General features: G+C 70.3%; 42 protein-coding genes. 30 read left to right on the top strand and 12 right to left on the bottom strand.

All coding sequences use genetic code 11. The annotated features are described in order from the left end of the window. Both ABD378_RS21140 and ABD378_RS21135 read right to left on the bottom strand, forming a co-directional pair. The coding region (locus ABD378_RS21140) for a phosphohexomutase domain-containing protein (protein WP_486389301.1) at positions 1-694 on the bottom strand (694 nt) is incomplete at its 3' end. Between the two features lie 135 nt (positions 695-829). Next, positions 830-2,026, bottom strand: a complete 1,197-nt coding sequence (locus ABD378_RS21135; protein WP_344522498.1) for an IS701 family transposase — start codon at positions 2,024-2,026, stop codon at positions 830-832. A 465-nt stretch (positions 2,027-2,491) separates the two neighbouring features. On the opposite strand from ABD378_RS21135, the gene ABD378_RS21130 reads away from it, so the two are divergent. The 19 genes from ABD378_RS21130 (at position 2,492) to ABD378_RS21040 (ending at position 23,013) form a co-directional block, all read left to right on the top strand. After that, entirely contained in the window at positions 2,492-3,187 is a 696-nt protein-coding gene (locus ABD378_RS21130; RefSeq protein ID WP_344522497.1) for a TetR family transcriptional regulator, read from the top strand. Positions 3,188-3,342: 155 nt separating this feature from the next. Further along, entirely contained in the window at positions 3,343-4,257 is a 915-nt protein-coding gene (gene galU, locus ABD378_RS21125; RefSeq protein WP_344522496.1) for a UTP--glucose-1-phosphate uridylyltransferase GalU, read from the top strand. 512 nt (positions 4,258-4,769) lie between these two features. Next, complete coding sequence (gene wecB / locus ABD378_RS21120; RefSeq protein ID WP_344522495.1) at positions 4,770-5,966, top strand: non-hydrolyzing UDP-N-acetylglucosamine 2-epimerase; 1,197 nt, start codon at positions 4,770-4,772, stop codon at positions 5,964-5,966. A gap of 5 nt (positions 5,967-5,971) precedes the next feature. Continuing rightward, entirely contained in the window at positions 5,972-6,787 is an 816-nt protein-coding gene (locus tag ABD378_RS21115) for a hypothetical protein (protein ID WP_344522494.1), read from the top strand. Between the two features lie 18 nt (positions 6,788-6,805). Beyond that, the gene (locus ABD378_RS21110) at positions 6,806-8,059 is read left to right on the top strand and encodes an FG-GAP repeat domain-containing protein (protein ID WP_344522493.1); all 1,254 of its coding nucleotides are present in this window, start codon (positions 6,806-6,808) and stop codon (positions 8,057-8,059) included. Between the two features lie 164 nt (positions 8,060-8,223). Continuing rightward, positions 8,224-9,429: an MFS transporter gene (locus tag ABD378_RS21105; protein WP_344522492.1), complete on the top strand. Its 1,206-nt coding sequence runs from the start codon at positions 8,224-8,226 to the stop codon at positions 9,427-9,429. Between the two features lie 197 nt (positions 9,430-9,626). Then, a complete protein-coding gene (locus ABD378_RS21100) occupies positions 9,627-10,781 on the top strand; it encodes an acyltransferase family protein (protein ID WP_344522491.1) in 1,155 nt (384 codons plus the stop codon). 145 nt (positions 10,782-10,926) lie between these two features. Then, the gene (locus tag ABD378_RS21095) at positions 10,927-11,595 is read left to right on the top strand and encodes a dTMP kinase (protein WP_344522490.1); all 669 of its coding nucleotides are present in this window, start codon (positions 10,927-10,929) and stop codon (positions 11,593-11,595) included. Further along, positions 11,582-13,267, top strand: coding sequence for a GH3 auxin-responsive promoter family protein (locus ABD378_RS21090; protein WP_344522489.1), 1,686 nt, complete (start codon positions 11,582-11,584; stop codon positions 13,265-13,267). Before ABD378_RS21095 ends, ABD378_RS21090 begins: the two co-directional genes overlap by 14 nt. Positions 13,268-13,333: 66 nt before the next feature. Further along, complete coding sequence (locus ABD378_RS21085; protein ID WP_344522488.1) at positions 13,334-14,191, top strand: class I SAM-dependent methyltransferase; 858 nt, start codon at positions 13,334-13,336, stop codon at positions 14,189-14,191. 1 nt (position 14,192) lies between these two features. Then, positions 14,193-15,638: an FAD-dependent oxidoreductase gene (locus ABD378_RS21080; protein WP_344522487.1), complete on the top strand. Its 1,446-nt coding sequence runs from the start codon at positions 14,193-14,195 to the stop codon at positions 15,636-15,638. Continuing rightward, on the top strand, positions 15,635-16,792 hold the full coding sequence (locus tag ABD378_RS21075; RefSeq protein WP_344522486.1) for a hypothetical protein: 1,158 nt from the start codon (positions 15,635-15,637) through the stop codon (positions 16,790-16,792). Before ABD378_RS21080 ends, ABD378_RS21075 begins: the two co-directional genes overlap by 4 nt. Next, positions 16,789-17,532: a DUF6182 family protein gene (locus tag ABD378_RS21070; RefSeq protein WP_344522485.1), complete on the top strand. Its 744-nt coding sequence runs from the start codon at positions 16,789-16,791 to the stop codon at positions 17,530-17,532. Before ABD378_RS21075 ends, ABD378_RS21070 begins: the two co-directional genes overlap by 4 nt. Continuing rightward, entirely contained in the window at positions 17,525-18,208 is a 684-nt protein-coding gene (locus ABD378_RS21065; protein ID WP_344522484.1) for a substrate-binding domain-containing protein, read from the top strand. Before ABD378_RS21070 ends, ABD378_RS21065 begins: the two co-directional genes overlap by 8 nt. Beyond that, complete coding sequence (locus tag ABD378_RS21060; protein ID WP_344522483.1) at positions 18,205-19,035, top strand: alpha/beta fold hydrolase; 831 nt, start codon at positions 18,205-18,207, stop codon at positions 19,033-19,035. Before ABD378_RS21065 ends, ABD378_RS21060 begins: the two co-directional genes overlap by 4 nt. After that, on the top strand, positions 19,029-19,883 hold the full coding sequence (locus ABD378_RS21055; RefSeq protein ID WP_344522482.1) for a class I SAM-dependent methyltransferase: 855 nt from the start codon (positions 19,029-19,031) through the stop codon (positions 19,881-19,883). Before ABD378_RS21060 ends, ABD378_RS21055 begins: the two co-directional genes overlap by 7 nt. A gap of 44 nt (positions 19,884-19,927) precedes the next feature. Next, positions 19,928-21,268, top strand: a complete 1,341-nt coding sequence (locus tag ABD378_RS21050; protein ID WP_344522481.1) for a cytochrome P450 — start codon at positions 19,928-19,930, stop codon at positions 21,266-21,268. Between the two features lie 93 nt (positions 21,269-21,361). Beyond that, on the top strand, positions 21,362-22,144 hold the full coding sequence (locus ABD378_RS21045; protein WP_344522501.1) for an SDR family oxidoreductase: 783 nt from the start codon (positions 21,362-21,364) through the stop codon (positions 22,142-22,144). 239 nt (positions 22,145-22,383) lie between these two features. After that, positions 22,384-23,013: a TetR family transcriptional regulator gene (locus tag ABD378_RS21040; protein WP_344522480.1), complete on the top strand. Its 630-nt coding sequence runs from the start codon at positions 22,384-22,386 to the stop codon at positions 23,011-23,013. A 33-nt stretch (positions 23,014-23,046) separates the two neighbouring features. On the opposite strand, the gene ABD378_RS21035 is transcribed toward ABD378_RS21040, so the two are convergent. Genes ABD378_RS21035 through ABD378_RS21025 form a run of 3 tightly spaced genes read right to left on the bottom strand, consistent with a single transcriptional unit; the run spans position 23,047 to position 25,339 of the window. Beyond that, complete coding sequence (locus tag ABD378_RS21035) at positions 23,047-23,817, bottom strand: SDR family NAD(P)-dependent oxidoreductase (RefSeq protein ID WP_344522479.1); 771 nt, start codon at positions 23,815-23,817, stop codon at positions 23,047-23,049. Between the two features lie 23 nt (positions 23,818-23,840). Continuing rightward, positions 23,841-24,713 carry an NAD(P)H-binding protein gene (locus ABD378_RS21030; RefSeq protein WP_344522478.1) on the bottom strand — a complete coding sequence of 291 codons (873 nt, stop codon included), beginning with the start codon at positions 24,711-24,713 and terminating at the stop codon, positions 23,841-23,843. Beyond that, the gene (locus ABD378_RS21025; RefSeq protein WP_344522500.1) at positions 24,710-25,339 is read right to left on the bottom strand and encodes a ScbR family autoregulator-binding transcription factor; all 630 of its coding nucleotides are present in this window, start codon (positions 25,337-25,339) and stop codon (positions 24,710-24,712) included. Before ABD378_RS21025 ends, ABD378_RS21030 begins: the two co-directional genes overlap by 4 nt. 123 nt (positions 25,340-25,462) lie before the next feature. Here ABD378_RS21025 and ABD378_RS21020 point away from each other — a divergent pair, with 123 nt between their 5' ends. After that, positions 25,463-26,386, top strand: coding sequence for a ScbA/BarX family gamma-butyrolactone biosynthesis protein (locus tag ABD378_RS21020; RefSeq protein ID WP_344522477.1), 924 nt, complete (start codon positions 25,463-25,465; stop codon positions 26,384-26,386). Positions 26,387-26,531: 145 nt separating this feature from the next. Here ABD378_RS21020 and ychF read toward each other — a convergent pair whose 3' ends face one another. Beyond that, complete coding sequence (gene ychF / locus ABD378_RS21015) at positions 26,532-27,620, bottom strand: redox-regulated ATPase YchF (RefSeq protein ID WP_344522476.1); 1,089 nt, start codon at positions 27,618-27,620, stop codon at positions 26,532-26,534. Positions 27,621-27,817: 197 nt separating this feature from the next. Here ychF and ABD378_RS21010 point away from each other — a divergent pair, with 197 nt between their 5' ends. Then, complete coding sequence (locus ABD378_RS21010; RefSeq protein ID WP_344522475.1) at positions 27,818-28,441, top strand: DUF6542 domain-containing protein; 624 nt, start codon at positions 27,818-27,820, stop codon at positions 28,439-28,441. Between the two features lie 24 nt (positions 28,442-28,465). On the opposite strand, the gene ppgK is transcribed toward ABD378_RS21010, so the two are convergent. Both ppgK and ABD378_RS21000 read right to left on the bottom strand, forming a co-directional pair. Next, on the bottom strand, positions 28,466-29,209 hold the full coding sequence (gene ppgK / locus ABD378_RS21005) for a polyphosphate--glucose phosphotransferase (RefSeq protein WP_344522474.1): 744 nt from the start codon (positions 29,207-29,209) through the stop codon (positions 28,466-28,468). Between the two features lie 35 nt (positions 29,210-29,244). Beyond that, complete coding sequence (locus tag ABD378_RS21000; protein WP_344522473.1) at positions 29,245-30,228, bottom strand: 4-hydroxy-3-methylbut-2-enyl diphosphate reductase; 984 nt, start codon at positions 30,226-30,228, stop codon at positions 29,245-29,247. A gap of 85 nt (positions 30,229-30,313) precedes the next feature. Here ABD378_RS21000 and ABD378_RS20995 point away from each other — a divergent pair, with 85 nt between their 5' ends. From ABD378_RS20995 to ABD378_RS20980, 4 genes are all read left to right on the top strand, one after another. After that, entirely contained in the window at positions 30,314-31,705 is a 1,392-nt protein-coding gene (locus ABD378_RS20995; protein WP_344522472.1) for an APC family permease, read from the top strand. A 282-nt stretch (positions 31,706-31,987) separates the two neighbouring features. Further along, the gene (gene xseA, locus ABD378_RS20990) at positions 31,988-33,241 is read left to right on the top strand and encodes an exodeoxyribonuclease VII large subunit (protein WP_344522471.1); all 1,254 of its coding nucleotides are present in this window, start codon (positions 31,988-31,990) and stop codon (positions 33,239-33,241) included. 10 nt (positions 33,242-33,251) lie between these two features. Then, complete coding sequence (locus ABD378_RS20985; protein WP_344522470.1) at positions 33,252-33,521, top strand: exodeoxyribonuclease VII small subunit; 270 nt, start codon at positions 33,252-33,254, stop codon at positions 33,519-33,521. A gap of 174 nt (positions 33,522-33,695) precedes the next feature. Then, positions 33,696-34,286, top strand: coding sequence for a malonic semialdehyde reductase (locus ABD378_RS20980; RefSeq protein WP_344522469.1), 591 nt, complete (start codon positions 33,696-33,698; stop codon positions 34,284-34,286). Positions 34,287-34,410: 124 nt separating this feature from the next. Here the strand turns inward: ABD378_RS20980 and ABD378_RS20975 are convergent, their stop codons facing one another. Next, complete coding sequence (locus ABD378_RS20975; RefSeq protein WP_344522468.1) at positions 34,411-34,929, bottom strand: DUF4245 domain-containing protein; 519 nt, start codon at positions 34,927-34,929, stop codon at positions 34,411-34,413. 174 nt (positions 34,930-35,103) lie between these two features. Here ABD378_RS20975 and glpX point away from each other — a divergent pair, with 174 nt between their 5' ends. Further along, on the top strand, positions 35,104-36,135 hold the full coding sequence (gene glpX, locus ABD378_RS20970) for a class II fructose-bisphosphatase (protein WP_344522467.1): 1,032 nt from the start codon (positions 35,104-35,106) through the stop codon (positions 36,133-36,135). Positions 36,136-36,196: 61 nt separating this feature from the next. On the opposite strand, the gene ABD378_RS20965 is transcribed toward glpX, so the two are convergent. Together ABD378_RS20965 and ABD378_RS20960 are read right to left on the bottom strand one after the other, a co-directional pair. Beyond that, entirely contained in the window at positions 36,197-36,577 is a 381-nt protein-coding gene (locus tag ABD378_RS20965; protein WP_344522466.1) for a WhiB family transcriptional regulator, read from the bottom strand. Positions 36,578-36,703: 126 nt separating this feature from the next. Further along, entirely contained in the window at positions 36,704-37,384 is a 681-nt protein-coding gene (locus ABD378_RS20960) for a DUF1707 SHOCT-like domain-containing protein (protein WP_344522465.1), read from the bottom strand. 192 nt (positions 37,385-37,576) lie between these two features. Here ABD378_RS20960 and ABD378_RS20955 point away from each other — a divergent pair, with 192 nt between their 5' ends. Then, on the top strand, positions 37,577-39,253 hold the full coding sequence (locus ABD378_RS20955; RefSeq protein WP_344522499.1) for a fumarate hydratase: 1,677 nt from the start codon (positions 37,577-37,579) through the stop codon (positions 39,251-39,253). Positions 39,254-39,324: 71 nt separating this feature from the next. On the opposite strand, the gene ABD378_RS20950 is transcribed toward ABD378_RS20955, so the two are convergent. Then, a complete protein-coding gene (locus tag ABD378_RS20950) occupies positions 39,325-40,860 on the bottom strand; it encodes a ricin-type beta-trefoil lectin domain protein (protein WP_344522464.1) in 1,536 nt (511 codons plus the stop codon). Positions 40,861-40,982: 122 nt separating this feature from the next. On the opposite strand from ABD378_RS20950, the gene ABD378_RS20945 reads away from it, so the two are divergent. The 3 genes from ABD378_RS20945 to ABD378_RS20935 all read left to right on the top strand — a co-directional run bounded on the left by ABD378_RS20945 (position 40,983) and on the right by ABD378_RS20935 (position 43,990). Then, complete coding sequence (locus ABD378_RS20945) at positions 40,983-42,395, top strand: class II fumarate hydratase (protein WP_344522463.1); 1,413 nt, start codon at positions 40,983-40,985, stop codon at positions 42,393-42,395. 88 nt (positions 42,396-42,483) lie between these two features. Continuing rightward, positions 42,484-43,170 (top strand): cytidylyl-2-hydroxypropylphosphonate hydrolase, encoded by a 687-nt coding sequence (gene fomD / locus ABD378_RS20940; RefSeq protein WP_344522462.1) that lies wholly within the window; start codon positions 42,484-42,486, stop codon positions 43,168-43,170. Positions 43,171-43,297: 127 nt separating this feature from the next. Then, positions 43,298-43,990 carry a class I SAM-dependent methyltransferase gene (locus tag ABD378_RS20935; protein WP_344522461.1) on the top strand — a complete coding sequence of 231 codons (693 nt, stop codon included), beginning with the start codon at positions 43,298-43,300 and terminating at the stop codon, positions 43,988-43,990. The last annotated feature ends 234 nt before the right edge of the window (positions 43,991-44,224 follow it).

Raw genomic sequence — 44,224 nt, 5'->3', positions numbered from 1 at the left:
CACGCACCCGCTTCTGCAGATCCACGATGTTGGCCGGGTCCAAGGGGTTGGCCTCGTGGTTCGGGAACGTGCCGTCCAGCTCGAAATACATCGGCACCAGCGCGAGCGGCAGGCCCTCGAAGACCGTCGGCACCGTGTGCCCGCCCATGCCGTTGCCCGCATCCACGACCACCTTCAGGGGGCGGCTGGACATCAGGTCCACCAGACCGCGCAGATGCGCCGCGTAGTCCCTGAGGGTGTCGCGCTCGGTGAGCGTGCCGGGCGTGGCCGCCGCCTCCGGGGCGCCGGACTCCGACCAGCCCTCCACCAGAGCCCGGATCTCGGCGAGGCCTGTGTCCTGGCCGACCGGGGCGGCGCCCGCGCGGCACATCTTGATGCCGTTGTACTGCGCGGGGTTGTGCGAGGCGGTGAACATCGCGCCCGGCAGGTTCAGCGCACCCGACGCGTAGTAGAGCTGGTCCGTCGAGCACAGGCCGATCTCCGTGACGTCGACGCCGAGCGCCGCGGCACCGCGCGCGAAGGCGCGGGAGAGGCCGGGCGACGACGGCCGCATGTCGTGACCGGTCACGATCGCGTCCGCGCCCGTCACCTTCGCGAAGGCCGCGCCGAACAGCTCGGCCAGCGACTCGTCCCACTGGTCCGGGACCACCCCGCGAACGTCATACGCCTTCACGATGTGCGACAGATCAGACACTCTTACTCGCTCCAGTCAGGCAACTCACCTGCCACAAAGGGCAGTTGGTGAGTGTGGTTCGGCGGATCATTGCGAAGGAAGGTCGCCCGCTCCGCGGGCAGGCCACTCATGACGCACGTCATGAGTGGCCATGAGTCACACGTGGTACAGGTCCGATGTCCGGCGGTAGACGTCGAGTTGAGGGCTCTGGCCAGGAGTCGAGAACAGACGGCTGTACGCGTATGCCGCGGACACCAGGGTCATGTGGTGGTGCCAGCCGGGGAAGGAGCGCCCCTCGAAGTCGAGCAGTCCGTAGTCCGCTTCCAGGGACCGCAGCGTCGAGACCGTGCCGCTGTGCATGCGTGCGAGAGCGGTGAGGTGCTCGATATCCCGGTCCACCAGACTGGTGATCCACACGCGCAGGGGACGGTCCCCCTCCGACGGCTGTTCGGCGAAGACCCGGTAGGTGTGCCGGCTGCCGGGCAGACGGACAAGGCCGGACACGACGCGGACCTGTTGCTGCTGCCGGCCCGGAGTGGTGAACGTGACGGCGTACGGGTGCCGGGTGCCGTGCCACTGCAGGAAGCGCCGGACGTCGAGGGCGCCCTGCGCGTCGGTGGCGTCACGGCGCGCGCCGGACGGACGCGAGTGGGCGGGAAGGACCGGCAGATCCAGGGGAACGGACACGACGAAGTCACGTCCCAGGCGGGAGAGTTGGTCCAGCAGGCAGACGCCCTCGGGGTAGTCGCTCACATCAGTGACGACGGGCACCGCGGGAAACGACGTATGGGCGGCGAGGTTCTCCACCAGGTCGATGACGTGCGCCCACAGCGGCAGGCTCCGGGCCGACTCGGGAACGCGTGCGCGCTCGCACAGCCGCGTGTCGTCACCCCACTGTTCGGGAAGCAACAACCGCCAGTCGACGGGGAGGTCCCCGCTCTCCGAGGACAGGAAGGCACCGATGCCGAGCTGGCAGTTGACGGTACGGCCGACGGACGGGACGAAGCGACGGTGCACCCCGCAGGAGTGATCGCCCCGCTTGGGCAGGACGGCGGTCTCGATGACCCACGCCCGCGCCCAGCCGTGCCGCTCGGCCACGCGTATCAGTTGCCTGCGCGTCGGTTCCCAGTCCCATGGGCTGGCGTTGACGAACTGCTGCAGCGACTGAGAAGCCGTGGGCGAGCTGGACACCGACGCGGCCAGTCGCCGCACCGACTTCTTGCCGGGCGTGGCCAGGAGCCCCTGGAGGTACGAGCGGGCCCAACGACGCTGGTCAGCACGCGGCAGTTGAGCGAAGAGCTCCTCCGTGAAGGCGCTGAGTGTGCCGTCCAGACCTGCGCGGTGTTCCTTCATGATGCCTCCCCTTGGCATTGCAAAGCGTCCTGACGACCACGAAAAATAATAGTAGAGGTTCTTTTTTTTCTGGACGGTGAGCCGTGCCGAGGTGAGACTTCGCCAAGTCCGTACGGGATTCATACACCGGCCCGACGACGGCTCGGCGGGAGCTGCGATCGCGGCAACGGCGGGGGGGACGGCGCCCGGGGCCACCTCCCGACGGGGCCTCGCAGGGTCGGCGTTTGTGCTGCACATCACCACGGCTGAATACTGAGCGGCACGGACCGCGGGCCGGCCGCAGACCACGTGGCGATGCCGCGTCGCGCCGCTCGAGCCGCCGGCGTCGCGGAACCGTCTGCGCGCAACTGCCCGGGGTGGGCGGGTGGTTGGAACGCAATGGCACGTCGGCCCGTTTCCCGTACAAACTTCCACGCCCAACGGCCGCTCAGGCCTGCTCGGGTGTGCGCATCCTGGAGGCAGACCATGGCGAAACAGGCACGATCGGCCCGCACCCGAGAGGCCTTGGTCCGGGCGGCGGCGTCAGTGTTCGACGACGCCGGATACGAGGGCACGGCACTCGCCCGGATCAGTGAGGCGGCCGACATCTCCATGGGCGCCCTGACCTTCCACTTCTCCTCGAAGAAGGCACTGGCCGAGGAGGTGCAGGAGCAGGGTGTGGCCACCACGCGCCGCGTCGTGGAGCAGGTGGCGGCCACGCGGGGAGCGTCCCCTCTGGAGACCGTGGTCTCCGTGACCCTCGCGCTGGCCACCCTGCTCGGACGGGACCCCCTGGTGCGTGCCGCCGCACGGCTCGCCCGCGAACGCACGGACTCCGCGTGCGACTGGTCGGACTGCTGGCTCCCCACGGTCGAGCAGCTGACCGCGCTGGCGGCCGAGAGCGAGTGTCCCGGGCGCGACGACCGCGCCACGGTCGTCGCGCTCGCACAGCTCCTCGTCGCCGGAGCGGAGGCGCACATCCGCGGCGCCGCGCGCGCCGAGAACGGACCCGACCTGTCAGGGGAGTTCGCCCGGATCTGGGAGGCCATGCTGCGCGGCATCACCGCCCGCCCCCTGGTCCGGCCGGAGCCGGGCCGGGACGAGGTGTCCGACGGCGCGCCGTCCCCTTGCGAAGCCAGGGAACTCACCGTCGCGGGGCGAGTGCCGGCCGAGGCGCGGTAAGGGGTTCCTCTCGGCCGAGAACCGGCCGCGCCATCGAGGCCGGGTCCGGGACCGACATCCGAGAGTGCGATCTTTGAACCCTCGAATGTGCCGAAGTCGTCGCTCCAAAAGGAAAAGCGCTTCGGGCTGCGGACAGCGGCTCGTAGCTTTTCCCCATGCCTGATTCATCTTCCGTCATCTCCAAGGCTGTTGTCCCCGTTGCGGGTCTTGGCACTCGCTTCCTTCCCGCAACAAAGGCCACCCCCAAGGAAATGCTTCCCGTGGTGGACAAGCCCGCCATCCAATACGTGGTCGAGGAAGCCGTGTCCGCGGGAATCTCCGACATCCTCATGGTGACCGGACGCAACAAGCGTCCTCTCGAGGACCATTTCGACCGCAACTACGAACTCGAGGAAGTACTGCGGCGCAAGGGTGACAAGGAACGCCTCTCCCAGGTGTCGGCCTCCACCGGACTCGCCGACATCCACTACGTACGCCAGGGCGATCCGCGCGGGCTCGGGCACGCCGTCCTGTGTGCGGCTCCGCACGTGGGCGCGGAGCCCTTCGCGGTACTCCTGGGAGACGACCTGATCGACGAGCGCGACCCGCTCCTGACCCGCATGGCCGAGGTCCACGCGGAGCACGGCGGCAGCGTGGTGGCGCTGATGGAGGTGGACCCGGACCAGATCCACCTGTACGGATGTGCCGCGGTGGAGGCGGACTCCGACGGCGACGTGGTGCGCATCACGGACCTGGTGGAGAAGCCGTCGCCCGGCAGCGCGCCGAGCAACTACGCGGTCATCGGCCGGTATGTCCTGGCCCCGGAGATCTTCGACGTGCTGCGCCGCACCGAGCCGGGACGTGGCGGCGAGATCCAGCTCACGGACGCGCTGCGGGACCTGGCCGGCTCCGCACAGGGCGGGCCGGTGCACGGCGTGGTGTTCTCCGGACGGCGCTACGACACCGGGGACCGCGCGGACTACCTGCGCGCCACCGTGCGGCTGGCGTGCGAACGCGAGGACCTGGGGCCCGGATTCCTGGCGTGGCTGCGGACGTTCGTGGCCGAAGAGGCGCTGACGCCGACGGGCTGACGGGCTGACGGGCTGACGGGCGATGCCGTTCCCACGCCCGACCGGGGATCCGGCCGTGGTCGCACCGGGGATCCGGCCGTGGTCGCGCGGCCGGGCGCGGCGACTTCACGAACTTGCCAAGAACGTCCGGGATATCCCGCACGGCCATGGTTATTGAGCCGCCGTTGCGTAATGTCGTTGCCCGCGCCAGACATGTTCCCTGCGCACCAGCAGAGACGGGTCCACATCGCCGTGGATTCCGGGGGATGCACCGGAGCGAGAGTGTTCTGCACTGCGTGTCCGAACCCTCGTCGGGCGTACGGAAAGCGTCGATTTCCCCCTCGCACCGCAGAAACCCACCGTGCAGCAGATACCCGTCGGATCTCTCCCGCCGCCAAATTGACGTCGTCCCGGAGAGCGGCATTATCCGGCCCCGGCCTGGTTCCGTGCGCCATACATCGCCTGTGACCGCTTCTGGCCGAGCCTGCCCCCTGACGAGCCTGCCCATTGACGAGCCTGAGGATGAAAAAGAAATGCGGACCGTTGCAGTTGTTCTCGGTACCCGGCCGGAGGCCATCAAGTTCGCGCCGGTGATCCGAGCGCTTCAGGACGACCCACGCTTCCACCCGATCGTCGTCTCGACCGGACAGCACCGGCAGATGCTCGACGAAACCCTGGACGCCTTCGACCTCGAGCCGGACATCGACCTGGAGATCATGGCGCCGAAGCAGACGCTGTCCCAGGTGACCTCCCGGTCCTTGCACGGCCTCGGCGAGGTGTTCAAGGACCTTTCGGCGGAGGCCGTGCTCGTCCACGGCGACACGGCGACCACCCTGGCCGCCGCGCTGTCCGGCTTCCACCACCAGATTCCCGTCGTCCACGTCGAGGCGGGGCTGCGCAGCGGGCACCTGCGGTCGCCGTTCCCCGAGGAGGGCAACCGCAGGCTCGTGGCACAGATCGCGGCGCTGCACCTCGCCCCCACCCCCGGCAACCGCACCAACCTGCTGCGGGAAGGGATCGCCGACGACAGCATCGTGGTGACGGGAAACACCGTCATCGACGCGCTCCAGTGGGCCAGCGGGAAGTCCTCCTCGTACGGCCACCCCGCGCTGGAGGACCTCGACACGGACACCCGGCGCATCGTCGTCGCCTCCGCCCACCGGCGCGAGGCGTGGCCGCATCTGCCGGAGATCGCGGATGCCTTCGTCGACGTCGCGGAGGAGCCCGATGTCCGTGTCGTCGTCCCGCTGCACCGCAACCCCGCGGTACGGGGCACCCTGCTCCCGAAGATCGGCGGCCACCCGAACATCACGGTGGTCGATCCGCTGCCCTACCTGAGCTTCAGCAAGCTCATGCGGCGCGCGGACATCGTCCTCTCCGACAGCAGCGGCGCACAGGAGGAGGGTCCCGCGCTCGGCAAGCCGACGCTGGTCCTTGGGAACGTGACCGAGCGCTCCGAAGCAGTGGTGGCCGGTACCGCACGGCTGGTCGGGACGGACCGGGACGGCATCGTCGCCGCGGCGACCGAACTGCTGCGCAGCCCCGAGGCCTACCGCCGCATGGCCACCGCCGCCAACCCGTACGGAGACGGCCGCGCGACGGAGCGCACCGTCCAGGCCATCGCCCACTACTTCGGCGACGGCCCGGCGGCCGAGTCCTTCACTCCGGCCACCCCCGTCGACGACCTGTCCGTGGAACTGGCCCGCACCGCCACCGCCGCGCCCGCCTGAGCCGCGTGGCCCGGAGCACCTACACCAACTGGCAAGGGAAGCAGACCGTGAACCACCCCGCCCCCCTCGTCCGCGCCACGGCCGAGGACCGCAACGCCGAGACTCCGCTCAACTTCACCGGCCGGCACGTCGAGGCCACGCTGGTGCGCAACGCGGACAACTACTTCGTGCGCGGCTCCGCCATCGTCGTCAACCTGGGCGTCGACGCGGTCCACATCGCCCAGGAGCCGCGCAAGGGCATCCCTCCGCTGTCGTCCACCATCCTGCGCGAGTGCACCGTCGAACAGGCCGACGCCCTCGTCCTGTTGCGCACGGACGACGACGTACCCGTGGCGCCGATCGTCGACGAGCCGGGATGGCGGCTCCTCGGCGACCTGCTGGCACAGGCTCCGCAGCAGGGTGAGGGGACCTCCTTCCCCCGGGACACCCCCCTGTGGCGCAGCCCGCAGGACGACGCGGGGACGATCAGTTTCGATCCCGCGTACGTCCTGAAGCAGACCCAACTGCCCGAGCGCGAGCAGCAGTTCCAGATCAAGGTGAACCTCTGGTTCGCCCCGGCGGGCACCGACTGCGCCATTCACGACCGGCACGACTTCATCGAGGTGCACACGCAGGTCCACGGTCTTGGGAGCATGCAGAAGTTCAGCGCCCAGGACCACGCGGCGCTCTACGAGGACCTGCGGATGAGCCCCGGATACACCACCCCTGACCCCTTCTGCGTCCAGGAGTCCGACGGCTCGTACCGCTACCCCTGGCACCAATACCGCGCCGACACCGACTGCGTCTGGCTCGCCGTCGAATACCACGCCATCGCCCGCTGAGACGTCCTGGAGAAGACCATGTCCCACAATGACGCGACCCCGTTCCGCGCCCCCAGGTTCACCCCCGAGACGGTCGCCGACCAACTGCGCGACGGGTACTGGCTCGAGGCGCCCGACGTCGACAACGACGGCAGGCCCGACCTGTTCGGCTACGGCCTGAGCCTGGGCGAGATCTACTGGTACCAGAACGGCGAGGACTGGACCCGGCGCCTGGTCGCCGACCGGATCAAGATGCCGGTGGGTGCGGACTACGCGGACATCAGCGGCAACGGCCACCCCGACATCATCGTCTGCTACGACCTGTACGGGCCCATCGGCACCATCCACGACGCCAACGACGCCGGCGGAAAGATCGACTGGCTGGAGAACCCCGGCAGCCCGGACAAGGACGAGTCGCGCTGGAAGCGTCACTACATAGGCCGGACCACCGGCATGCACCGGCTGCGCGTCGGCCACTTCACCCAGAGCGAGCGGCTCGAGATCATCGGCCTGCCGATCGTGGCGAAGGAGGACGTCCACGCGGTGCTCCCCGTCGTGCTGTTCACGCAGCCCGACGACGTGCACGGCGCGGAGGAATGGCCGATGACGGTCATCGACGACACCCACTTCCGGATGATCCACGGGGCGGAGAAGAAGAAGGGCCTCATCCCGGGCTCGGACCGTGACTCCCTGCTGCTCGCCTCCGACGAGGGCGTCACCTGGATGTACTGGGACGAGGACAAGAAGGAGTGGATCCGGACACTCATCGGCACCGGCGAGCTCACGCAGTTCGAGCAGACCGGGTTCCGGGGCAGCGGCGACCTCAACGTCGGACGTGTCGGCGACGATCCCATGGCGTACGTCGCCGCCATCGAGCCCTTCCACGGCAACACCGTCGCCGTCTACACGAAGGCCACCGACGGTCCTGCCGACGAGGTCGAGTGGAACCGCGTCCTGCTCGACGTCTACGGCGACCCCAACGAGAACGGCGAGGGCCCCGGCCACCAGATCGTCACCGCCGACTTCGACGGCGACGGCGAGGACGAGTTCCTGGTCGCCCTGCGCGGCCCGTGGCCGTGGCAGGGGGTCATGTACTACAAGGCCGTCGACCTGAAGAACGGCATCTGGACCAAGTGGCGGGTGTCCGACGAATCCGTCGCCCGCATCGCCACCGCCGACTTCAACGGAGACGGCCGGCTCGACTTCGCCACCATCGCGTACTCGGTCCAGAACTACTACGTGGCCAAGGACGCCAAGCTCATGGTCTACCGCAACGAGATCGACATTCCGTAGCGAGGACCACCGCCCCCGCGGCGACCTCACGTCACGCGCCGGCCGCTCTTGCATGCGCCGTTAATCTGCACTGTCCTGTAGACCGCGCTCGCAGATATAAGGCGTGTGCAATTATTACCCCCGTTGTCCGCACCCGGCGGCACACACCTGACAGGAGGTTGTCCATGCCCCTCGCCCTGCTGGCCCTGGCCATCAGTTCGTTCGGGATCGGTACCACCGAATTCATCATCAACGGCCTGCTGAACGAGGTCGCCGGCGACCTGCACGTGTCGATCTCGACGGCAGGCCTGCTGACGTCCGGATACGCACTCGGCGTCGTCGTCGGCGGACCCGCGCTCACCGCCCTCACCGCGCGCATGCCCCGCAAGGTCATCCTGCTGGCGCTGATGGCTCTGTTCATCGCGGGCAGCCTGCTGTCGGCCGTCGCGCAGACCTACGGGCTGCTGATGTTCGGACGCATCGTGTCCGCCTTCGCACACGGCGCGTTCTTCGGCGTCAGCACCGTGGTCGCGGCCGACATGGTCGAACCGGCCAAGCGGGCCCGCGCGATCTCGCTGATGTTCACCGGCCTGACCCTGGCCAATGTGCTCGGCGTGCCCATGGGCACCCTGCTCGGCCAGCAGTTCGGCTGGCGGTCCACCTTCTGGGTGGTCGCCGCCCTCGGACTCATCGGCCTCATCGGCATCGCCCTGCTGGTTCCGCACACCCCGGCCGACCCGACGGAGGGACTGCGCGGACAGCTCACCGCCTTCCGGCGTCCGCAGGTGTGGCTGGCCTTCGGCATCACCGCCATCGGAATCAGCGGTCTGCACGCCTCGTTCACCTACGTCACCCCGCTGATGACCGAGGTCGCCGGCTACAGCTCCGGGGCCATCAGCTGGTTGCTCGTCCTGTTCGGCGTCGGCCTGGTCATCGGCAACCTGCTCGGCGGCAAGGCCGCCGACCGCGCCCTGATGCCCACCATCCTGGTGGTGCTCGCCGGCCTCGCGGCGACGCTGGCCCTGTTCACGATCACCGTGCACAACCGGCCCGCGGCGGCCGCGACCCTCGCGCTGCTCGGCGGCGTGGGCTTCGCGACGCTCTCGCCGCTGCAGATGTACATCATCAAGCAGGCGGGGGGCGCCAATGCCCTGGTCTCGTCCGCGAACATCGCCGCGTTCAACATCGGTGTGGCCCTCGGCGCGTGGGTCGGCGGCCTGACCATCAGCGCCGGCCTGGGATACGCCTCGGTGAACGGGGCCGGAGCCCTCCTCACCACCGGTGGTCTGCTGCTGGCCTTCCTGGCCGCGGCCCTTGGCCGACGCACCCCGGCCACCTCCCCGACCGCAACCCCCGCCACGGAACCGGCCCCTGCACCGGCGCGCAACTAGGCGCTGCAGGGGCGGAGTTCCGGGCTCTGACGGAAGGCGACCGAGCAGAGGAGAACCCGTTCCCTCTGCTCGTCCCCTCCGTCGCTCGTCCCCTCCAAAGCTCGTCCCATCCATCGCGTATCGCCGCACGGCGGCAGGAGAACTGGAGTCGACCCGTGGGGTCCAACTTGCAGAAACGACTACCTTCCCTGACGGGGATGCGCTTCATCGCAGCCTTGTTCGTCTTCCTTGCCCACATCGCCATCGAGAACCTCTGGGACGACCCGGAGGTGAACGAGTCGATGACGCTGACCGTCAACCGGCTCGGCTGGGTCGGGGTCGGCTTCTTCTTCATCCTCAGCGGCTTCGTCCTGACCTGGTCGGCCCGGCCGAAGGACACGGTCCGCGCCTTCTGGCGCCGGCGGCTGATGAAGGTCTACCCGAACCACCTGGTCACGCTGGTGATCGGCGCCCTGCTCCTGCTCTGGACCGGCCAGGCCCTCAACCTGGGCAACACCGTGCCCGGCGCGCTGCTCATCCAGTCGTGGTTCCCCAGCCCGAACGTCTTCTCCAGCACCAACAGGCCCGCCTGGTCGCTGGCGTGCGAAGCGCTCTTCTACCTGTCCTTCCCGCTCCTGCACCGGCTGATCCTGCGCATCCCGCGCAACCGCCTGTGGGCATGGACGGCCGGAGTCCTCGCCGCCGTCGTGCTGGTCCCGGTCTGTGTCCAACTCTTCGTACCCGACCGCCCGTTGGCCCCGTGGGCCGACATCCCGCTGCGGCACTTCTACGTCGTCTACAACCTCCCGCCCGTCAGGATGCTGGACTTCACGCTCGGCATCCTCCTGGCCCGGCTCGTGCGGACCGGCAAGTGGCTCCCCGTCCGGCTCTCCGCGGCCATACCGCTGCTTGGGGTCTCCCTCGTCGTCCTCATGTTCGTGCCGGCGATCTACGGCATGCTCGCCGTGACCGTCGTACCGCTCATGATGGTCATCGCCGCGGGCGCCCAGGCGGATGTGAACGGCACCCGGTCCCCGTTCCGCGGACGGGTCATGATCTGGCTCGGCGAGGTCTCCTTCGCCTTCTACATGGTCCACGACCTCGTCCTGCACTACGGCCACAGACTCATCGGAGCCGAGAAGACCTGGTCGACACCGGGCGCCATCGGGATATCCGTCCTGTTCGCCGTGGCCAGCCTGTTCTTCGCCTGGCTGCTCTACACCCTGGTGGAACGGCCCGCCATGACCCGCTGGGGACGCTCGTCCCGCCCGGCCAAGGAGCCGCGCCCAGAGCCGGCCGAAGTGCGGGTGCCCCCCGTGGGCGATCTGATTCCGCCGCAGGCGGAGCGGGAGAAGACCGCCGTCGACCGGTGACCCGGAGAACGGGCCCCCCTCAGTACTCCCCCGGCTGAGGCGGGCCGCGCGGAGGCCGACGGCTGTGACCGTCGGCCTCCGCACCCTCCCCGTGGACCGGTCCGACCGAACCACGAACCACATCGGCCCAGGGAGCGACATCATCGTGACCCCCCATGCCCACACCCCGCCGAGCGCCGGACATCCGCCGTTCTGCGTCGTGCTCGGCCCCGATCAGGCGGGCAAGTCGACCGCCCTCGACCACCTCGGCCGGTCCGCGCCGCAGTGGCGGCTGCTGTCCGTCGACGACGCCCGTCTCGCCCCCGAGCACACCCTGATCGGCCGGCTGCGCAGGAACGTCGTGAAGGACGTCGCGCCCCATCCGGACGACTGGTCCCCGGAGTTCTTCGCCTCGCTGGTGCAGACCGCGGTCGTCCATCTGCGCGACCAGCTGCTGCGCGACGAGGGGTCGGGACGGCCCGTCGTCGTCGACTCCTACTACTACAAGCTCCTGGCCAAGTGCCGTCTCGCGGGGGCCCCCGACAGCCCGCTGTTCGCGTGGTGGCGCACCTTCCCCCGGCCGCGCCGCGTGGTCTACCTCGACGTACCGCCCGAGACGGCCTGGCGGCGCAGCCGCATGGGGCTCGACCTCAACCTGCTCGAGCACTACGGCCCGCGGCCCGAGTGGGACGGGTTTCGCCGCTACCAGACCGACCTCGCCAAGACGATGCGGGACGAGATCCATTCCCTGCCCGTGACCGTGATCGAGGAACACGACCGCCCGGAGGACACCGCGGCGGCGATACGAGAGGTGCTCACCCATGAGTTCGGCTGAGTCATGGACGGATCCCGAGCGGCTGCGCCGTTACCGCGCCCGCGTGTTCGCCGAACGACAGGGGCTGCGGGAGGCCTTCGCCGACGCGGCCGGCCACCAGGAGGGCGTGCTGCGCGACCTGCTCGACTTCAACTCCGGTACGGAGTACGGGAAGCGGCACGGTTTCGACCGTATCCGCACCCTGGACGACTTCCGCAAGGCCGTGCCCGTCCAGACCTACGCGGACCTCGAGCCGTGGATCGAACGCGCCGCGGGCGGTGAGCCCGGCGTCCTGACCGCCGACCGGCCCACCGTCTTCTTCACCAGCAGCGGCAGCACCGGCGCGCACAAGAAGGTCCCGGTGACGCCCCGCTTCATGCGCACCACCTTCTTCCCCTTCTACTACGCCGCGTGGGCGCCCCTGATCGAGCACTTCCCCGACGTCCTGAGCCACCCGGGCGCCGTGCTCAACCTCAAGCACGACCCGCTCTCCGCCCCGCCGACCACCGCGTCAGGACGGCCCCATGTCGGCGCGAGCCAGGTCGACTTCGGCTCGGCCTTCGGCGAGCCGCTCTCCGCGGAGCCCGGCACCGGCGCCCCCTGGGCGACGCTTCCGGTTCCGGTCGCGGCCGACGAGCACCTGGAGAAGATGTATCTGCGGCTGCGCCTCGCGGTGGAGAGCGATGTGCGCTGCGTCATCGGGATCAACCCCGCGATGGTGGCGGCCCTGCCCCATCAGCTGCGCCAGTGGTGGCCGCGCATCGTCAAGGAGGTGCGCGACGGCACCCTGGGCGGACTGCCGTACGGCTCCCCGAACCCCGAGCGGGCGGCCGAACTCGAGCGGCTCGCCCGGCGCCACGGCACCGTACGCCCCGCGCACGTCTGGCCGCACATGCGCGCCCTGTTCTGCTGGACCACGGGCCTCGCGTCCCTCTATCTCCCGCGGCTGCGCGAGGAGTTCGGCGCGGGCGTGACCGCTCTGCCCGCGCCCGTCGCCGCCTCCGAGGGGCCGGTGGGCGTGGCCCTCGACCGGCACCGCACGGCGGGCAGCCTCGTCGTCACCGCCGCGGTGCACGAGTTCGCCGACGCCGATCAGGACCTCGGGCCCGACACCGCCACGCTGCGGCCCGACGAACTGGAGCCGGGCCGCGACTACCACGTCGTGTTCAGCCACGTCGGCGGGCTCTACCGCTACGCCGTCGGTGATGTCGTACGGGTCGTCGACCATCAGGAGGGCGTGCCCCGCCTCGAGTACACGGGCCGCGGCAACCACCGCTCCGATCACGCCGGGGAGCGACTGCGCGACGCCCAGGTCATCAGGGCCCTGCAGAGCGCGCTCGACGCCACAGGCCTCGAACTGCGCAACGCCGCCTGCCGGGTGGCGACGGGCCCGCGGCGGCCCGCGGCCTACGAGTTCGCGGTTTCGGCGACGACGCCGTGGAGCCAGGACGAATCCGCCCGCTTCACCGGCCGGCTCGACCAGGCGCTGCGGCGCGAGTCGGCCGGCTATCACGCCGCGCGCACCACGGACCGGCTCGCCGCTCCGACGCTGAACCTGCTGGACCCCGAGGCGTTCCTGCGCGACTGGCAGGAGCAGGTCGCGTGCGGCATCCGCCCCACCCAGGTCAAGGACCGGCTCTTCCGCCAGGACCCGCAGCTGTGGGCCCGGCTCACGGAACCCTCCCGCGGCTGAGCGCGCGGCCGGCCACCGGCCCCGCCCCCGCGGCCCTCTTCGCACCGAGAGAAAGCAAGGACTGCCATGACCGCATCACTGGACGCCGTCGAACGGACCGCGCTGCTCACCGCCGCACTGCGCGCCGCCGAGACCAAACGCCCCGACCGGCTGTACGAGGACCCGTACGCCGCGGCGCTCGCCGGGGACATCGGTGCCGAACTGCTCGCGGAGGTCCGCGCGGCCACCTTCCCGCCCGGCCTGGAGCGGACCCTGCCGAGCACCCCCGACTACAACGCCATCCGCACCAGGTTCTTCGACGACTACCTCCAGGAGGCGGCGGCCGACCCGGAGACCACCCAGATCGTGCTCGCCCCGGCCGGCATGGACTCGCGCGCCTACCGGCTCGACTGGCCGGCCCGCGTGCGCTGGTTCGAGGTCGACCGTCCCGCCGTCCTCGCGTACAAGGAGGAGCGGCTCCCCGACGTCGAGCCGCGCACGGACCATCGCAAGGTCGCCGTCGACCTCACCTCCCCCTCCTGGGAGGACGACCTGCGGGCCGCGGGGTACGACCCCGCCACCCCCTCCACCTGGCTGCTCGAAGGGCTGCTCTACTACATCCCCGAGCCGGACACCCACCGCATCCTGGAACGGGTCGCCGCGATCTCCGCGCCGGGCAGCCGCATCGCCGCCGACATCGTCAACACGGCGGCCCTGACCCTGCCTCAGATGCAGGGCCTCCTTGACGTGTTCGACGGCTGGGGCTGCCCCTGGCTGTTCGGCACGGACCAGCCGGAGGCCCTGTTCGACCGCTATGGATTCACCGTGCGGGCGCCCCAGCCCGGGGAGCGGGGCGCGGACTTCGGGCGCTGGCCCGACCCGGTTCCGCCGCGCGACGTGGACGACGTGCGGCGGGTCTTCTTCGTCCACGGACGGCGGCGCTGACATGCCGTCGGCAGTGATCGTCGGTGGCAGCTTCGCCGGGCTCGCCGGCGCCCTGGCGCTGTCCGGCATCGGCTACCGCGTCCTGGTCCTCGAACGGGCGCCGAAGCCTCCCCAGTGGTCCATCGCCGAGGCCGTCTCCTGGTGGGAGCGCCCGACCGTGCCGCAGGGACTGCACTCGCACACCCTCACCTCACTCGGCGTACGGGTGCTGCGCGAGCGGGCTCCCCAGGTACTCAACGCGGCCCGGGTGGCGGGCGCCCCCACCCTCGACCTCACCGATGCCCTGCCCGCGGGCGCGACCGACACCGCACGCGAACCCGGCGACGCCGAACTGGTCGCGCTCGGCTGCCGCCGCTCCAGCCTGGAGCTGATGCTCCACCGAGCGGTCGGCGAGCTGCCCGGCGTCACCGTCCGGCACGACACCACCGTCAGCGGCATCGAACTCGACCGCTCCGCACGGCGGGTGCGTGCCGTCGTCACCGGCGACGGCACGCGCATCCCCGCCGACATCGTGGTGGACGCGACGGGGCGCCGCGCGCTGTCGCGCACGTGGCTGCGCGACGCCGGCCTGCCGGTCGCCGCGGACCGCACAAGCCCGTCCGGGCTCACCGGTTACACCCGCTTCTACCAGCTCAAGACCAGCACCCTGCCGGGGCCCATCAACCGCGGCAACGCCGTCGGCGACATCTTCGGCCACTACGCCGGAGTCCTGCACCCGGGCGACAACGACACCTTCTCCATCGCCCTGGCCACCCTGCCCGGCGACCGGGCGCTGCACGGCCTGCGCAGCCGGGCCGGGTTCACCGCGGCGGCACGCGCCACCCCGGGTCTCGCCCCCTGGCTGGAGAACAGCACCGGCGCGCCGATCTCGCCCGTACGCGTGATCACCGGTCCGCCCAACACGCTGCGGGGCACGGCGAGCACCCGGCAGGCTCCGGTCGCCGGTCTTTTCCCGGTGGGCGACGCGGCCTGCATCACCAACCCGCTGTTCGGCCGCGGCATGTCGCTCGCCCTTGAGCACGCCTTCCGGCTCGCGGATCTGCTCGACGGGCAGCCGGACGTCGACATCGCGCAGCGCGAGGCCGTGGCCCGGATGACGCAGCAGCTGTTCCTCCCCTGGTACGAGCAGTCCGCCGCGTCCGACCGGCTGCGCATCGCCCACTGGCGGGCCGCCGTCGACGGCACGCCCGCCCCCGCGCCGGTCCGGTCGCAGGACGGCCCGCCCGGCTTCGACGAGATCGCGGCCGCGGCGCGCAGCGACTGCACGGTGTGGCGGGGGCTTACCCGCGTCCTCATGTCGCTCAGCACCCCCGCGGAGGTGCTCGGCGACGAGAAGTTCGTCGCCCGCGTCCGGCAGGCGGGGCCACCCGCCGATGCACGGCCCGAGGGACCCGGCAGGGACGAGCTCGTGCGCGCGGTCATGTCGGCCGAGGGGGCTCTCGTATGACGGCCCTCCCCCTGGAGCAGCCGAGAGCGCACCCGGCAGCCTCGCCAGCGGGCCGCCGCCGCGTCCTGCTCGCGCCGATCACCGTCACCCCGTCCAAGCCGCTGACCCCCAGCCACCTCAAGGGGCTCCTGTGGACGGACGTGATGTACCGGGCCACCCGGCAGCTGGCCGACGTCACCTACCGCTACAGCCACACCACCTATCACCCCACCGAACAGACCCTGGGGTTCTGGGAGTTCCTCGACCGCACCCACGGCGACACCGACTACACCGACCTCGCCGAGGACGGCATCGGCGAGCTGTACGTCGACTTCCGCGCGGCGCCACGCGCTTCGGCCCACGCCCTGCGGCCCTACGCCGAAGCGGTCGAGCACGGCTGGGTGCACCCCGCGGGCACCCGTGTCCTGCGGCTGTGGACCGAGCACTACGCCGCGCTCGGCCTGCACGACCCCGGCCTGCTGCGTCACCAGCCGCCCGGCCTCACCCTCGACGCCGCCCTGAACCGCCTGGCCGGCCTCGGCATGTGCCTGGACCAGCGCGACGTCGGCGGACCCGTCTACCTGGACCTCACCCGCTTCGGGCTGCCCCTGCGGCAGCTGGTCACGGCCGACGGCCGCGCCAACTATCTGGCCTGCGCGCTGCGTGAACTCCTTCCCATGGCACCGGACTTCGACGAAGTGGTGCTGCTCTACGACAGCGAGCTCGACCCCGACTACCAGCAGCTGTCACGGGTGCTCACGGCGCTGGGGCCCAGCGTGCGGCGGGTGAGCCTGGGCAGAGTGCCCATCGACGGGCAGATCCGCTCGGCCCGCCAGGGCGGCTGGCGCGACGTGCACGCGGGCGCCCTCCTGCGGGCCGTGCGCGACGAGCACGACCCGGCCGCCGTCCACCTGGGCATGCGGCTGTACTTCATCGCCATGCTCGGGCCCGGCCGGCAGCAGTCCTTCCGCGCCGACCTGCTGCACCAGAGCATCAGGCGGGCCGGGCAGCTCCTCGCGTCGGCCCGGCACGATGCGCCGCGACCTCTCGACGAGCATCTCGCGCGGCACCGCAAGGACCACCTGTACGTCGATCCGTACCGGCTGGCCTCCGGCCTGCTCGGCAAGCGCCGTGCCGCACCCGCATCGGACCTCCTGACAACGGTGTTCTCATGACCTTGACCCAGCAGGGCCTGCGCGAGCGGGCCGCCGCACGCATCCGTGCCGCACGACCCGGCCTCGCCGCACGGCACGACCTGGACAGCTACGACGGGCTCATGGCGGCCCAGCACGACATCGCGGCCGAGGACGCGGACGCGGGCGCCCTGGCCGCCGTAGTGCTGCGCAGCTTCGACCTCGCCCAATGGGCCCGCGAGACCTGCTCGTTCGCCCTGGGGGTGGGGCCCGAGCGGGCGGCCGCCTGGCGCGCCTCGTTCACCCGCACCGTGTTCCTCGCCGGCAACCCCGCCCACCTGCGCGACCGGTTCACCTTCGCGCACCTCGCCCCCGATCTCTCGGCGGCGTGGGCCGCGCCGGGGCCCGCATCGGAGACGGCCGGGCTGCGGCGGCTCCTGAAGCTCTTCGACGGCCCTGCCGCCCTGCCGGACCGCCCGGACACCGTCATCGAGATCCCCGGCGGGCCCTCCGCGGGCAGCCGCAGCGGCGTGTGCCGCGAGCTGTATGTCGCCACCGCCGACTGCACCGTCTCCGAGGCCCTCGTCCACGTCAATCACGTGCTCGTCGAGGCGGTCCTGGACGGTGCCATCGCCCCTGGCGACCACCTGGCGCTCCGTCAATTGCCGCGCCTGTCCTGGGGTCAGGGACGCCTGGCCCGCGTGCGCGCCGTCACCGACCACCAGCTCCCCGGACGGCTGAAGGCCGCCGCCGGGCTCACCGAGGAGGCACTCCTTGCCTGAAGCGACTGCGACCGCGACTGGGGCGACTGCGACCGCGCCCCCGATCCCGGTCCCGACCACCACCGACACCCGGGTCATCCGGTTCGGCTATCACGGCTCCGCCGCGGTGGCGTCCCACATCATCGGCCTGGCCGGCTGGGACAAGGCCGCCGTGCGGCTGAGCGAGTACGACGTCGCCGACCCGTTCAGAGGCGTGCGGGCCGACGAACTGGACCTGATGATCGTCAAGTTCGGGCTCAGGGAGCCCGACCTGGTCACCAGCCGGGTGCTCGCCGAGGACGCTCGCGCGGTCGTCGTCGGCGCGGGGCATCCGCTCGCCGCCCGCGCTTCGGTCTCCGTCGAAGAACTCGCCGACCACGACACCTTCGCCCGCCCTGGCACCTTCCCCGACTACGTGTGGGACGAGGTCGTGCCGTCGCGCACCCCGGCAGGACGCCCCATCCGCCGCAACCGCCTGGTCACCTCCATCCCCGAGATGATGGGCCTGGTGGCCCGGGGGGAGGCCGTGCACATCTCGCTCCTGTCCCTGGCCGACATCGCACCGCCGGGCATCCGCGTGGTGCCGCTCCACGACCTGCCGCCCGCCCCGGTCACCGTGGCCTGGCGTCGCGGCCGCGAACTCCCCGAACACATACGGAAGTTCATCACCACGGCGGAAGCGGAGGCGTCCCGATGACCACCCTCGCGACCCCCGTCCCCGTGGTGCTGCTGCATGCCCTGTCGCTGCGCGCCACGATGTGGGAGGCCCAGGCAGGCGCGCTGCGCGCGCTCGGCCATCGCGTCCTCGCTCCCGATCAGCGCGGCTTCGGCGCCACCCCGCTGGGGGACGAGCCGCCCTCCCTCGACACCGTGGCCGACGACCTGGCCCGCACCCTCGACGAGCACGGCATCGAACGGGCCGCCCTGGCCGGATCGTCCATGGGCGGATACGCGGCGATGGCTTTCCTGCGCCGCTTCCCCGACCGGGTCGCGGGACTCGCCCTGATGTCCGCGCGCGCAACCGCCGACAGCCCCGAAGCCGCCACCCAGCGCCTGCAGTTCGCCCATGTCGTCCAGGACGAGAAGGCTGGGCGGCCCCTGGTCGAGCGCGTCACACCCGCGCTGCTCGGCGCCACGACCCGGCGGCGCAACCCCGAGCTCCTCGCCCACGTCCTCGCCGACGCCCGTGCGGCCGACCCTGCCGCCCTGGCCTGGGCACAACGGGCCATCGCCGCGCGCCCCGACTCCACCGACGTGCTGCGCGCCGCCCGGGTGCCGGCCGTGGTGATCGCCGGGGCCGAGGACGCATTGGTGGCCGCCGACGAGTCCCGGCACGTCGCCGACGCCCTGCCGCACGCGCGGCTGGTCACGGTGGCGCGCGCAGGGCACCTGCAACCCCTGGAAGCGCCCGAGAAGGTCACCGCGGCCCTGGGCCGCCTCCTCGCCGAGATCGCCGCGACGGACCACGACCGCCCCGCGACACCCGTCGGCGCCGACACCGGGAACAGAGGCCTCGCATGCTGACCGAAGACCACAAGGACTGGGGCTACACCACCTCGACCGGCCTCGGCTTCACCCACCACTCCGTCGTCGACACCCACTTCCGCGCCTGCGAACGGTCCTACCTCGACCTGCTCGGCCGAGCGGGCGTCGCACCGGGACAGCACGTGCTCGACGCGGGGTGCGGCCCCGGCGACTTCCTGCCGCACCTGGGATCCCTCGTGGGCGCGAGCGGCAGGGTCACCGCCATCGACCTCGCCGAGGAGAACGTGGCGCTCGCCGCACGGCGCTCCGGGGAGTGGCAACTGCCGTGCTCCGTAGAGGTGCACCGGGCGAGCCTGCTCGAACTGCCCTACCCGGACGACTCCTTCGACGCCGTGTGGTGCTCCAACACCGTGCAGTACCTCGATGACGACGAACTGGCCGCCGCACTGGCCGAGTTCAGCCGTGTCGTGCGTCCAGGCGGCACCGTGGCCGTCAAGGACCTCGACGCCCACCTGATCACGGCACGGCCCGCCGACCCCTATCTGTTCGGCGACTTCTTCCGCGCCGCGGGCGCCGCGCCGGGCTACGCCCGCCAACTGCTGCGCACCCGGGAGCTGTACCGCCACCTCAAGCGGGCCGGGCTCACCGAAGTGCGCCAGCAGACCGTCCTGATCGAGCACCACGCGCCGCTGCCCCCCGCCGCGACGGACTTCTACACCGCGGCCTGCGCCCAGATCGCCGGGCAGGCACTGGCGCTCGGCCTCAGCGAGGAGTGGCGGCGGTTCACCGACCCCGCCGCGCCCGACCACCCGCTGCGCTCCCCCGACGGATACATCAGCGAGGGAAACGCACTGGCCGTCGGCACCGTGCCCGCCGCCCACCACTGACGGCGTCCCTCTCCCCGACCACCGACGAGGAGCCGAGACCACCCATGCCGGCGACCGCCCCCTCCCCCTGCCCGCCCGCGCCGGGCCGTGTTCCCCTGCTCGGGCACGCGCCCGCCCTGCTGCGCAGGCCCCTGTCCTTCTTCGAGTCCACCCGCACCGACGACCCGCTGGTCCGCATCGGCTTCGGCCCTTTCCACCTGTACCTGGCCAACGACCCGGCCCTGGTCCACCGCATCCAGGTGGACACCGGGGCCTTCGAGCGGGGCCGCTTCTTCGAGGGCCTCGCCGGCCACTTCGGCAACCCGCTGATCGCCTCCGAAGGCGCGGCCCACAGCCACCAGCGACGGATCGTCAAGCCCGCCTTCAGCCGGCGCAGCGTCCGCTCCCACACCCAGGACATCGTCGAGGAGGCCGACCGGCAGTTCTCCTCCTGGCGGCCCGGCACACCCGTCGCCGCGGACGAAGCCCTGTCGGATCTCGTCGCGGCGGTCGTGCTGCGTGCCCTGTTCAGCGCCGACCTGAGCCACGACGTCGTACGCGACATCCGGCAGACCCTCTTCCTGATCGCCCGCAGGCTGATCCCCAGGACCGTCTTCCCCGGCTTCCTGATGTCCCTGCCGACGCCGGGGAACCGCCGGTTCGACGCGGCCGTGCGGCGCTTCCACGCCATCGTCGACGCACTGGCCCAGGACCGCCGCGCCCACCCGGTGGCCGCGCACGACGTCCTGGACGTGCTGCTGAAGTCGACGCACCCGCTGACGGGCCTGCCGTACACCGACGAGGAGGTCCGCGGCGAGTTCCTGATGATGCTCTTCGCCGCCCTGGAAACCACCGGCACCTCGCTGACCTGGGCGGTGTTCGAGACGACCGTCCGGCCCGAGGTGCAGCGACGGATGCACGACGAGGCCTCGGCCGTCCTGGACGCAGGGCCGCTCGACTACGACCGCCTCAAGGACCTCTCGTACACCCGCAAGGTCGTCGACGAAACGCTGCGGCTGCACGCGCCGATGCTGTTCACCCGGCGGGCCCGGCACGACGTCGAGCTCGCCGGGACCCTCGTCCCCGCGGGCTCCGAGATCGGCTACAGCCCGCGGGCCATGCACCGCAACCCGGACACGTACGACCGCCCCCGGCACTTCGACCCGGAGCGCGGCGAGTCCGAAACCGGCCAGGACCTGCCGCGCGGCGCCTACTTCCCGTGGGGCACCGGACCACACCGCTGCATCGGGGAGCACCTCGCCGAGACCACGATGACGGTGGCCCTGGCCACCCTGGTCACCCGCTGGCAGCTGCGGATCGCGCCGGGCACCCGAAGGATCACGGAGTCGAACAGCTCCCTGCCGCACCCGAGCAGCCTCCCCCTGGTGGTGACTCCGCGCACCTGAACCGGGGGAGGCGCGGGGGAGGCGGAACCCCGCGCAACTGAACCAAGGCCCATGTCCGCCACCGCTCACCCGACGTCCGAGAACCGGAGCACCATGAACCTCAACCTCACGTCCAAGACGGCAGTAGTCACCGGCGCCAGCCGCGGCATCGGCCTCGCCACCGTCCGAAGGCTCGTCACGGAGGGCGTCCGCGTCGTGGGTGCCGCGCGCACCATCACGCCCGAGCTGAAGGAGACCGGGGCGCTCACGGTGTCGGCCGACCTGAGCACGGCCGAAGGCGTCACCACGCTCATGACCGGCGCCCTCGCGGAGCTGGGCGGCATCGATCTGCTGGTGAACAACGTCGGGGCCGGCGACGACCTCCGCGCCGCCGGTTTCCTCGACACCGACGACGCGCAGTGGCTGCGCAACATGGACTTGAACCTGCTCAGCACCGTGCGGGCCAGCCGGGCCGCGCTGCCCAGCCTGATCGAGCGCCGCGGTGCGATGGTCAACGTCTCGTCCGTCTCCGCCCGGCAGCCCGGCGGCAGCCCGGTCGCCTACAGCGCGGCCAAGGCGGCGCTCACCGCGACGGGGAAGGCCATGGCCGAGGAGTTCGGCCCTCAGGGCGTACGGATCAACACCGTTTCTCCGGGCGTGGTCCGCACCTCCATCTGGGAGGCCCCCGACGGCTACGGCCACCAGGTCGCCGCCGAAGCCGGCAGCGAGCACGCCTCGTTCCTCCAGGGCATTCCGGAGACCTTCGGCCTCACCACGGGCCGCATCATCGAGGCCGACGAGGTCGCGGCCCTGATCGTGTTCCTGCTCTCCGACGTCGCGGGCAGCATCACGGGCGTCGACCACGTCATCGACGGCGGCGCGATCAAGGCGCTGTGACAGGCAGAACCTGAACAGCAGCCCAGATAGACCGATCACTGACAGAGGCCACGTCCACGGACGTGGCCTCTGTCAGTGATGGCGCGCGCCCACCCCCGCTTGGATCCGCCCTGCCACCAGGCTAGAATAATAGCGATTTCTATGTTTTCCTCCGCTGCGGCGTCACCGCCACCCCACGGGCCTGCCCGTCCAGGGCAACGGCACAGGCAGGACGAGCACACCTTCCAGGAAGGGTCACAGTGAAGCAGGAAAGGGCGGGCCGGACTCGCCGCGCACTGTTGAGAGCGGCCGCGAGCGAGTTCGACCGGCTCGGCTACTCCGGTTCGTCGCTCGCCCGGATAGCCCGAGCGGCGGAGATCTCGATGGGCGCGCTGACCTTCCACTTCGCCTCGAAGGGGGAACTGGCCGCCGCCGTCAGGGAAGACGGCGAAGCCGCCACCCGCGCACTCGTCGATCATGTGGCCGCGCGCCAGGAACGCCCCTTGCAGTCCGTGGTGTCACTGACGCTCGCCCTTGTGGAACTCCTGGAGCGCAACCCCTCGGTACGGGCCGCCGCCCGCCTGGCCCGGGAGGGTTCCGATGAGCAGCCCGCCTGGCAGTGCCTGTGGGCGCCGATGATCGGCGCGCGGCTGCGGGAGGCACCGGCCGAGAGCCTGCCCGGCGTGGATCGCACCGCGATCACGGACATGGCGGTGCACCTGGTCTGCGGGGTGGAAGCGACCCTCTGCCATCGTTGCCACCCCGACGCGCCGGGCAGCAACGTCACGATGCTCGCCCGCGTCTGGCGGCAGGCCCTTCCCGACGTGAGGTTGCCCGCGGGAGCCGACGGCGAAGCGGCGATCGCCGCACTCACCGCCGACGAACCCTGAACGAAGGCGGCCACGAACAACCCGCGCGACCGGTCACACGGCGCTGCATCCCCCGTCGACGGGCACTCCGGCTCCTGTGATGAAGGACGCCTGGTCACCGCAGAGCCAGGCGGCCGCCCTGGCCACCTCCAGCGGGTCGGCGAGACGGTGCTGGATGGCCCGGGCCACCGCGGCCTGCTCCAGCTGCGGCACCTGCTCCATGGCCGTCTCCATCAGCTCGGTGCGGGTGGCACCCACCATCAGGGCGTTGACTCGTATGCCGCGGTCGCCGTACTCGGCGGCGGCGGCCTTCGTCAGTCCGAGCACCGCGTGCTTGGCCGCCACGTAGGGGGCGATGGCGCCAGTCGCGAACGCACCCGCGGTACTGCAGGTGTTGACGATCGAGCCGCTCCCCTGGCGCAGCATCACCGGGATCTGGTGCTTGAGGCAGTTCCACACCCCCCGCACGTTCACGTCCATGATCTGCTGGAACACCGCGTCGTCCGTCTCGTGGATCGGCGTGCCGATGGAACCCCAGCCGGCGTTGTTGTACGCGGCGTCCAGCCGCCCGAACTCGTCGACCAGGGCGGTGACCGCCCGCTCGACGTCCTTCGGCTCGGTCACGTCCCCCGCCGTCACCAGGGCCCGGCCGCCCGCGGCCTCGATGTCATCGGCGAGCTCGCGCAGCCTGTCCTCGCGGCGGGCCATGAGCCCCACCGCCGCTCCCTGTTCGGCGAAGAGCCGCGCCGCCGCGGCGCCGATGCCGCTGGAAGCTCCCGTGATCATCACGGTCTTGTCCTGAAGCGGCCCGTGAGACGTGTCCATGGCATTACTCCTGTGGCTTGTGGTCACGCGAAACTCGAGACGTGATCGGCGGCCCACGTCCGATAGGTGGTGGCCGGCCGCCCCAGCAGCGCCTCAAGGTCGCCCTCGGTGCCGGCCGATGCATCGGCGGCCCGTCGCCCGGCCGCCTCCAGAAGGGCCTGCGCGAGAGGCTCGGGCAGCCGCTCGCGCCACCGCGCCAGCGCCTGATCAGGCGTCAGTTCCTCGAATCCCAGGGGGCGTCGGAGGACCTCGGACAGCTGCTCGGCCTGCTCCCGCGGCGTCAGGGGCTGCGGGCCCGTCAGCGCGTACGCCTCTCCCCCGTGGCCGGGCTCGGTGAGCGCCCGCACGGCCACATCGGCCACGTCGCGCGGATCGACGCACGCGGTACGAGCGTCGCCCCCGGGGCTCCTGACCATGGATTCCTTGCGGATCGAGGACGCCCAGGACAGCGTGTTGCTCATCGGCGAGCGCATGCGCAGAACCGTCCAGTCAAGGCCCGAGTCGCGCAGCAGCGCCTCGCTGTCACGGTTCCAGCGCGCGATCAGGTCGTTGGCGTCGGGGTCCGTCACGGCCGTCCAGGACAGCTTCACCGCTCGCCGTACCCCCTGTGACCATGCGGCCCGCAGGATGTTCTCGTCGTCCTTGGGCCGCAGCGGGTTGGCGGTCACCACGAAGACCGCGTCGGCCCCCGCAAGCACCTCCTCCAGACGCGCGAGGTCCTGGTAGTCACCCGTGACGATCTCGCCGGGCAGCTCCATCCGGGCCGCCTTGTCCGCGTCCCGCACCAACAGCCGGGCGCCGCCCCGCGACCCGAGGCCGCGGGCGACATGCCGGCCCACCGCACCCGTGGCACCGGTCACCACGATCTTCGGGCCTTCGCCCGCCCACTGCTTCATGACGCCACTCCCCGCTCCTTGCCGAACTGCAGCTTCTTGACGATTCCGGGGGGCGCGAGCGCGGGCAGCAGGCACTGCCAGGCTTCCTCGACCCGCTCGGGCAGGTCGCTGCGGGAGGTCTCCAGCTGCGCGTGCATCTGCGCTCCCGTACAGGCGCTGACGATGAGGCGGGCATACGCCTCGGCATCCACCCCGGCCCTCAACTCGCGCCGCTTCTGCGCGTCCTGGAAGTCCCGCAGGAGGATGCCCATCCACTGCTGGTGCGAGTTCTCGCTCTTGGGCACGAAGTGCTCCTGGTCCATCACCAGTCGGGCACCGGCCTGCAGGACGGGATTCTCGAGCAGTTGGTACGCCCAGGTCAGCGTGGTGTCGATGGCGTGCTGCAGGCCCTGCGAATCCTGCGGCGGCACCACGAGGTCGGGCTGGGCCGTGACGATCTCGCGCGCGAGTTCCTCCTTGGACTTGAAGTGGAAGTACACCGCCCCAAGCGTCAGCCCCGCCCTCTCCGCGATCCGCGCGACGCTGGCGCCGGCGAAGCCGTACTCCCCGAACACCTCGGCCGCCGCCCGGATGAGGGCGGCCCGCGTCCGCGCCGCCCTCTCCTGCTTCACCGCTCGCACCGCCATGTGCACCCCGCTGATCAGCTTCGACAAGAAAAATACTATTCTTTATCTTACTGCAGGCGGGGGGAGACGCAGTACTTCCCCATGCCTCAGTTCAGCACGCAGTTTCAGGGGAGAGAACTCGTCATGGCACTCACCGTCACCACCTCGGCGCCCGATTCGACAGCCACCAAGAAGCTGGTGCGCAAGTCCATCCAGGACGAAGCCCTGGTCACCGGCTGGCGCCCGGTCTCCGAGATGTGCCAGGTCGTCACCGCGCGCTGGCCGCACCAGCACAGCTTCTACACCGAAGGCGGCCGCTACAGTCCATTGCTGGTGACGGAGACGCTGCGCCAGGCACTCGCGCTGCTGACGCATGCCGCGCACGACATCCCTCTCGACCACCGCCTGGGCTGGGAGCAGATACGGTCCACCATCGACGCCGAGGCGCTTGGCACGGACGCGGGCCCCGCCGAGGTGGAGCTGCTCATCGTCCACACCCAGGTCAAGAGACGTCGACTGGGCTCGGTACAGCTGGCGTCCCACGTGGAGGCCAGCCGCGCGGGCAAGCCGCTGGGCACCGCCTCGCTGGAGTACACCACCCATCCCCCGGCCATCTACGACCGGCTGCGCGGCAACTACGCGGACGCCGCGAGCGCCTTCGCCCGGGCGATCCCGCTCACCCCTCCCGTGCCGGCCTCCCACGTCGGCCGCGGCGACTCGCGCAATGTTGTCCTGTCACCCACGAGCGAGCCGAACACCTGGCAGCTGCGCGTGGACACCTCGCACAGCGTGCTCTTCGACCACCCGCACGACCACATCCCCGGCATGGTGCTGCTTGAGGCCGCCGCCCAGGCGGCCCAGGCCGCGGCGATGCCGCGCGCGGTGGTGCCGGTCGCCTTCGACACGGCGTTCTTCCGGTACGTGGAGTTCGACCGGCCCTGCATGATCACGACGGAGCCCCTCACGCAGGACGGCGAGGGCCACATGTCCATCAAGGTCAACGCCCACCAGGGTGAACTGCCCGTGCTCTCCAGCACGGTGACACTCCAGGCTCAGCCGACGCGCTGACGGCGCGGGCAACGCGGACGGGCGGCACGGACAGCACGCGGGTGGTCCGCCCACCATGCCGCCCCGTCTGAGCCGCCCCGTCTGAGCCGCCGACTCGAACCGGCGGCTCAGACCTGAGGCAACGGGAGCGCCTGATCGGTAGCCGCTACACGTTGAAGCGGAACTCCACCACGTCCCCGTCCTGCATCACATACTCCTTGCCCTCCATACGCGCCTTGCCCGCCGCGCGCGCGTCGGCGACCGAGCCCGTCTCGACCAGGTCCGCGAAGGAGATGACCTCGGCCTTGATGAAGCCCTTCTGGAAGTCGGTGTGGATGACGCCGGCCGCCTCGGGGGCCGTGGCGCCCTTCGGGATCGTCCAGGCGCGGGACTCCTTGGGGCCTGCCGTGAGGTAGGTCTGGAGGCCGAGGGTGCGGAAGCCTACGTGGGCGAGCGTGGCCAGGCCGGGCTCTTCCTGGCCCACCGACTGGAGGAGCTCCAGGGCCTCGTCCTCGTCCAGCTCCACGAGCTCCGACTCCAGCTTGGCGTTGAGGAAGATCGCCTCCGCGGGGGCGACCAAGGCGCTCTGCTCGGCCTTGAACTCGTCGTCCGTCAGCTCGTCCTCGTCCACGTTGAAGACGTAGAGGAAGGGCTTCGTGGTGAGGAGGTGGAGGTCGTGGAGGAGCTCCTCCCGGCCTGAGCCCTGGACGATGCCCGCCGAGAAGAGGGTGTCGCCCTTCTCGAGGATCGCCTGGGCCTCCTCGACCGCCTTCACCTTGGGCGCCACGTCCTTCTTGATGCGCGATTCCTTCTGGAGGCGCGGGAGGACCTTCTCGATCGTCTGGAGGTCGGCGAGGATCAGCTCGGTGTTGATCGTCTCGATGTCGTCCTTGGGCGAGACCTTGCCGTCCACGTGCACGACGTTCTCGTCCTTGAAGGCGCGGATGACCTGGCAGATCGCGTCCGACTCGCGGATGTTCGCGAGGAACTTGTTGCCCAGGCCCTCGCCCTCGCTCGCGCCGCGCACGATGCCCGCGATGTCGACGAAGTCGACCGTCGCCGGGAGGATCTTCTGGGAGCTGAAGATTTCCGCCAGTTTTGTCAGGCGCGGGTCCGGGACGCCGACCACGCCGACATTCGGCTCGATCGTGGCGAACGGGTAGTTGGCCGCAAGGACGTCGTTCTTGGTCAGGGCGTTGAACAGGGTCGACTTGCCGACATTGGGCAGACCGACGATTCCGATCGTGAGCGACACGTTGCGACTTCCCGTACGTGGAGGCTGTGGGTGGACGGCCCGGAGGGCCGGAGCGACCGTAGGGCGATCCCCCAGTCTACGGCGTGCGGGCCCCGCCCTCGTCGGCGTATCGCTCTCGTATCGAACGCTTGGCCAAGGTCGGCCAAAGCGCGTGTCCCATGCCGGATTATCGGTACGGCTCGACCTAGGTTGGTCCGGTGGAGCAATCAAGGACGCGTCCCCCTCAGCCTCCGGCCCGGCCGCGACGCACCGCGCCCCTGCCCCCGCAGGGCAGCAGGTCCGCCCCATCGGCGGTGGTCTACCGCGCCGCGTCCCGGCCCCGCCGCCCCGTCCCGCCCTTCGTACGCAAAATGCGCGCGCTGCCGATCTACCGCAGGCTGCGCGCGATGCCCAATCCGCGTCTCACGGGACTCGGCAGCGGGCTGTTCTGTTCCGCGACGATGTTTCTGCTGGCCTGTCTGCTGTGGCTGCTCTTCGGCAGTTCGGCGGTCGCGTACGGCGTGCTCTTCCTGCCCGTGAGCGCGCTGACCGCGTTCTGGGTGCGGCCCGCCGACCTGGTGACCGCGCCGGTGGCCGTGCCGATCGCCTTCGCCGTCGGCCTTGTGCCCATCTCTGGCGGCAGTGGCGGTTTCAGCGGGCACTTCATGGGGCTGATCACCTCGCTCGCGCTGCATGCGGGCTGGCTGTACGGCGGGACGCTGATCGCCGGTCTAATCGTGACCGTGCGCAGGATCAAGCTCATGGCGAAGCGGCGGCGGGCTCGGCAGGCTGCCGCCGTTGCCGGGCCGCGGGGGCCCAAGCGGCGCATGCCCACCACCTGAGGACGCGCGAGGGAGCTACTCCAGCTACTCCTTCTCCGCCGCCGCCATCGCCGCTCCCACGATGCCCGCGTTGTTCTGCAGCTCCGCGGGGACCAGCTCCGCCCTGATGCCCTCGATCAGCGGCAGGAACTTGTGGGACTTGCGGCTCACTCCGCCGCCGATGATGAAGAGCTCGGGCGAGAAGAGCATCTCCACGTGCGCCAGATACTTCTGGACGCGGTGCGCCCAGTGCTCCCAGGTGAGGTCCTCGTCCTCCTTGGCCTTGGACGACGCACGCTTCTCCGCGTCGTGTCCGTGCAGCTCCAGGTGGCCGAGCTCGGTGTTCGGGACGAGGCGGCCACCGGTGAAGAGGGCGCTTCCGATGCCGGTGCCGAGGGTGAGCAGGATGACCGTGCCCGTGCGGCCGCGTCCCGCGCCGAAGTGCATCTCGGCGACGCCCGCCGCGTCCGCGTCGTTCAGGACGGTGACGGGGGCGCCGCCGAGCCGGTCCGCGACCAGGCTCTGGATATCCGTGCCGATCCAGCTCTTGTCCACGTTGGCCGCCGTGCGTGCGGTGCCGCCGGTGATCACGCCGGGGAACGTGGCGCCGATGGGGCCCGTCCAGCCGAAGTGCTCGACGACCTCACGCACCTTGTCGGCCACGCCGTCGGGCGTGGCCGGATGCGGTGTCAGTACTTTGTGCCGCTCTTGTGCCAGGTCTCCGCGGTCCAGGTCAACGGGAGCGCCCTTGATCCCGGATCCGCCGATGTCCACACCGAAGATCTGCATGAGACCGACGATACGGCCAGCACCTGGCCTCCGCGTTACTTCTGTGACAGCTCCGCGGCCTCCGCGCGCAGGTCACGGCGGAGCTCCTTCGGGAGCGAGAAGGTGATCGACTCGTCGGCCGTCTTCACCGTCTCCACGTCTCCGTAGCCCCGCTCGGCGAGCCACTCGATGACGCCTTCCACCAGGACGTCGGGAACGGAGGCACCCGAGGTGAGGCCGACCGTGGTCACGCCCTCCAGCCAGGCCTCGTCGATCTCCTCGGCGCCGTCGACCAGGTGCGACGCGGGTGCGCCCGCGTCGAGGGCGACCTCGACCATGCGGATCGAGTTCGACGAGTTCTTGGAGCCGACGACGATGACGAGCTCGGCGTCCTCCGCCAGCTTCTTCACCGCGATCTGGCGGTTCTGCGTGGCGTAGCAGATGTCGTCGCTCGGAGGGGAGATCAGGCCGGGGAACTTGGTCTTGAGGGCGTCGACCGTCTCCATGGTCTCGTCGACCGAGAGAGTGGTCTGGGAGAGCCAGACGACCTTGTCCGGGTCGCGGACCTCGACGTTCGCGACGTCCTCCGGGCCGTCGACCAGCGTGATGTGGTCGGGGGCCTCACCGGACGTACCGATGACTTCCTCGTGGCCCTCGTGGCCGATCAGGAGGATGTCGAAGTCGTCCTTGGCGAACCGGACGGCTTCCTTGTGGACCTTCGTGACCAGGGGGCACGTCGCGTCGATGGTGGCGAGTTTCCGCTCGGCGGCTTCCGCGTGGACCGTGGGCGCCACTCCGTGCGCGGAGAACATGACGATGGAGCCCTCCGGGACCTCTGCCGTCTGGTCGACGAAAATGGCGCCCTTCTTCTCCAGGGTCTGCACCACGTACTTGTTGTGAACGATCTCGTGGCGGACATAGATCGGGGCCCCGTACTGCTCAAGGGCCTTCTCGACGGCGATCACGGCACGGTCCACACCCGCGCAGTAGCCGCGGGGGGCGGCGAGCAGGACTCGGCGGGCAGGAGTCGAAGCAGTCATACCCACCATCGTAAGGCCGAGCCCAGCGCGTCAAAGATCGGCTTGTTGGGGAGACTGGGGGCCTGCGTTCACTTACGGAGGCACGATGTCCGGTAACTCCGACAACTCAGACACGACGGCCGGTGCCCACCCCGGCACCGCTGCCGAGGGCGACGGCCTCCGGCGCAGTCTCGGCTTCCGTGATCTTGTCGTCTACGGGTTGCTGTTCATCGCCCCGATGGCGCCGGTGGGAGTCTTCGGGACGCTCGACGCCAAGTCGCAGGGCGCCGTGGCGCTCGTCTACATCATCGCCACGATCGCGATGGCCTTCACCGCATTCAGCTACGCCCAGATGGTGAGGGTGGTCCCCCAGGCGGGCTCGGTCTTCGCCTACGCGCGCGTGGGGCTCGGCAACGGCCCCGGGTTCATCGCCGGGTGGATGGCGATGCTCGACTATCTCCTCATCCCCGCCGTCGCCTATCTCTTCTCCGGGATCGCGATGGAGGCCCTGGTGCCTTCCGTGTCCCGGTGGGTGTGGACGGCTATCGCGGTCCTGGTGACGACCGCGCTGAACCTGTGGGGGGTGCGGGCGGCGGCGCGGGTCGGGTTCCTCGTGCTCGCCATGGAGATCGTGGTCCTCCTCGTCTTCATGGTGTCGGCGATCGTCGTCCTGGTGCAGGACGGGGCGCAGCGGGACTGGCTTTCGCCGCTGAGCGGGGACGGCTCGCAGGGCGCCTTCGCGCTGGGCGCGGTGGTGGGGGCGGTGTCGGTGGCTGTGCTCTCGTATCTGGGCTTCGACGCGATCGCCTCGTTCGCGGAGGAGGTGACGGGGGGCTCGGCGAAGGTGGCGCGGGCGGTGCTGTTCTGTCTGGCGCTCGCCGGTGTGCTGTTCATCGCCCAGACGTATCTGGTGGCGCTCCTGGAGCCGGTGTCGTCGGCGCAGCTGGCCGCCGAGCCTGCCAAGCAGGGGTCCGCTTTCTACGATGCTGTCGACTCGGCGGTCGGGGACTGGCTCCATGACCTGGTGGCCGTCAGCAAGGCGATCGGTGCGGCGTTCGCCGCGCTGGCCGGGCAGGCGGCTGCGGGGCGGCTCCTTTTCGCCATGGGGCGTGACCGGCGGCTGCCGGGGGCCCTGTCGAAGACGGATTCCGGTACGCCTCGGCTCGCGTTGCTGTGCGCGGCTGTCGTGACGATGGTGGCCGCGGTGTGGGCGGCTCGGCGGGACGACGGGATGGATCACCTGGTGTCGGTGGTGAATGTCGGGGCTTTGACGGCGTTCGTGTTGCTCCACGCGAGCGTGGTGGGGTGGTTCGCGGTTCAGCGGCGTGGGGGGCCTGTCAGTTGGTGGCGGCACCTCTTGGTCCCCGTGCTGGGGGCGGCGATCACCATTGCCGTGATTGTTGAGGCCGCGGGTTCCGCGCAGGTGGTGGGGGCGATCTGGTTGGCCGTGGGGCTCGTCGTGCTCTTTGCCCAGCGGGCTCGACGTGGGGAGCCTTAGACCGCCGCTTCGTCTGGCCGCTGGCCCGGCGGGTGGCCTGGACCGCCGCTTCGTCTGGCCGCTGGCCCGGCGGGTGCCCTGGACCGCCGCTTCGCGGCGGATGTTTCCCGCCCGCCCACCCGATCACCCCGCGTCCGATCCTCATCGTAGGGACGATCAAGGCAGGCGCAGGCGGAGTGGGATGGGATGGAGTCTTGAGCGTCTGAGCGATGGCGGGCAGTCCGCTGCCCCTCGCCGAAATGGGAACCCGGTCGTGTCAGAGGGTGCCGATACGCTCGGCGCATGGCTTTGAATACGTCTGCGGATGCCCCGCTGCCCGTCGGTGAGGTGTCGCGGCTCATCGGTGGGTGGATCGATCGGCTCGGTGCCGTGTGGGTCGAGGGGCAGATCACCCAGCTGTCCCGCAGGCCCGGCGCCGGTGTCGTCTTCATGACGCTGCGCGACCCCTCGCACGACATCTCCGTCAGCGTCACCTGCTACCGCCAGGTGTTCGACGCCGTCGCGGACGTCGTCTCCGAGGGCGCCCGAGTCGTCGTCCACGCCAAGCCCGAGTGGTACGCACCCCGGGGGCAGCTGTCCCTGCGGGCCGTCGAGATAAAGCCCGTCGGCGTGGGCGAACTGCTCGCGCGGATCGAGCAGTTGAAGAAGAGCCTCGCCGGGGAGGGGCTCTTCGCGGCTGATCGGAAGAAGGCGCTGCCTTTTCTGCCGCAGCTCATCGGGCTCGTCACCGGCCGCGCGTCCGCCGCCGAGCGGGACGTCCTGGAGAACGCCAGGCACCGCTGGCCCGCCGTCCGCTTCGAGGTGCGCAACGTCCCCGTCCAGGGCGTGCACGCCGTGCCGCAGGTCGTGCAGGCCGTGAAGGACCTGGACGCGCTCGACGCCGTGGACGTGATCATCGTGGCGCGGGGCGGCGGCAGCGTGGAGGATCTGCTGCCGTTCTCGGACGAGCAGCTCGTGCGGGCCGTCGCCTCCTGCCGTACGCCTGTGGTCTCCGCGATCGGGCACGAGCCGGACAACCCCCTGCTCGACTACGTGGCCGACCTGCGCGCCTCCACCCCGACCGACGCCGCCAAGAAGGTCGTGCCGGACGTCGGGGAGGAGTACGAGCGCGTGCGCTGGCTGCGGGACCGGGCCCGGCGCTGCATGGACGCCTTCCTCGACCGCGAGGACCGCGGTCTCGCGCACGCGCTTGCCCGCCCCTCCATGGAGAATCCGCACCGCATGATCGAGGAGCGCGAGGAGCAGGTCTCGGCGCTCGTCGACCGCAGCCGCCGCACGCTCGGACACCTCCTCGACCGCGCGGAGTCGGAGCTGACGCACACCCACGCGCGCGTGGTGGGCCTCTCCCCCGCCGCGACGCTCCAGCGGGGGTACGCGGTGCTGCAGAAGACGGACGGCGCCGTGGTGCGGGCCGCGGCAGAGGTGACCGCCGGCGAGGAGCTGCGGGCCCGGGTCGCCGAGGGCGAGTTCACCGTACGAGCCACGGAAGACGCACCGGCCGAGCATGCCGCACAAGCCGTACGAACCGACATTTAGGGTGGGGCACATGACCAGCAAGACGGACGAGGCCACGAGCCCGGCGGACGCACTCGGCTACGAGCAGGCGCGGGACGAGCTCATCGAGGTCGTACGCCGCCTGGAGACGGGCGGCACCACGCTCGAGGAGTCGCTCGCCCTGTGGGAGCGCGGCGAGGAGCTGGCGAAGATCTGCCGCCGCTGGCTGGACGGCGCCCGCGCACGCCTGGACGCGGCCCTCGCCGGGGAGGACGGGGACGCCGGCGACGCCGGCGACGCGGAAGGCGACGACGACGCCTGAGGCGCGGACGAGGCGGGTCCCCGGACGGCGACCCGCCCTGACCTGGTGCGTTGTGAAGCGGATCACCATGCGAGCGATTTGGTTGAAACTTAAACCGCAACGTCGTACGGTCGATCTCGCAAGCTGATCCACGCTCCACGCTCCACGCACGCAACGCACCGAGAAGGTTGATCCATGTCTCTCGTCCTTGACCCCGCCGCACAGGACCTGCTCTTCCGCGAGGCCCGCACCGCGAACTCCTTCACCGATGAGCCGGTCACCGACGAGCAGGTGCAGGCGATCTACGACCTGGTCAAGTTCGGCCCGACCGCCTTCAACCTGTCGTCGCTGCGGATCACGCTGGTCCGCTCCCCCGAGGCCCGCGAGCGCCTGGTCCAGCACATGGCCGAGGGCAACCAGCCGAAGACCGCGTCCGCCCCGCTCGTCGCGATCCTCTCCGCGGACAACGAGTTCCACGAGGAGCTGCCGGCGCTGTTCCCGCACTTCCCGCAGGCCAAGGACGTGTTCTTCTCCGAGCGCCCGGCCCGCGAAGGTGCCGCGCACCTCAACGCCGCGCTGCAGGCCGCCTACTTCATCATCGGCGTGCGCGCCGCGGGCCTGGCCGCGGGCCCGATGACCGGCTTCGACGCCGCCGCCGTCCAGAAGGAGTTCCTGGACGGCGACCACACCCCGCTGATGGTCGTCAACATCGGCAAGCCGGCCGAGAACGCCTGGTTCCCGCGCTCCCCGCGCCTCGAGATCGACCAGGTCGTCGAGACCGTCTGAGGCCGAGGCAGCAAGAGAGGCAGCAAGAACCGCAAAGAACCGCACACGAAGAGGGCCCCCGGCGCTTACCCGCCGGGGGCCCTCTTCGTACGTATGTCAGGAACGAGCCGTCAGGAACGGGCCGTCAGGACGTCTTCAGCGCCTGCGCCATCTCCGTCAGCTGACCGAACGACGCCGTGCCCGCGACCACCGTCGTCGCGCCCTTGTCCTCGCGCACCAGGGCGTCGTACGTCTGTCCCTCGTAGCGGTGCCAGGTCTGGCCGCCGATCTTCTCGGTGGCCTTCGTCCGCACGGCCCGCTGCGTGGCCTCTTCGATGAACTTGACCGGCTTGGCCGTGGACTGCTTGACCGCGACGTACTCACCGGACGGGTCGAGGAAACCCAGGTGCCAGCTGTCGCCCGCGGCGCCGTCGAACCGCACCGACGTCGGCTTCCACGCCTTGGCCAGGCCCTCGGGGGCCACCACCGGATATGCCGCCGCCCGGCGCGCGGTCAGCAGCTCCACGCGGTAGTCGACCCGCTTGACGGGGCTCTTGGAGTCGTCGTGCGGGATGAAGATGTAGATCGCGCCGGCGACGAGAGAGATCACCGCCATCGACCACAGCATGTTCCGTACGGTCTGCTTGCCTTGTCTGCCTGCCACGCACCCATGTTCTCAGGCCCCGGACACGGCTCTTCCCCCGGTACTCCCCAAGCGGTCACCCGCGCGCCCGATCCGCTCATGCGTGGGGCCCTCTGCTCATTTTGTCGACCTGCGGATAGAGTCGTGCCACACCCTCATCCGGCCGTCGTCGTATCAGCAGAAAGGTGCGCTCCGATGACCGAGCATCATCTCCCCTCCGAGCTCGAAGTCTCTCCCGAGGCTCCCGACCGCAACCTCGCCCTGGAGCTCGTCCGGGTCACCGAGGCCGCCGCCATGGCCGCGGGCCGCTGGGTCGGCCGCGGCGACAAGATCGGCGCCGACGGCGCCGCTGTCAGGGCCATGCGCACCCTCGTCTCCACCGTCTCGATGAACGGCATCGTCGTCATCGGTGAGGGCGAGAAGGACGAGGCCCCGATGCTCTTCAACGGAGAGCGCATCGGTGACAGCACCGGTGCCGAGGTCGACATCGCCGTCGACCCGATCGACGGCACGACCCTCTGCGCGAAGGGGATGCCGAACGCCATCGCCGTGCTCGCCGCCGCCGACCGCGGAGCCATGTTCGACCCGTCCGCGGTCTTCTACATGGACAAGCTGGTCACGGGCCCGGAAGCCGCCGACTACGTCGACATCAACGCCCCGGCATCCGTCAACATCCGCCGCGTCGCCAGGGCCAAGGGCCGTTCCCCCGAGGACGTCACGGTCATGATCCTCGACCGCCCCCGTCACGAGGGCATCGTCAAGGAGATCCGCGAGACCGGCGCGCGCATCAAGTTCATCTCGGACGGTGACGTCGCAGGATCGATCATGGCCGTGCGCGAAGGCACCGGCGTCGACATGCTCATGGGCATCGGCGGCACCCCCGAAGGCATCATCTCGGCCTGCGCGATCAAGTGCCTGGGCGGCGTGATCCAGGGCAAGCTGTGGCCGAAGGACGACGCGGAGCGCCAGCGCGCGCTCGACGCGGGCCATGACCTGGACCGCACGCTGTCGACGACCGACCTGGTCCGCGGGGACAACGTCTTCTTCGTCGCGACCGGCATCACGGACGGCGAACTGCTCCAGGGCGTGCGCTACGCCGCGGAGACGGCCTCGACCTCGTCCCTGGTCATGCGCTCCAAGTCGGGCACGATCCGCAAGATCGACTCGGACCACCGGCTCGCGAAGCTGCGCGCCTACAGCGCCATCGACTTCGACCGCGCGAAGTAGCACACCGGAGGGGGCGCCCCGTGCGGGGGACGCCCCCTTCGGCGTGCGGACATACGGACCGCTATCCGGCGGCGGCTATCGGGCCCGTGGTCGTGTGAGCGGCCTTCTTGAGCTCCACCTCGCGCCGGCGCCGCCTGGCGAGCACCACGCGGCGCTCCGCGGCCGTGAGGCCGCCCCAGACGCCGTACGGCTCGGGTTGGAGCAGGGCGTGCTCCCTGCACTCGACCATCACGGGACAGCGGGCGCAGACGCGCTTCGCGGCCTCCTCCCGGGACAGGCGTGAGGCGGTCGGCTCCTTGGACGGGGCGAAGAACAGCCCGGCCTCGTCTCGCCGGCACACCGCCTCGGTGTGCCATGGGGAGTCCTGATTCCGATCGCGCACTGGTTCCCGCTGGGCCGGAACAGCGGCGACCTGCAGGGACTGATGCGACGGCTGCAGCACGGGTCTACTCCTGACGACGGCTTCGCGAGCGAGAGACGATGCAGCAAGCTCTACCCGCTGTGCATGCGCCTATGCACTGAGTTCCGATGTACGGAAGTTCACGCCGTCAGTGGCCGGATGCGCCCCTCAGTGGCCGAGATGTTTGCGCAACTGCTTGTGCAGGTCCCGGACGAGTTTGCCCCGCTTGGGCTTCGCCTCGATGTGGCCCAGGATCGCGAAGCCGTCGACGAAGACGACCGGGGCGTCCCGCTCGGCCGAGTCGAGCGTCTCCACCTCGAAGTTGCCCAGCACGCCGGTGCCGTTGCCCCGCAGCGAGACATTCTCCGGGACGCGGATCTCGACGCTGCCGAAGACGGAGATCGCCTTGATGACGACCTGGCGCTGCTCGAAGATCGCCTCGCTGAGGTCGATCTCCACGCTGCCGAAGATGGCGTACGCGTGCGTGCGGCGGCCCACGCGCCAGCGGCCCTTGCGGACGGAGCTGCTGAAGACCGCGACCAGGTTCTCGTCGGCGACCGGGGGCACCACGCCGTCCGACGGCCGGGAGGGGGCGGGCTCGGGCGTCACTGTCGCGTGCGCCGCGCCGCCCGCCGCGGGCAAGTCGCTGACCAGCGGCTCCAGTTCGCCCATGGTCTTGGCGCGATAGACCCCGTCGATCCGCTCGCCGTGCTCCTCGGCGGTCAACCGGCCCTCGGCGAGCGCCTCGCGGAGGATGTCCGCCGTGCGGTCCCGGTCGGCGTCCGACGCGCGCAGGCCTGCGGGCCGCGGTTCCGGGTTGGTCTGCTGGGGGCGCTTCTCTAGGTCCACACCACTCAGCGTACCCAAACGCGATAGATCGCGACTACCCCTTGAGCCGCCCCGCTGAGCCTTACTGAGCCTTACCTCACAGGCCCGCCCGTCCGGTGGCGTTCTACGCTGGTTGGCGCGTCGCCAATGGAGGCCGCGCCGCTGTCTGCCGAGTGAGGAATGGCCGTAATGTCTGTTAGCCCCCGCCCACCCATCCCGGCGTTTGAGTACTCCGATCTGCTCCCGCTGGGAGAGGACACCACGCCGTACCGGCTGGTGACCTCCGAGGGTGTCTCCACTTTCGAGGCCGACGGGCGGACGTTCCTCAAGGTCGATCCCGAGGCGTTGCGCACGCTCGCCGCCGAGGCGATCCACGACATCCAGCACTATCTGCGGCCCGCGCACCTGGCCCAGCTGCGGCGCATCGTCGACGACCCGGAGGCGTCGGGCAACGACAAGTTCGTGGCGCTCGACCTGCTGAAGAACGCGAACATCGCGGCCGCGGGCGTGCTCCCCATGTGCCAGGACACCGGCACGGCCATCGTCATGGGCAAGCGCGGACAGAACGTCCTCACCGAAGGTGAGGACGAGAAGGCGCTCTCGCACGGCATCTACGACGCGTACACGAAGCTGAACCTGCGCTACTCGCAGATGGCCCCGCTGAACATGTGGGAGGAGAAGAACACCGGCTCCAACCTCCCGGCCCAGATCGAGCTGTACGCGACCGACGGCGGCGCCTACAAGTTCCTCTTCATGGCCAAGGGCGGCGGCTCTGCCAACAAGTCGTTCCTCTACCAGGAGACGAAGGCCGTCCTGAACGAGGCCTCCATGATGAAGTTCCTGGAGGAGAAGATCCGCTCGCTCGGCACGGCCGCCTGCCCGCCGTACCACCTGGCGATCGTCGTCGGCGGCACCAGCGCCGAGTTCGCCCTGAAGACCGCGAAGTACGCCTCCGCGCACTACCTGGACGAGCTGCCCGCCGAAGGCTCCCCGACCGGGCACGGCTTCCGGGACAAGGAGCTCGAGGAGAAGGTCTTCGAGCTGACGCAGAAGATCGGCATCGGCGCGCAGTTCGGCGGCAAGTACTTCTGCCACGACGTCCGCGTGGTGCGCCTGCCGCGCCACGGCGCCTCGCTGCCCGTCGCCATCGCCGTCTCCTGCTCGGCCGACCGCCAGGCCACCGCGAAGATCACCGCCGATGGCGTCTTCCTCGAGCAGCTGGAGACGGACCCGGCGCGCTTCCTCCCCGACACCACGGACGAGGCCCTCAACGACGACGACGCGGCCTCCGACGTCGTGAAGATCGACCTGAACCAGCCCATGGACACGATCCTCGCCGAGCTCACCAAGTACCCGGTGAAGACCCGCCTCTCGCTCACCGGCCCGCTGGTCGTGGCCCGCGACATCGCGCACGCCAAGATCAAGGAGCGGCTCGACGCGGGCGAGGAGATGCCGCAGTACCTGAAGGACCACCCGGTGTACTACGCGGGCCCGGCGAAGACCCCCGAGGGTTACGCGTCCGGCTCCTTCGGCCCGACCACGGCCGGCCGGATGGACTCCTACGTAGAGCAGTTCCAGGCGGCGGGCGGCTCCAAGGTCATGCTCGCCAAGGGCAACCGCTCCAAACAGGTCACCGACGCGTGCGACGCGCACGGCGGCTTCTACCTCGGCTCGATCGGCGGCCCGGCCGCGCGCCTCGCGCAGGACTGCATCAAGAAGGTCGAGGTCGTCGAGTACGAGGAGCTCGGCATGGAGGCGGTCTGGAAGATCGAGGTCGAGGACTTCCCGGCCTTCATCGTCGTCGACGACAAGGGCAACGACTTCTTCCAGAACCCGGCCCCGGAGCCGACGTTCACGTCCATCCCGGTGCGCGGGCCCGGACTGGCGTAGCTCTACGGAGGGGCCCTCTTCGCGAAGAGGGCCCCTCCGTAGACCTCAGGCGTAGACCTCAGGCGTAGACCTCAGGCGAACCGCTGGTTCGCCGCCCCCGTGCACTTCTGGAGCCGCAGCGGCTCCTTGGCCCCCGCCAGGGTCAGGCAGAGGCCGCTGTCGGCGGCCGGACGCAGGGTCCCGGACTCGCGTACGAACTTCTGGTTGGCGCCGCCATGGCAGTTCCACAGCGTGACGGCGGTGCCTTCCGCAGCAGTGCCCGGCACGTCGAGGCAGCGGTCCTGGGTCAGGCCCGTGTGCAGCGACCGCTGCCCCGCGTCGTACCACCACGTCTGGTTGCGGTTGCCCGTGCAGTCCCAGCCCTGCACCTTGGTGCCGTTACGGCTCTTCGACGCGTCGACGTCCACGCACGTCCCCGTGCCCTGGTTCTTCAGCGGCTTGTACGCGTCGCCCCACCCGCCCTGGTAGAGCTTCGGGCTGCCCGTGCTCGCCGGGTCCGCGCAACCGCCCTCGCTCCAGCCGGAGTTGTAGAGCTGCGTCAGGCAGGAGGCGAAGGCCGCGTGGCCGCGGGCGTTGGGGTGGAAGGACTGGCGGACCGAATTGGAGTCCGGCGGGAACGGGTTGGAGAGGTCCACGTAGAGACCGCGCGCCCAGGTGTCCTCCATGCAGACCTCATGGCCGTGGAAGAGGCGGGAGTTGTCGAGGTAGGTCGCGCCCGCGTTCTTCGCCGCCTTGCGCATGCCGGTCTCGAAGGTCGGTACGGCGTAGTTGCGGCCCCACTCGGTGTCGGAGTCGTAGCCGAGACCGCCGCAGGCCAGCTTGCCCGGGAACTTGGGGTTGTCCCGGAAGTCGGGGCCGATCGGGCTCGGGTAGCCCATGGCGACCAACTTGTAGTCGTCGCCCGCGTATCCCGCGTCCTTCATGACGGTCTTCAGGTCGCGGATGGACTGCTCGACCTTGGGCACGAGGGCGTCCACGCGCGCCTGCCAGCCGTCGTTGTACTTGCCCGCGCAGGCGCCCTGGCTGAGCAGAAAGCGCGTCACGCAGTCCGTCATCACCGGGGCGAACTGAAGGTCGTCGTTGGCGCCGATGACCAGCAGAATCGTCTTGATCTTGGTGTTGCGCGCCTTGATGGCGAGACTGTCGCTCTGCACCAGCTCGTCGGCGTACTGCTTCTGGCCGCCGATCTTGATGTTGACGGTCTGCGCTCCCGAGCAGGCCACGTTGTACGTGACGTCCGCGGGGATGCCGGTGCGGTGGATGGCGGCGTCCGGGGAGCGGTGGCACCAGTTGTCGGGGCCGTCGGTGCCGGGTTCGTACGTTCCGACCCCCTCCCCCGAGATCTCGCTGTCGCCGAGCGAGATGAGCCCGGTCTTGCGGTCGGCGAGCGGGCGCTCGGCCGGGTCGCCGTAGAGCTTGGTGGCCTCGTCCGCCCGGATCTTCTCCAGTTCGGGCGGCAGGGGCGCGGACGCCGGCGCCGCCCCGTTCTTGTCCTCGGCGGCCTGGGCCGGCACGGCGGCTGCCGTGCCCAGCACTGCCGCCATCGCCACGGCCGCCGCGAACGTACATCGCAGCCTGCTCTGGCGGTCGCGTCTGATGCGCTTCATTGCGCCTCCCCGGTTTGGTGTTACCCACGGTTTTTACTGGTGAGTAAGAGCCTTGGGAATACCTAGAACAAGACAAGTGCTCAACTTTTCAGCGAGGTCTGACGGAGAGGTAGGTTCGAGGCATGACCAGCGACGCCAGCTCAAGCGACAGCGGTGAGTACCGGATCGAGCACGACTCCATGGGCGAGGTACGGGTCCCCGCCCACGCCAAGTGGCGGGCGCAGACGCAGCGGGCGGTGGAGAACTTCCCCATCTCCGGGCAGCGCCTTGAGCGCGCGCACATCGCCGCGCTCGCCCGGATCAAGGCGGCCGCCGCGAAGGTCAACGCGGACCTCGGGGTGCTCGACAAGGACGTCGCGGCGGCGATCGCGGACGCGGCGGGCGAAGTGGCCGAAGGACGCTGGGACGAGCACTTCCCCGTGGACGTCTTCCAGACGGGGTCGGGCACGTCGTCCAACATGAACACGAACGAAGTGCTCGCGACGCTGGCCTCGGAGCGCCTCGGCCGCGACGTCCACCCGAACGACCATGTGAACGCCTCCCAGTCCTCGAACGACGTCTTCCCCTCCTCGATCCACATCGCGGCCACGGGCGCCGTGACGCAGGACCTCATCCCGGCGCTCGACCATCTGGCAGCCGCGCTCGAGCGAAAGTCCGCGGAGTTCGCCGACGTGGTGAAGTCCGGGCGCACGCACCTGATGGACGCGACGCCCGTGACGCTCGGCCAGGAGTTCGGCGGATACGCGGCGCAGGTGCGCTACGGCGTGGAGCGGCTCCGGGCCTCGCTGCCGCGCCTTGCCGAACTGCCGCTCGGCGGCACCGCGGTGGGCACCGGCATCAACACACCGCCCGGCTTCTCGGCGGCCGTGATCGACGAGGTGGCGCGGACCACGGGACTTCCGCTGACCGAGGCCAGGGACCACTTCGAGGCGCAGGGCGCGCGGGACGGGATCGTCGAGACCAGCGGGCAGTTGCGGACGATCGGCGTCGGCCTCACGAAGATCGCCAACGATCTGCGCTGGATGGCCTCAGGGCCACGGACCGGTCTCGCCGAGATCAACCTGCCCGATCTGCAGCCCGGCTCATCGATCATGCCGGGAAAGGTGAATCCGGTCGTCCCGGAGGCGGTCTTGATGGTCGCCGCGCAAGTCACCGGCAATGACGCGACGGTCGCCGCGGCCGGGGCCGCCGGCAATTTCGAGCTGAACGTGATGCTGCCGGTCATCGCCAAGAACGTCCTGGAGTCCGTGCGGCTCCTCGCCAATGTGTCGCGGCTGCTCGCCGACACGACGGTGGACGGAATCACCGCGAATGTCGAACGGGCCCGCGAGTACGCCGAGTCCTCGCCTTCTGTCGTCACTCCGCTGAACAAGTACATCGGATACGAGGAGGCGGCGAAGGTCGCCAAGAAGTCGCTGGCCGAACGGAAGACCATCCGCGAGGTCGTACTCGAAGGCGGGTACGTCGAGCGGGGCGAGCTCTCGCTGACGCAGTTGGACGAGGCACTGGACGTGCTGCGGATGACGCGGCCGTAGCCCGGCCGCGGAAACGTTCGCGGAGCATTTCCCTTTACGCCCGGACAGGTTCTGAGGAGCCTGTCCGGGCGCCTACTAATATCTCCGCATGACAGACCTCACCACGCCGCCAACGACGAGCAGCGAAGCAGCACGCTGGGCCCCCGGCTCCCATGTGCTGTGGCGGTACAAGGAGAACGCCGGGAATCGGATCCACATCTGCCGGCCCGTCACGGTCGTGCGGGACACCGAAGAACTGCTCGCCGTGTGGATGGCCCCCGGGACCGAGTGCGTCAAGCCCGTGCTCGCCGACGGGACGCCGGTTCACCATGAGCCCCTCGCCACCCGTTACACCAAGCCCCGCGCCGTCCGCAGGGACCGCTGGTTCGGTACCGGCGTGCTGAAGTTGGCACGGCCCGCCGAGCCGTGGTCGGTGTGGTTGTTCTGGGACCCGGGATGGCGGTTCAAGAACTGGTACGTGAATCTTGAGGAGCCGCGCGCCCGTTGGGCCGGAGGCATCGATTCCGAGGATCACTTTCTGGACATCTCTGTGCGGCCTGACCGGACTTGGCAGTGGCACGACGAGGACGAGTTCGCCCAGGCTCAGCGCGCCGGTCTGATGGGAGCCGGAAAAGCGCAGGAAGTGCGGGCCGCCGGGTACGCGGCCGTCGATGTGATCCGCTCCTGGGGACCGCCCTTTTCGGACAACTGGCAACACTGGCGCCCCGATCCGGACTGGACGATTCCACCCCTTCCGGATGACTGGGACCGCACTCCCACGCATGTGACGTCATGAGACCCTTGATGCGCCCCCATGGTTCAAACGTAGGATCGTCCTCCGCAAGGGCGCACAGCAGCAACTCAGCCGCAACTCCCTGAGCTTGCGCGTTGCCTGACAGGATGTCATCGAAGGGCGGCAGAACGTGAGCGAGGCGAGCGAGTTCGACAGGTACGGCGGGCCATCCGGCACGCTGCCCGACCGGACGGGGCAGGCCGAGGCCTTCGACGCCATCGGTCAGCACTACGACGACGCCTTCCCGCACAAGGACGGCCAGCTGGCCGCCGGGCGCAGGCTCGCCGACGCGCTGGCCCCCGGGTCGCGGGTTCTCGACCTGGGGTGCGGCACCGGGCTTCCGACCGCCCGTCAGCTCGCCGACGCCGGGCACTCGGTCCTCGGCATCGATCTCTCCTCCGGCATGCTCGATCTCGCCAGGAAGAACGTGCCCGCGCAGAACGCCGAGTTCCGGCAGCTCGACGTGGCGGCGCTGCGGGCCGAAGGACCGGACGGCGTGGGGCAGTTCGACGGGATCGCCGCTTTCTTCGCGCTTCTGATGCTGCCGCGCGACGAGATCCCGTACGCTCTGCGGCTGCTGCACGGACTGCTGCGCCCCGGTGGTCTGCTCGCGCTCTCCATGGTCGAGGCCGACCTGGATGACGCGGGAATTCCGTTCCTGGGGCACACAATCCGGGTATCCGGTTACCTGCGGGGCGAACTGCGGCAGGTCGTACGTGACGCGGGCTTCGACATCATCGATGAGGACACGTACTCCTACGCCCCGGCGAGTACCGAAGTACCACCCGAGCACCAGCTCTTCCTGCACTGCCGACGCGGCTGACCAAAGTAGCCACCGGACACCAAGGCGCAGCCCCGGACGGACGGATTCGAAACGCGTGACGGAGCACTCCATCCCCGACGAGGGCCGACAGCCCCGAGCTGCCCGGCCCGCCGCCCCCGCGGATCCCCGCGGGGCGCAGGCGCGTGCCCGGAAGGCGCGGGACACCCCGGGCGCGGCCGCTTTACCCGCACAGGCCCAGGCCCGTACGGGCGACGCCACCGCGAGCCCGAGCGA

It is taken from the genome of Streptomyces rectiviolaceus, from assembly GCF_039533825.1.
Taxonomy (GTDB): domain Bacteria; phylum Actinomycetota; class Actinomycetes; order Streptomycetales; family Streptomycetaceae; genus Streptomyces; species Streptomyces rectiviolaceus.
Note: the sequence above shows the minus strand (reverse complement) of the source record. Positions and strands in the feature narration are given on the sequence as shown.

Bases quoted from the DNA above. Each gene is read 5' to 3' on its own strand.
- ABD378_RS21135 (WP_344522498.1), bottom strand. From the start codon at position 2,026: ATGAAGGAACACCGCGCAGGTCTGGACGGCACACTCAGCGCCTTCACG.
- ABD378_RS21130 (WP_344522497.1), top strand. From the start codon at position 2,492: ATGGCGAAACAGGCACGATCGGCCCGCACCCGAGAGGCCTTGGTCCGG.
- galU (WP_344522496.1), top strand. From the start codon at position 3,343: ATGCCTGATTCATCTTCCGTCATCTCCAAGGCTGTTGTCCCCGTTGCG.
- wecB (WP_344522495.1), top strand. From the start codon at position 4,770: ATGCGGACCGTTGCAGTTGTTCTCGGTACCCGGCCGGAGGCCATCAAG.
- ABD378_RS21110 (WP_344522493.1), top strand. From the start codon at position 6,806: ATGTCCCACAATGACGCGACCCCGTTCCGCGCCCCCAGGTTCACCCCC.
- ABD378_RS21105 (WP_344522492.1), top strand. From the start codon at position 8,224: ATGCCCCTCGCCCTGCTGGCCCTGGCCATCAGTTCGTTCGGGATCGGT.
- ABD378_RS21100 (WP_344522491.1), top strand. From the start codon at position 9,627: ATGCGCTTCATCGCAGCCTTGTTCGTCTTCCTTGCCCACATCGCCATC.
- ABD378_RS21090 (WP_344522489.1), top strand. From the start codon at position 11,582: ATGAGTTCGGCTGAGTCATGGACGGATCCCGAGCGGCTGCGCCGTTAC.
- ABD378_RS21085 (WP_344522488.1), top strand. From the start codon at position 13,334: ATGACCGCATCACTGGACGCCGTCGAACGGACCGCGCTGCTCACCGCC.
- ABD378_RS21080 (WP_344522487.1), top strand. From the start codon at position 14,193: ATGCCGTCGGCAGTGATCGTCGGTGGCAGCTTCGCCGGGCTCGCCGGC.
- ABD378_RS21075 (WP_344522486.1), top strand. From the start codon at position 15,635: ATGACGGCCCTCCCCCTGGAGCAGCCGAGAGCGCACCCGGCAGCCTCG.
- ABD378_RS21070 (WP_344522485.1), top strand. From the start codon at position 16,789: ATGACCTTGACCCAGCAGGGCCTGCGCGAGCGGGCCGCCGCACGCATC.
- ABD378_RS21060 (WP_344522483.1), top strand. From the start codon at position 18,205: ATGACCACCCTCGCGACCCCCGTCCCCGTGGTGCTGCTGCATGCCCTG.
- ABD378_RS21055 (WP_344522482.1), top strand. From the start codon at position 19,029: ATGCTGACCGAAGACCACAAGGACTGGGGCTACACCACCTCGACCGGC.
- ABD378_RS21050 (WP_344522481.1), top strand. From the start codon at position 19,928: ATGCCGGCGACCGCCCCCTCCCCCTGCCCGCCCGCGCCGGGCCGTGTT.
- ABD378_RS21045 (WP_344522501.1), top strand. From the start codon at position 21,362: ATGAACCTCAACCTCACGTCCAAGACGGCAGTAGTCACCGGCGCCAGC.
- ABD378_RS21035 (WP_344522479.1), bottom strand. From the start codon at position 23,817: ATGGACACGTCTCACGGGCCGCTTCAGGACAAGACCGTGATGATCACG.
- ABD378_RS21030 (WP_344522478.1), bottom strand. From the start codon at position 24,713: ATGAAGCAGTGGGCGGGCGAAGGCCCGAAGATCGTGGTGACCGGTGCC.
- ABD378_RS21025 (WP_344522500.1), bottom strand. From the start codon at position 25,339: ATGGCGGTGCGAGCGGTGAAGCAGGAGAGGGCGGCGCGGACGCGGGCC.
- ABD378_RS21020 (WP_344522477.1), top strand. From the start codon at position 25,463: ATGGCACTCACCGTCACCACCTCGGCGCCCGATTCGACAGCCACCAAG.
- ppgK (WP_344522474.1), bottom strand. From the start codon at position 29,209: ATGCAGATCTTCGGTGTGGACATCGGCGGATCCGGGATCAAGGGCGCT.
- ABD378_RS21000 (WP_344522473.1), bottom strand. From the start codon at position 30,228: ATGACTGCTTCGACTCCTGCCCGCCGAGTCCTGCTCGCCGCCCCCCGC.
- ABD378_RS20995 (WP_344522472.1), top strand. From the start codon at position 30,314: ATGTCCGGTAACTCCGACAACTCAGACACGACGGCCGGTGCCCACCCC.
- xseA (WP_344522471.1), top strand. From the start codon at position 31,988: ATGGCTTTGAATACGTCTGCGGATGCCCCGCTGCCCGTCGGTGAGGTG.
- ABD378_RS20985 (WP_344522470.1), top strand. From the start codon at position 33,252: ATGACCAGCAAGACGGACGAGGCCACGAGCCCGGCGGACGCACTCGGC.
- ABD378_RS20980 (WP_344522469.1), top strand. From the start codon at position 33,696: ATGTCTCTCGTCCTTGACCCCGCCGCACAGGACCTGCTCTTCCGCGAG.
- glpX (WP_344522467.1), top strand. From the start codon at position 35,104: ATGACCGAGCATCATCTCCCCTCCGAGCTCGAAGTCTCTCCCGAGGCT.
- ABD378_RS20950 (WP_344522464.1), bottom strand. From the start codon at position 40,860: ATGAAGCGCATCAGACGCGACCGCCAGAGCAGGCTGCGATGTACGTTC.
- ABD378_RS20945 (WP_344522463.1), top strand. From the start codon at position 40,983: ATGACCAGCGACGCCAGCTCAAGCGACAGCGGTGAGTACCGGATCGAG.
- fomD (WP_344522462.1), top strand. From the start codon at position 42,484: ATGACAGACCTCACCACGCCGCCAACGACGAGCAGCGAAGCAGCACGC.